54 protein-coding genes and 1 tRNA gene (2 of these 55 only partly in view) are annotated in these 56,709 nt (G+C 67.1%); 24 read left to right on the plus strand and 31 right to left on the minus strand.

Going from position 1 to position 56,709, the window contains the following annotated elements; genetic code table 11:
* The 12 genes from ACFQV6_RS10425 to ACFQV6_RS10480 all read right to left on the minus strand — a co-directional run.
* A protein-coding gene (locus ACFQV6_RS10425; protein WP_378027172.1) for an ABC transporter permease crosses the window boundary here: on the minus strand, positions 1–17 show its 5' end (the start). Its footprint begins 1,600 nt before the window's first position; the window shows 17 of its 1,617 coding nt (coding positions 1–17); the start codon lies at positions 15–17; its stop codon lies off the left edge, out of view.
* Positions 8–793, minus strand: a complete 786-nt coding sequence (locus ACFQV6_RS10430; RefSeq protein WP_378027173.1) for an ABC transporter ATP-binding protein — start codon at positions 791–793, stop codon at positions 8–10. Before ACFQV6_RS10430 ends, ACFQV6_RS10425 begins: the two co-directional genes overlap by 10 nt.
* 79 nt (positions 794–872) lie before the next feature.
* On the minus strand, positions 873–1,583 hold the full coding sequence (locus tag ACFQV6_RS10435) for a hypothetical protein (protein ID WP_378027174.1): 711 nt from the start codon (positions 1,581–1,583) through the stop codon (positions 873–875).
* Between the two features lie 61 nt (positions 1,584–1,644).
* Positions 1,645–3,270 carry a cation acetate symporter gene (locus ACFQV6_RS10440; protein WP_378027175.1) on the minus strand — a complete coding sequence of 542 codons (1,626 nt, stop codon included), beginning with the start codon at positions 3,268–3,270 and terminating at the stop codon, positions 1,645–1,647.
* Positions 3,267–3,650 carry a hypothetical protein gene (locus ACFQV6_RS10445; protein ID WP_378027176.1) on the minus strand — a complete coding sequence of 128 codons (384 nt, stop codon included), beginning with the start codon at positions 3,648–3,650 and terminating at the stop codon, positions 3,267–3,269. Before ACFQV6_RS10445 ends, ACFQV6_RS10440 begins: the two co-directional genes overlap by 4 nt.
* Positions 3,651–3,681: 31 nt before the next feature.
* A complete protein-coding gene (locus tag ACFQV6_RS10450; protein ID WP_378027177.1) occupies positions 3,682–5,265 on the minus strand; it encodes a DUF4153 domain-containing protein in 1,584 nt (527 codons plus the stop codon).
* A 57-nt stretch (positions 5,266–5,322) separates the two neighbouring features.
* Positions 5,323–6,366 carry an ATP-binding protein gene (locus ACFQV6_RS10455; protein WP_378027178.1) on the minus strand — a complete coding sequence of 348 codons (1,044 nt, stop codon included), beginning with the start codon at positions 6,364–6,366 and terminating at the stop codon, positions 5,323–5,325.
* Positions 6,367–6,409: 43 nt separating this feature from the next.
* Entirely contained in the window at positions 6,410–7,108 is a 699-nt protein-coding gene (locus ACFQV6_RS10460; RefSeq protein ID WP_378027179.1) for a response regulator transcription factor, read from the minus strand.
* A gap of 199 nt (positions 7,109–7,307) precedes the next feature.
* Positions 7,308–8,048, minus strand: coding sequence for a LytR/AlgR family response regulator transcription factor (locus tag ACFQV6_RS10465; RefSeq protein WP_378027180.1), 741 nt, complete (start codon positions 8,046–8,048; stop codon positions 7,308–7,310).
* 25 nt (positions 8,049–8,073) lie between these two features.
* On the minus strand, positions 8,074–9,267 hold the full coding sequence (locus ACFQV6_RS10470; RefSeq protein ID WP_378027181.1) for a sensor histidine kinase: 1,194 nt from the start codon (positions 9,265–9,267) through the stop codon (positions 8,074–8,076).
* Between the two features lie 333 nt (positions 9,268–9,600).
* The gene (locus ACFQV6_RS10475) at positions 9,601–11,184 is read right to left on the minus strand and encodes a sugar transferase (RefSeq protein WP_378027182.1); all 1,584 of its coding nucleotides are present in this window, start codon (positions 11,182–11,184) and stop codon (positions 9,601–9,603) included.
* Positions 11,185–11,408: 224 nt separating this feature from the next.
* A complete protein-coding gene (locus tag ACFQV6_RS10480; RefSeq protein ID WP_378027183.1) occupies positions 11,409–12,269 on the minus strand; it encodes an Fpg/Nei family DNA glycosylase in 861 nt (286 codons plus the stop codon).
* A gap of 24 nt (positions 12,270–12,293) precedes the next feature.
* Here ACFQV6_RS10480 and ACFQV6_RS10485 point away from each other — a divergent pair, with 24 nt between their 5' ends.
* Both ACFQV6_RS10485 and ACFQV6_RS10490 read left to right on the plus strand, forming a co-directional pair.
* The gene (locus tag ACFQV6_RS10485) at positions 12,294–13,478 is read left to right on the plus strand and encodes a glycosyltransferase family 4 protein (protein ID WP_378027184.1); all 1,185 of its coding nucleotides are present in this window, start codon (positions 12,294–12,296) and stop codon (positions 13,476–13,478) included.
* Positions 13,479–13,508: 30 nt separating this feature from the next.
* Complete coding sequence (locus ACFQV6_RS10490) at positions 13,509–15,035, plus strand: arylsulfotransferase family protein (protein ID WP_378027185.1); 1,527 nt, start codon at positions 13,509–13,511, stop codon at positions 15,033–15,035.
* A 30-nt stretch (positions 15,036–15,065) separates the two neighbouring features.
* On the opposite strand, the gene ACFQV6_RS10495 is transcribed toward ACFQV6_RS10490, so the two are convergent.
* Genes ACFQV6_RS10495 through ACFQV6_RS10505 form a run of 3 tightly spaced genes read right to left on the minus strand, consistent with a single transcriptional unit; the run spans position 15,066 to position 17,663 of the window.
* Positions 15,066–15,902, minus strand: coding sequence for a CDP-alcohol phosphatidyltransferase family protein (locus tag ACFQV6_RS10495; RefSeq protein ID WP_378027186.1), 837 nt, complete (start codon positions 15,900–15,902; stop codon positions 15,066–15,068).
* Positions 15,886–16,944, minus strand: a complete 1,059-nt coding sequence (locus ACFQV6_RS10500; protein WP_378027187.1) for an iron-containing alcohol dehydrogenase family protein — start codon at positions 16,942–16,944, stop codon at positions 15,886–15,888. Before ACFQV6_RS10500 ends, ACFQV6_RS10495 begins: the two co-directional genes overlap by 17 nt.
* On the minus strand, positions 16,932–17,663 hold the full coding sequence (locus tag ACFQV6_RS10505; protein ID WP_378027188.1) for a sugar phosphate nucleotidyltransferase: 732 nt from the start codon (positions 17,661–17,663) through the stop codon (positions 16,932–16,934). The genes ACFQV6_RS10500 and ACFQV6_RS10505 overlap by 13 nt, the downstream gene beginning before the upstream one ends.
* Before the next feature lie 103 nt (positions 17,664–17,766).
* On the opposite strand from ACFQV6_RS10505, the gene ACFQV6_RS10510 reads away from it, so the two are divergent.
* Positions 17,767–18,861 carry a PLP-dependent aminotransferase family protein gene (locus ACFQV6_RS10510; RefSeq protein WP_378027189.1) on the plus strand — a complete coding sequence of 365 codons (1,095 nt, stop codon included), beginning with the start codon at positions 17,767–17,769 and terminating at the stop codon, positions 18,859–18,861.
* An 83-nt stretch (positions 18,862–18,944) separates the two neighbouring features.
* Positions 18,945–20,075 carry a magnesium and cobalt transport protein CorA gene (locus ACFQV6_RS10515; protein WP_378027190.1) on the plus strand — a complete coding sequence of 377 codons (1,131 nt, stop codon included), beginning with the start codon at positions 18,945–18,947 and terminating at the stop codon, positions 20,073–20,075.
* A 123-nt stretch (positions 20,076–20,198) separates the two neighbouring features.
* Here the strand turns inward: ACFQV6_RS10515 and ACFQV6_RS10520 are convergent, their stop codons facing one another.
* Positions 20,199–20,747, minus strand: a complete 549-nt coding sequence (locus tag ACFQV6_RS10520) for a hypothetical protein (RefSeq protein ID WP_378027191.1) — start codon at positions 20,745–20,747, stop codon at positions 20,199–20,201.
* Between the two features lie 171 nt (positions 20,748–20,918).
* Here ACFQV6_RS10520 and ACFQV6_RS10525 point away from each other — a divergent pair, with 171 nt between their 5' ends.
* Together ACFQV6_RS10525 and ACFQV6_RS10530 are read left to right on the plus strand one after the other, a co-directional pair.
* Complete coding sequence (locus ACFQV6_RS10525; protein ID WP_378027192.1) at positions 20,919–21,443, plus strand: peptidylprolyl isomerase; 525 nt, start codon at positions 20,919–20,921, stop codon at positions 21,441–21,443.
* 23 nt (positions 21,444–21,466) lie between these two features.
* Positions 21,467–22,372 (plus strand): rhomboid family intramembrane serine protease, encoded by a 906-nt coding sequence (locus ACFQV6_RS10530; RefSeq protein ID WP_378027193.1) that lies wholly within the window; start codon positions 21,467–21,469, stop codon positions 22,370–22,372.
* Here ACFQV6_RS10530 and ACFQV6_RS10535 read toward each other — a convergent pair.
* Complete coding sequence (locus tag ACFQV6_RS10535; RefSeq protein WP_378027194.1) at positions 22,369–22,779, minus strand: PH domain-containing protein; 411 nt, start codon at positions 22,777–22,779, stop codon at positions 22,369–22,371. The genes ACFQV6_RS10530 and ACFQV6_RS10535 overlap by 4 nt on opposite strands.
* 103 nt (positions 22,780–22,882) lie before the next feature.
* Here ACFQV6_RS10535 and ACFQV6_RS10540 point away from each other — a divergent pair, with 103 nt between their 5' ends.
* A complete protein-coding gene (locus ACFQV6_RS10540) occupies positions 22,883–23,365 on the plus strand; it encodes a hypothetical protein (protein ID WP_378027195.1) in 483 nt (160 codons plus the stop codon).
* A 7-nt stretch (positions 23,366–23,372) separates the two neighbouring features.
* Here the strand turns inward: ACFQV6_RS10540 and ACFQV6_RS10545 are convergent, their stop codons facing one another.
* Together ACFQV6_RS10545 and ACFQV6_RS10550 are read right to left on the minus strand one after the other, a co-directional pair.
* A complete protein-coding gene (locus ACFQV6_RS10545; RefSeq protein ID WP_378027196.1) occupies positions 23,373–24,239 on the minus strand; it encodes a transketolase family protein in 867 nt (288 codons plus the stop codon).
* A 15-nt stretch (positions 24,240–24,254) separates the two neighbouring features.
* On the minus strand, positions 24,255–24,926 hold the full coding sequence (locus tag ACFQV6_RS10550; protein WP_378027197.1) for a transketolase: 672 nt from the start codon (positions 24,924–24,926) through the stop codon (positions 24,255–24,257).
* Positions 24,927–25,033: 107 nt separating this feature from the next.
* Between ACFQV6_RS10550 and soxR the strand changes: the two genes are divergently transcribed.
* Positions 25,034–25,477 carry a redox-sensitive transcriptional activator SoxR gene (gene soxR, locus ACFQV6_RS10555; RefSeq protein WP_378027198.1) on the plus strand — a complete coding sequence of 148 codons (444 nt, stop codon included), beginning with the start codon at positions 25,034–25,036 and terminating at the stop codon, positions 25,475–25,477.
* Here the strand turns inward: soxR and ACFQV6_RS10560 are convergent.
* A complete protein-coding gene (locus ACFQV6_RS10560; RefSeq protein ID WP_378027199.1) occupies positions 25,469–27,730 on the minus strand; it encodes a tetratricopeptide repeat protein in 2,262 nt (753 codons plus the stop codon). The two genes, soxR and ACFQV6_RS10560, sit on opposite strands and share 9 nt — an antisense overlap.
* Positions 27,731–27,812: 82 nt before the next feature.
* Here ACFQV6_RS10560 and ACFQV6_RS10565 point away from each other — a divergent pair, with 82 nt between their 5' ends.
* Positions 27,813–28,916, plus strand: coding sequence for an RCC1 domain-containing protein (locus tag ACFQV6_RS10565; protein WP_378027200.1), 1,104 nt, complete (start codon positions 27,813–27,815; stop codon positions 28,914–28,916).
* A 376-nt stretch (positions 28,917–29,292) separates the two neighbouring features.
* On the opposite strand, the gene ACFQV6_RS10570 is transcribed toward ACFQV6_RS10565, so the two are convergent.
* Positions 29,293–29,577 carry a hypothetical protein gene (locus tag ACFQV6_RS10570; protein ID WP_378027201.1) on the minus strand — a complete coding sequence of 95 codons (285 nt, stop codon included), beginning with the start codon at positions 29,575–29,577 and terminating at the stop codon, positions 29,293–29,295.
* Positions 29,578–31,154: 1,577 nt separating this feature from the next.
* Between ACFQV6_RS10570 and ACFQV6_RS10575 the strand changes: the two genes are divergently transcribed.
* The 4 genes from ACFQV6_RS10575 (at position 31,155) to ACFQV6_RS10590 (ending at position 37,540) form a co-directional block, all read left to right on the plus strand.
* The gene (locus ACFQV6_RS10575; protein WP_378027202.1) at positions 31,155–31,775 is read left to right on the plus strand and encodes a hypothetical protein; all 621 of its coding nucleotides are present in this window, start codon (positions 31,155–31,157) and stop codon (positions 31,773–31,775) included.
* 454 nt (positions 31,776–32,229) lie between these two features.
* Entirely contained in the window at positions 32,230–33,132 is a 903-nt protein-coding gene (locus ACFQV6_RS10580) for a hypothetical protein (RefSeq protein WP_378027203.1), read from the plus strand.
* A 70-nt stretch (positions 33,133–33,202) separates the two neighbouring features.
* On the plus strand, positions 33,203–33,718 hold the full coding sequence (locus tag ACFQV6_RS10585; RefSeq protein ID WP_378027204.1) for a hypothetical protein: 516 nt from the start codon (positions 33,203–33,205) through the stop codon (positions 33,716–33,718).
* Positions 33,719–34,585: 867 nt separating this feature from the next.
* Positions 34,586–37,540: a tetratricopeptide repeat protein gene (locus ACFQV6_RS10590; RefSeq protein WP_378027205.1), complete on the plus strand. Its 2,955-nt coding sequence runs from the start codon at positions 34,586–34,588 to the stop codon at positions 37,538–37,540.
* Positions 37,541–37,757: 217 nt separating this feature from the next.
* On the opposite strand, the gene ACFQV6_RS10595 is transcribed toward ACFQV6_RS10590, so the two are convergent.
* The 8 genes from ACFQV6_RS10595 to ACFQV6_RS10630 form a co-directional block, all read right to left on the minus strand.
* A complete protein-coding gene (locus tag ACFQV6_RS10595) occupies positions 37,758–37,904 on the minus strand; it encodes a hypothetical protein (RefSeq protein WP_378027206.1) in 147 nt (48 codons plus the stop codon).
* 287 nt (positions 37,905–38,191) lie between these two features.
* Positions 38,192–38,632: a hypothetical protein gene (locus ACFQV6_RS10600; protein WP_378027207.1), complete on the minus strand. Its 441-nt coding sequence runs from the start codon at positions 38,630–38,632 to the stop codon at positions 38,192–38,194.
* A 6-nt stretch (positions 38,633–38,638) separates the two neighbouring features.
* The gene (locus ACFQV6_RS10605) at positions 38,639–39,358 is read right to left on the minus strand and encodes a hypothetical protein (RefSeq protein ID WP_378027208.1); all 720 of its coding nucleotides are present in this window, start codon (positions 39,356–39,358) and stop codon (positions 38,639–38,641) included.
* A complete protein-coding gene (locus tag ACFQV6_RS10610; RefSeq protein ID WP_378027209.1) occupies positions 39,351–39,668 on the minus strand; it encodes a hypothetical protein in 318 nt (105 codons plus the stop codon). The genes ACFQV6_RS10605 and ACFQV6_RS10610 overlap by 8 nt, the downstream gene beginning before the upstream one ends.
* A 39-nt stretch (positions 39,669–39,707) precedes the next feature.
* Positions 39,708–40,487 carry a YbaB/EbfC family nucleoid-associated protein gene (locus tag ACFQV6_RS10615; RefSeq protein WP_378027210.1) on the minus strand — a complete coding sequence of 260 codons (780 nt, stop codon included), beginning with the start codon at positions 40,485–40,487 and terminating at the stop codon, positions 39,708–39,710.
* A 722-nt stretch (positions 40,488–41,209) separates the two neighbouring features.
* A complete protein-coding gene (locus tag ACFQV6_RS10620) occupies positions 41,210–41,449 on the minus strand; it encodes a GntR family transcriptional regulator (RefSeq protein WP_378027211.1) in 240 nt (79 codons plus the stop codon).
* 316 nt (positions 41,450–41,765) lie between these two features.
* Complete coding sequence (locus ACFQV6_RS10625) at positions 41,766–42,374, minus strand: bifunctional 4-hydroxy-2-oxoglutarate aldolase/2-dehydro-3-deoxy-phosphogluconate aldolase (protein ID WP_378027212.1); 609 nt, start codon at positions 42,372–42,374, stop codon at positions 41,766–41,768.
* On the minus strand, positions 42,361–43,242 hold the full coding sequence (locus ACFQV6_RS10630) for a GntR family transcriptional regulator (RefSeq protein WP_378027213.1): 882 nt from the start codon (positions 43,240–43,242) through the stop codon (positions 42,361–42,363). Before ACFQV6_RS10630 ends, ACFQV6_RS10625 begins: the two co-directional genes overlap by 14 nt.
* 412 nt (positions 43,243–43,654) lie before the next feature.
* On the opposite strand from ACFQV6_RS10630, the gene ACFQV6_RS10635 reads away from it, so the two are divergent.
* The 7 genes from ACFQV6_RS10635 to ACFQV6_RS10665 all read left to right on the plus strand — a co-directional run bounded on the left by ACFQV6_RS10635 (position 43,655) and on the right by ACFQV6_RS10665 (position 51,690).
* Positions 43,655–43,903 carry a DUF6284 family protein gene (locus ACFQV6_RS10635; RefSeq protein WP_378027214.1) on the plus strand — a complete coding sequence of 83 codons (249 nt, stop codon included), beginning with the start codon at positions 43,655–43,657 and terminating at the stop codon, positions 43,901–43,903.
* Complete coding sequence (locus tag ACFQV6_RS10640) at positions 43,903–44,667, plus strand: ABC transporter permease (protein ID WP_378027215.1); 765 nt, start codon at positions 43,903–43,905, stop codon at positions 44,665–44,667. Before ACFQV6_RS10635 ends, ACFQV6_RS10640 begins: the two co-directional genes overlap by 1 nt.
* A gap of 240 nt (positions 44,668–44,907) precedes the next feature.
* A complete protein-coding gene (locus ACFQV6_RS10645) occupies positions 44,908–47,088 on the plus strand; it encodes a cell division protein FtsK (RefSeq protein ID WP_378027216.1) in 2,181 nt (726 codons plus the stop codon).
* Positions 47,089–47,480: 392 nt separating this feature from the next.
* Entirely contained in the window at positions 47,481–47,816 is a 336-nt protein-coding gene (locus ACFQV6_RS10650; protein ID WP_378027217.1) for a hypothetical protein, read from the plus strand.
* A gap of 34 nt (positions 47,817–47,850) precedes the next feature.
* On the plus strand, positions 47,851–49,800 hold the full coding sequence (locus ACFQV6_RS10655; RefSeq protein ID WP_378027218.1) for a DUF3987 domain-containing protein: 1,950 nt from the start codon (positions 47,851–47,853) through the stop codon (positions 49,798–49,800).
* 310 nt (positions 49,801–50,110) lie between these two features.
* Positions 50,111–50,299 carry a helix-turn-helix transcriptional regulator gene (locus ACFQV6_RS10660; protein ID WP_378027219.1) on the plus strand — a complete coding sequence of 63 codons (189 nt, stop codon included), beginning with the start codon at positions 50,111–50,113 and terminating at the stop codon, positions 50,297–50,299.
* Positions 50,296–51,690 (plus strand): tyrosine-type recombinase/integrase, encoded by a 1,395-nt coding sequence (locus ACFQV6_RS10665; protein WP_378027220.1) that lies wholly within the window; start codon positions 50,296–50,298, stop codon positions 51,688–51,690. The genes ACFQV6_RS10660 and ACFQV6_RS10665 overlap by 4 nt, the downstream gene beginning before the upstream one ends.
* Before the next feature lie 157 nt (positions 51,691–51,847).
* On the opposite strand, the gene ACFQV6_RS10670 is transcribed toward ACFQV6_RS10665, so the two are convergent.
* Positions 51,848–51,932 (minus strand) — tRNA-Ser (locus tag ACFQV6_RS10670).
* 67 nt (positions 51,933–51,999) lie between these two features.
* On the opposite strand from ACFQV6_RS10670, the gene ACFQV6_RS10675 reads away from it, so the two are divergent.
* The 4 genes from ACFQV6_RS10675 (at position 52,000) to ACFQV6_RS10690 (ending at position 55,981) form a co-directional block, all read left to right on the plus strand.
* Positions 52,000–52,962, plus strand: a complete 963-nt coding sequence (locus tag ACFQV6_RS10675) for an NAD(P)H-quinone oxidoreductase (protein ID WP_378027221.1) — start codon at positions 52,000–52,002, stop codon at positions 52,960–52,962.
* Positions 52,963–53,208: 246 nt separating this feature from the next.
* Positions 53,209–53,799 (plus strand): DUF4352 domain-containing protein, encoded by a 591-nt coding sequence (locus tag ACFQV6_RS10680; RefSeq protein ID WP_378027222.1) that lies wholly within the window; start codon positions 53,209–53,211, stop codon positions 53,797–53,799.
* A 240-nt stretch (positions 53,800–54,039) separates the two neighbouring features.
* Positions 54,040–55,062: a C40 family peptidase gene (locus ACFQV6_RS10685; RefSeq protein WP_378027223.1), complete on the plus strand. Its 1,023-nt coding sequence runs from the start codon at positions 54,040–54,042 to the stop codon at positions 55,060–55,062.
* A gap of 388 nt (positions 55,063–55,450) precedes the next feature.
* Entirely contained in the window at positions 55,451–55,981 is a 531-nt protein-coding gene (locus ACFQV6_RS10690; protein ID WP_378027224.1) for a YbhB/YbcL family Raf kinase inhibitor-like protein, read from the plus strand.
* Between the two features lie 268 nt (positions 55,982–56,249).
* Here the strand turns inward: ACFQV6_RS10690 and ACFQV6_RS10695 are convergent, their stop codons facing one another.
* On the minus strand, positions 56,250–56,709 hold the 3' portion of the coding sequence (locus tag ACFQV6_RS10695; protein ID WP_378027225.1) for a class I SAM-dependent methyltransferase. 254 nt of this gene lie beyond the right edge of the window; 460 of the gene's 714 nt are visible here — the last part of the coding sequence; the start codon falls outside the window, past its right edge — the gene reads right to left on this strand; the stop codon is at positions 56,250–56,252.

Here is a 56,709-nt window from a genome sequence, read left to right on the forward strand (position 1 = left end):
GCCGGGGTCAGAGCCACGCCAGCTCCGAGCCGGTGGCCACCCGGCCGCCGACGACCTGGACGAAGACGTCCTGCAGGGATCGCTCACCGCGGATCTCGGCGAGTGGGCCGTGCATGCGCAGCACGCCGTCCGACATGATCGCCACGTCGGAGCAGAGCCGCTCGACGACCTCCAGCACGTGGCTGGAGAAGACGACGGTGCCGCCGCCGGACACGTACCGCTGGAGGATGTCGCGGATCAGCGCCGCGGAGACCGGGTCGACGGCCTCGAACGGCTCGTCCAGTACCAGCAGCCGTGGCGCGTGCAGCAGCGCGCAGGCCAGACCGATCTTCTTCTTCATCCCGGCCGAGTAGTCGACCACCAGCGTGCGGTTGTCGACGCCGAGCTCCAGCACGTCGAGCAGGTCACGGGTGCGCTGGTCGACAACGTCGGCGGGCATGCCCCGGAGCAGGCCGTGGTAGGCGAGCAACTCCGGGCCGCTCAGCCGGTCGAACATCCGCACGCCGTCCGGGAGGACACCGACCAGGGCCTTGGCTTCGGCCGGGGACTGCCATACGTCGTACCCCAGCAGAACGGCCTGGCCCGCATCGGGCCGCAACAGACCCACCGCCATGGAGAGGGTCGTGGTCTTGCCGGCGCCGTTGGGACCGAGCAGGCCGTAGAACGAGCCGGCCGGCACCTCCAGGCTGATGTCGGAGACGGCGAGCCGGGCGTCGAAGCGCTTGACCAGGCCGCGCAGCGACATCGCCGCGGTGCCGTCGTCGGCGGGCGGGCGCTGTGCCGGAATGCTCATGTTCCCGAACGTATCGGTCCCCAGGACATCCGGGAACACCCGGACCGGCCATGGCGGCAGCCGGTCCGGGCCGATGGGATCAGCCCACCCGTTCGATGACCGCGCGGCGGATCAGGAACTTGCCCGGCTCGCGGACCTGCTCGAACGCGGCGTTGTTGAGCAGGATGCAGCTGCCGGAGGTGGTCTCGACGGTGACCGTGGTGCTCTTGTTGTTGTCGAGGTTGGTGACCTTCAGGCGGGTCCCGATCGGGAAGGTGCCGCTGGAGGCGAACGGTGCGCCGGCCTCGCCGGAGAGGGTCACGGTCGAGCCCTTGCAGACGACGTCCCCGCCCGCGCCCTCGTCCTGCTGGGCTTCCTCCGCCGGGGGAGCGGGCTTCGCGGGCTGTCCCTGCGCCGGCGGCTTGTCCTGAGCGGGCGGCTTGTCCTGCGCGGGCGGCTTGTCCTGCGCGGGCGGCTTGTCCTGCGCGGGCGGAGCGGCGGGCGCGGCCACTCCGCCGGCACAGCCGGCCTGCTTCTTCTGCACGTTGATCAGATCGATCACGTCCTGGCGGTTCTTCAGGATCGCCGCGGTCTGCGCGTTCGGGTTGGCGCGCTGCTCGTTCATGAAGTCGACGTTGCGCTGAATCGCCTGGTCCATGCCGTCACAGGCGGTCGACGCGCTGCTGAGCCCGGTGCCCACAGCGATCCCGCCGCCGGTGATCGCAGCGACGACAAGACCGATGACGATTTTGCGGTTGCCGCCGGTGAGTCCGCTGCCCGGCCGCTTGAAGGATCCTCTGCGTGCTCTCATGCCAACGATTACGAGACCCGGGTTCACCGCGGCCGGGGATCCAACCTTAAAGATCCTTAAATCAAGTGCGCAGCGACTCCGGCGCGTGCAGCCGCAGCATGGTCGCGCCCACGTCACCCGGCACGCGACGGCTGGTCAGCAGCGATCCGCCGACCATCACCACGAAGGCGAGCGGCACGGTCCAGGCGGCGGGTTGCTCGACGAACTCGGCCATCCCGCCGGTCAGCGGCGGGCCCAGGACGGTGACCAGCACCGCGCCCATCGCGGCACCACCGCCGGCGATGATCCCGGCGATCGCTCCGACGTCGGTGAGCCCGCGCCACCAGATGCCGAGCACCAGCAGCGGGCAGAAGCTCGACGCCGCCACCGCGAACGCCAGCCCGACGACCTGCGAGACGTCCATGTCGGACACGTAGAGCGCCAGCACTGTCGGCACCACCGCGGCGAGCACTGTGGCCACCCGGAAGTCGCGGATCGAACCGTTGCGGCCGGCCTTCAGCACGTCCGTGAAGATCACGCCGGCGACGCTGGTGAGCAGGCCGGACGAGGTGGACAGGAAGGCGGCGAGCGCGCCCGCGGTGACCAGGGCGCCGAGCAACCGGCCCAGGTGCCCGCCGCCCAGTGCCGCCTCCGGCAGCAGCAGGACCACGGCATCGGTGCGCCCGGTCATCAGCAGTTGCGGTGTATAGATGCGGCCGAGTACGCCGTACAGGGTGGGCAGCAGGTAGAAGAAGCCGACCATGGCGAGGACCACGAGGGTGGTTCGCCGGGCCGAGGCGCCGTCCGGATTGGTGTAGAAGCGGACCAGCACGTGCGGCAGGCCCATCGTGCCCAGGAACGTCGCCAGGATCAGCGAATAGGTGGCGAACAGGCCGAGCTCGCCGCCGGGCAGGAGCCAGTCCGGGCCGTAGTGTGCGTCGACCGTATCGACGTGCGGCACCGGGTCGCCCTCGGCGAACTGCAACGTCTCGCCGGCGCGGACCGGGCGGGTGCCGTCCAGGATCGCGTCGCGTTCGACAACGACGGTCGTCGCGGCGGGGAAGACGGCACCGGTGGGCGGGTTGGCAGCCGGGCGGCCGTCCGCCTGCCATTGCAGGATCAGGAAAATCATCGGTACGGCCAGCGCTGTCAACTTCAGCCAGTACTGGAAAGCCTGCACGAAGGTGATCGCCCGCATGCCGCCGAACGCCACGTTCGCCGTCACCACCACGCCGACCAGCAGGGCACCCCAGACGTACGAGCCGCCGGTGACCGTACTGAACGTCAGGCCGGCGCCCTGCAACTGCGGCAGCAGGTAGAGACAGCCGATGAACAGCACGAACGTGGTGGCCAACCGGCGCAACGCGACTGAACGGAGCCGCACCTGGCAGAAGTCGGGCAGCGTGAACGCGCCCGAGCGGCGCAGCGGCGCGGCGACGAACAGCAGCAGCGCCAGGTATCCGGCGGCGAAACCGACCGGGTACCAGAGCATGTCCACGCCGTAACAGAGGATCAGCCCGGCCACGCCCAGGAACGAGGCGGCCGAGAGGTATTCGCCGCTGATCGCTGCCGCGTTCCAGGACGGGCTCACCGAGCGGGAGGCGACGAGGAAGTCCGAAGTGGTGCGGGCGAAACGCAGACCGTACGCCCCTATCGCCACGGTCAGCAGCACGACCACGACAAGGCCCGGTACGAGGTACGGGTTCACTGCTCCGGCCGCCGGATCAGCGCGGCGAAGTCCTGCTCGTTGCGCTCCGCCCACCGGACGTACGCGGCACCGACCCCCACCAGGAACGGGAACGACAACAGCCCGAGCAGCAGCCACGGAAGGTGGATGCCGAAGACGGTGAACGCGCCGACCGCCGGTGCCGCGGCGAAGAGCAGCGGCAACGTGCCGAGCCCGGCCGCCACCAGCAGGGAGAGCCGCAGAGCCAGCGCCAGCTGAGCCCGGACCAGGCCCTTGACCAGCGCCTCACCGACCGGGGTCTGCTCGGCGAGGTCGGTTCGGGCCCGGTCGGCGGTACGCCGGGTCGCGGCCTCGGCGAGCACCACTCGGGTGCGCGGGCTCGGGGGCGGATCGGCGGCCATGTCCGGCAGTCTCTCCGCCCCCGCGAAATTGTCAATCCCGGTAGATCTCGTCTGCGCACTTCTCGGCGTCGGCGGGCGGGTGATCGGCGATCAGATCGCGGGCTGTCTGGCGGCCCAGGTTCCATTCGCGCCAGCTCTCGTCCGGTGCGGTTGCCGCCCCGATGGCCCAGAGCAGGCACGCCCGCCGTTCCGCGTCGTCCAGCTCGGCCAGCGCTGGTACGGCGTCCGGCGAGAGGGAGCCGAGGTATCCGGTGTCGATCCGCGCGGTTCGCTCGTACCGCTGCACGTGGTTCTCGGCGATCAGGCCGTCCGGGTTGGCGGCGGCCAGTCCGAGCAGGGCCAGCACGCCGGTGGCGAGGGCGACCCGGGGCAGCCAGGGCGCGTGGATTCGCAGGCCGGCCACCAGCACCATGCACAGGATCAGCCCGAACCACACCTCGCAGGCGGCGACGAGCAGCCGCAGGCGGGTCAGCCCGTACATGTCGGTGTAGACGCTCATCCGGTGCAGTGCCGAGGCGACGATCACGAACGTCAGGACGGTGAGGGCGCCGAGCACGTACCGGAGCAGCATGCGGTCGGTGCGCTCGGTCCGGGGTGCCCAGCGGGCGGCGCCGGCGAGGACCACGAGGGTCAGCGCGGTGACGGCGCAGAGCTGCCAGAAGCCACTGCGGGCGTACTCGGCGTAGGTCAGCCCGTCGGTCTGCACCACGTGCCGGCTGCCACCGAAGAGCACGGTGAGCTGGACGGCTACGAAGGCGGCGAAGAGCAGGGTGAGCAGGCTGAGCGGCACGGCCCACTCCCAGCGGCCCACCTTGCGGCCCTCGGTGCGGTCCAGATCGCCGGCGGCGGGCGGTGCGGCACGCAGGAAGGCGGCAGCGCCGAGAAGCGTGAACGAGACGCCGCCGACGAACACCCACCGGAACACCGAGTCGACGCGGATCTCCGGCACCAGCGCGTCGAAGAAGCCGGCGAACGCCGCGTCGGCCGAGACGAAGAGCGAACCGAAGACGGTGAGCAGGACGATCGAGACCACGGCGGTTCCGGCTGCCCGGACCGCGGTGCTGTTGGACCGGCGACTGCTCAGCCGGGTGAGGCCCCTGCGGAGCCAGGTGAGGCCGCGCAGCGCGGCGATCGGGACGATGACGTACGCGGCGACGATGGCGCGCAGCGAGCGTCCGGTGGAGATCGCCAGCACCGAGGTGATCGTCGCGGTCATCACGCAGAGGGCGAAGAGCCAGTCCGCCGCGCGGAAGGTGCCGACGCCGAGCAGGGCGATGGTGGCGGCGGCCCAGAAGAAGCGGTCCCTGGCGGCGGAGGGCTCGGGACGGCGGACCAGCGGCGCGATCTCCTCCTCGTCGCGGACGGCGCGGGCGACCACCAGCGCGGCGGTGCCGGCGATCACGGTGACCAGCCAGCCCGCGCCGGTGCGGTCGAGCGGGACGCTGAACGCGGCGACCACGGCGGCGATCAGCAGCGCGAGCAGGGTGGCTGCCGAGGCCGGGCGGCCGGGGCCGGGCCAGCGGCGTTCCGTCTCGGTGAGCGCCGGCCACGGTCCGTGCAGCGGACCCGTCTGTCCTTTTTGTTCCGCGTTTTGAGCTGGAGGTGCCGTAGACATGTCGTTTGCCCTTCGATTCGGCCGGGAGTCAGACGGCTTGCGTCAGCCGGTGCTTGGTCAGCCGGCTTGCAGTGGGAGACGTACTTGGATGTGGCAACCGCTCCGGTCGCCGGGCTCGACCACGGCGATCGTTCCCCGGTGCAGCTGCACCACCCAGCGGGCGATCGCGAGGCCCAGCCCGGTGCCGCCGCCGGTCGCCCGCTCGCCCCTGGTGAACCGCTCGAACACCCGCTCCCGCTCGGCGATCGGGATCCCGTTGCCCTGATCAATCACGGCCAGCAGGAGGTGTTCGTCGCGGCGCTCGGCTCGGACCGTGACCACGCCGCCGGGCGGGCTGTGCCGGGCCGCGTTGTCCAGCAGGTTCGCCAGTACCTGGTGCAGCCGCTCCCGGTCGCCGGCGAGGACCATGCCGGGGGCGGACACGTCGAACTTGACGTCCAGGCCGGTGCCTTCGGCGTTCACCGTGGCTTCGCGTACCGCCTCGTCGAGGAAGGACGGGACGTCGATCAGGTCCTGGCGCAGCGGCACCACGCCGGCGTCCAGCCTGGACAGATCGAGCAGGTCGGTGACCAGGCGGCTGAGCCGTTCGGTCTGGGCGAGGGCGGTGCGCATGGTGTCCGGTTCGGCCGCGGCGACCCCGTCGACGATGTTCTCCAGGACGGCCTGGAGTGCGGTGATCGGCGTACGCAACTCGTGCGACACGTTCGCGATCAGCTCGCGCCGCTGCCGGTCCGCGGCCGCCAGGTCCGCTGCCATCTGGTTGAACGCCGCGGCCAGCTCGCCGACCTCGTCCTGGGAACGGGTCCGCACCTGGCGGGTGTAGTCGCCGCGAGCCATCGCCCGGGCGGCGACGGTCATCTCGCGCAGCGGCACTGTCGCACCGTGTGCCATCACCTGCAACGTGACCAGCCCGAGGGCGGCGGCGATGGCGATCCACAGCAGGTCGACCCGGTAGAAGTCGATGCTCCACACGAAGACGAGCAGTCCCACCCCGCCGGCGAACCCGAGCGCCAGGGAGAGCTTGGCCTTGATCGAGCGGACCGGGTCGAGCGGCCGGGGCAGCCATCCGAGCATCCTGGTCGCGACGCGGTAGATCCTCATCCGCCGACCTCGGCGCTGTGGGTTCTCATCCGTCGATGGTTTTTCATCTGTCGACCTCGAGCGCGTACCCGACGCCGTGCACGGTCCGGATCAGGTCGGCGCCGAGCTTGCGCCGCAGGCCCTTGATGTGGCTGTCGACCGTACGCGTCCCCGAGGCGTCGGCCCATCCCCACACGTCGGCCAGCAGCCGCTCCCGGGGCAGGACCGTACGCGGACGCCCGGCCAGGTGCACGAGCAGATCGAACTCGGTCGGGGTCAGGTGCGCCTCCACCCCGCCGCGCAGCACCCGCCGCTCCGCCTGGTTGATCTCCAGGTCGCCGAGCCGGATCGTCGGCTGGCTCGGCTGAACCGGCTGGACGGCGACCGTCTTCTGGGCCCGGCGCAGCAGAGCGTGCACCCGGGCGGTCAGCTCGCGCATCGAGAACGGCTTGGCCATGTAGTCGTCGGCGCCCACCGCGAGGCCGACCAGCAGATCGGTCTCGTCGCCGCGGGCGGTCAGCATGAGGATCGGCACGGGCCGCTCGGCCTGGATCCGGCGGCACACCTCCAGGCCGTCGAAGCCGGGCAGCATCACGTCGAGCACTATCGCGTCCGGCCGGAACGTCCGGGCGGCCTGCACCGCGCTCGGCCCGTCGCCGGCCAGGTGCACCACGAAGCCCTCGGCGCGCAGGCGGGCGGCCACGGCGTCGGCGATGGCCCGCTCGTCCTCGACCACGAGAACTCGCCGTTCGATCGTCTCCATGCTCGGCACCTCCGTCCACCGTTGTCGGGTGGGTGCGCCCCCGTGACGCACCCGCGGCGGTGAGCTTATAAACCGGGTGCGCAGAGCCGGGGATGGAGTTGTGAACGAACTGTGGAGATGATCGCCGTACACATGCAAGTTGCATGTCCTGTGGATAACCCTGTGGAGAAACCTCAGAGCCTGTGGATGAAGGTGTGGATTAGCGGGTCCAGTCGTGCTTGGCGGCCCGAATCAGGCGGTCTTTCAGCTCTCGGGTGTGCCGGCGGCTCACCGGCAACTCGGCTCCGTCCACCGCTACCACGTATCCCGAGTTGGTCAGCCGTAGCTCGGTGACCAGTCGCAACTGTACGAGATAGGACCGATGGATACGGACAAAACCGGCATTGGCCCATCTTTCGGCTAGGGTGGCGAGCGATACCCGTACCAAATGCGAAGTGTCCCCGGTATGAAGCCGGGCGTAATCCCCTTGCGCCTCCACCCACCGCACCGACGACCGCGGCAGCATGCGGGTCGTGCCCGCCAGCTCCACCGGGATGGCCGGCTCGTCCGCCGGCACGGCCGGCGCCGGCGCGGAACGCAGGCCCGCCACCCGCCGCAGCGACTCACCGAGGCGCTCCGCCCGCACCGGCTTGCGCACATAATCGGTCACACCCAGGTCGAAGGCGTCCACAGCCCCGTCGTCATAGGCCGTGACGAACACGATGGCCGGCGGCTGCGCGAACCGGCGCAGGATCCGGGCCAGCTCCATCCCGTCCAGACCGGGCATACGGATGTCCAGGAAGACGGCGTCCACCTCGGTGTCGCGCAGCACCCGCAACGCCTCGGTCGCGTCGCCGGCCCGGTGCACATGGGCGACCCGGCCGTCCGCGTTCAGCAGGTAGGCCAGCTCGTCGAGGGCCGGCGGTTCGTCGTCGACCGCGAGCACGACGAGGCTGCTCACGCCCGGATCCGTTTCATGCTCATTGTCATGCTCGGACCTGTGGATGGAACTTCGGCACCCGCATGCTCACCCTCGTCCCCGCGCCCAGCGCCGTCTCGACCACCAGACCGTTGTGATCGCCGAAGACCGAACGCAGCCGCTCGTCCACATTCACCAGACCGACGTGCTGCCCGTCCTCGTTCTCCGGACGGTCCTGCCCGAAGATCGCCGGATCCATGCCGACCCCGTCGTCCTCGACAGTGATGTGGCACTCCGCCCCCGCGTCACGCGCCTCGATGCTCACCATACCGACGCCCGTCTTCCGTGACAGACCGTGCCGAACCGCGTTCTCCACCAGCGGCTGCAGACACAGAAACGGCAGCCCGACCGGCAATACCTCGGGCGCGATCTGCAGCCTGACCTGCAACCGATCGCCGAACCGGGCCCGCTCGATGGTCAGATAGCGATCGATCGAGCGCAACTCCTCGGCAAGCGTCGTGAACTCACCGTGCGCACGGAACGAGTACCGGGTGAACTCCGCGAACTCCAGAATCAACTCGCGGGCGCGCTCCGGGTCGGTGCGGACGAACGAGGCGATCGCGGTGAGCGCGTTGTAGATGAAATGCGGGCTGATCTGGGCGCGCAACGCCCGCACCTCGGCACGGGCCAGCCGCTCCCGGGAGGAGTCCAACTCGGCCAGGGCCAGCTGCGACCCGGCCCAGCGCGCCGCCTCCAGCGTCGCCTGCACCAGACCCGGCGCCGGCTGATCATCCGCCACCGCCACGAGCGCGGCGTCGGCCGCACCGTCCGGCCCGGCCAGAGGCGCCACCACAGCACCGCGCACCACACAATCCATGCGGTCACAAGGAAGATCAGACCCATTGAGTACGACCGACCGCTGCGTCTTCGTAGCCCGCTGCGCCGCCGCCACCAGCTGGTCCTCGTGATGAGTCCCCCGACCGTCGAACGCCAGGCACGTCTCACCGTCGATGATCGCCAGCCCCTTGGCGCCCACGAGCGTCCGCAGATGCCGCACCGCCTTACCCGCCGTAGCCGCGGTCAGCCCCGCCCGCAACGGCTCCGCCGCCAGCGCCGCCATGTGCAACACGTCGTAGGTGGCCCGCTGCATGGCCGTGGCAATCCCCCGCCGAGCCCGCAACCTCAACACCGCCACCACCGCCGCCGCGAGGGCAGCCAGCACGGCCACCACCGCCAGCACACTCCCCACCTGACCAGCCACGCCGGAATCCTCGCCCCTCCCGCCCCAAAACACCATGCCCCCTCGCCTCGCCTGCCCCTCCGCCCCCAACACCCCTCTCAGCCCCAGCCGGGTAACTCAGCTGGCCGGGAGGGGGGTGTTGGGGCGCGGAAGGTACCGCTCAGTGCCAGCTGGGTGGCTGGGCTGGGCGTGAGGGGGGTGTTGGGGCGCGGAAGGTACCGCTCAGTGCCAGCTGGGTGGCTGGGCTGGGGGTGAGGGGGGTGTTGGGGCGCGGAAGGTACCGCTCAGTGCCAGCTGGGTGGCTGGGCTGGGGGTGAGGGGGGTGTCGATTGGCGGGAATGTCGACGGGGGTGGTTAGTAGGCGCCCTTGCGTTTCAGGACTACGAAGATGGTGCGCCACAGGATGCTCAGGTCGTAGGTGAGGGACCAGTTGTCCACGTAGTAGAGGTCCAGGCGGACGGCCTCGTCCCAGGAGAGGTCGGAGCGGCCGCTGACCTGCCAGAGGCCGGTGATGCCGGGGCGGACCAGGAGGCGGCGGCGGACGTCGCCCAGGTAGTCGCCGTCGTCGGCGGGGAGGGGGCGGGGGCCGACGAGGGACATCTCGCCCTTGAGGACGTTGATCAGCTGGGGGAGTTCGTCCAGGGAGGTGGCGCGCAGTTTCTGGCCGAAGGAGAAGATGCGCGGGTCGTGCTTCATCTTGAAGAGCATGCCGTCGGACTCGTTGAGCTCTTCGAGGGTGGCTTTGCGCTCTTCGGCGTCCTGGTACATGGTGCGGAACTTCCACACCCGGAAGGTGCGGCCCTCGTGGCCGACGCGCGGCTGGCGGAAGAAGACCGGGCCGGGGTCGGAGAGGCGGATGCCGATCGCGATGAACAGCAGGATCGGGCTGATCAGGATCAGGCCGAGGCCGGCGACGATGCGGTCCATCAGGTTCTTGGTGAGCCAGCCGGGGCCGGAGAGGGTGGGCTCCTCGACGTGCAGCAGCGGCAGGCCCTCGATGGGGCGGATGTGCACACGCGGGCCGGCGATGTCGGTGAGCTGAGGTGCGACGACCAGGTCCACGCCGGTGCCCTCGAGCTGCCAGGCCAGGCGGCGGAGCTCGCCCGGTTCGGCGCTGGCGGAGCCGCAGACCGCGATCGTGTCGGCGCCCACCTCGCGGACCAGCGCCAGGACGTCACGGCCGGCGTAGACCGGGACGGGGGTCTCGATGCCGCGGGCGGCCGCATAGCCGTCGGTGATGTGGATGGCGACCGGGATGAGGCCGGCGGCGGGGCTGCGGGTGACCGCGGTGTAGACCTCGAGGGCTTCCGGCAGCGTGCCGACCAGGACCATCCGGTGTGCGCCGTGGCCGGTCCGGCGGCGGGCGACGTGCAGGACCTGCCGGGCGGTCACCCGGCAGATCAGGATGAGCAGCAGGGCGGTCATGGAGACCGTGGCGACGGTGCCACGGGACAGGTCGGCCTTGGTGGCGAACGCCAGCAGCGACACACCGGCCACGACGGTGACCGAGGTGCGGACGACGCGCTTGTACTCCTCGCTGCCGAGGCCGAGGTAACGCCGGTCGTAGGAGCCGTTGGTCCAGAGCAGGATCAGCCAGCCGAGCGGCAGCGCCACGTAGGCGAAGAAGGTGAAGAGCTCGGTGCCGTCGAGGAAGGCCCAGCTGCGGTTCGTGAAACCGGCCTGCGACTTCTCCAGCAGGCTCGCCGTGTAGCTCGCGCCGAGGGCGGAGAGAAGATCAAGGACGATGAGCGCCAACGTGTACGGCCGGTGCCAGCGCGACAATCTCCGATGCTGGCGGGTCCACGCTGATCGGGGAACGCCGTTGCTCGGTGGCGGCTCCTGCCACTCGAAGCTGTCGTACCCCACGGGCTTGCTCCGGCTGCTGTCGGTGGTTGGGCGATGCAGGCTAGTCGTCACTTCGCCTACGGCCTCCCGCATCCGGAAAAAGATTACGCACCGCCACGAGCGTTCGATCATCGGCAGGTCCGCCGGTACCCGTTAGCGTCACAACGGTTGCCAGGGACCGAGCCACTATACCGATGGATCGGCCGGAGTGAAGGTGACGTTGCGGCAGCAATCCCAGCGTGTACTTTCCGTGATCGGCCGGTGGCATCTCACCGTGATCGACTGGTGGCACCTCACCGCGATTTGCCGGTGGCACGTCACCGCACCAACTTGGACAGGCGGCGGTCGGCCAGCGGCTTGCCGCCGGTCTGGCAGGTGGCGCAGTACTGCAGGCTCTTGTCGGCGAACGACACCTCGCGCACGGTGTCGCCGCAGACTGGGCACGGCAGGCCGGTCCGCGCGTGCACCCGCATACCGGCCCGTTTCTCGCCCTTGAGCTCCGCCGCCTTCATCCCGATGGACCGTTGCACCGCGTCCGTCTCGACCTCGCGCATCGCCTCATACAGCCCGCTGAGCTGCTCGTCGGTGAGCTTTCCGGTCAGCGCGAACGGCGACAGTCGCGCCACGTGCAGGATCTCGTCGGAGTAGGCGTTGCCGATGCCGGCCAGCACCTCCTGGTCGACGAGGACACCCTTGATCTGTCCATTTCGCCCGCGAATGCGAGAAGTGAACTCGTCCAGGGAAACGGCCAGCGCGTCCGGGCCGAGCCGGGACACGCCCGGCACCTCGGCCGGGTCGCGGACCAGATAGGCGGCGAGCGACTTCTGCGTCCCGGCCTCGGTCAGGTCGAAGCCGGACTCGTCGTCGAGCCGCATCCGGATGGCGATCGGGCCGCTGCCCGGCTTGAGCGGGGCCGGCGACTTGAACGACTCCCGGTAGTGCAGCCAGCCGGCGCGGGCCAGGTGGACGATCAGGTGGATCTCCGGGCCGATGCCGATGTCGAGGAACTTGCCGTGCCGGCCGGCGCTGGTCAGCTCGAGCCCGGCCAGGGTGGAGGGCGCTGGATCATAGGTCTTCAGCGCGCTGAACGAGGAGACTTCCAGACGTTGCACGGTGTGGCCGACCGCGCGCTCACGGAGGAAAGCCGCGAGCGCCTCGACCTCGGGGAGTTCGGGCACCGTCTCACGGTAGCGTTTCGCGCCATGAAGGTGGTGGTTGCGCACAACCGGTATCGCGAGGCGATCCCGTCAGGGGAGAACGTCATCGTCGACACCGAGATCGGGCAGTTGCGGGCGGCGGGCGTGGAGGTGGTGCCCTTCCAGCGCAGTTCGGACTCGATCGACGAGATGTCGACGGCTCGCAAGGTGCTGCTGCCGATCTCCCCGGTCTACGGCACCGAGGCTCAGCGAGACCTGGCAGCGCTGCTCGATGCCGAGAAGCCGGACGTGCTGCACCTGCACAACCCCTATCCGCTGCTCTCGCCGTGGGTGATCCGGACCGCGCACGCGCACGGCGTACCGGTGGTGCAGACCGTGCACAACTATCGCCAGGTCTGCTCGTCGGGGCTGTACTTCCGGGACGGGCACAACTGCCGGGACTGCCGGGGTAAGGCGTTCGGCTGGCCGGCCGTCGCGCACAAGTGCTACCGCGGTTCGGCGGCGCAGAGCGCGATCATGGCGACCACGCTGGCCGTGCACCGCGGAACCTGGCGCTCGGTGGACCGCTACATCGCGCTCACCGACAAGATCGCCGCGCACCTCACCGACTACGGGATTCCGGGCGACCGGATCGTCATCAAGCCGAACGGCCTGCCGGACCCCGGTACGCCGGACCCGCTGGGCGACGGCTTCCTCTACGGCGCCCGGCTCTCCCCGGAGAAGGGCCTCGGCCTGCTGCTCGACGCCTGGCGCCGGCACCCGGACGGCAGCCTCGGCACGCTGCGGATCGCCGGGGACGGCGAGTTGCGCCCGCTGGCCGAGCGGGCGGCGGCCGAGCGCGGTGATGTCACCTATCTGGGGCCGCTGGACCGGGCCGGCATGGTCGCGGCCCGCCGCGCCTCGGCGGTGGTGGTGGCGGTCCCGACCTGGGAGGACGTGCTGCCGACGGTGATCCTGGAGGCGATGTCGTCGGGTCGGGCGGTTCTCGGTACGGCGGTCGGCGGCATCCCGTATCTGGTGGGTGCCGGTGCGGAAGCCGGCGGCTGGCTCGCCCAGCCGGACCCGGAGTCGCTGGCCGCCGCCCTGCCGACGGCTCGCGCCGGAGCCGCCCGGGCCGCCGTCGTCGCGCGGGAGCGTTACCTGCGGCACTTCCACCCGGACGTGCTCACCGGCCGGCTGATCGAGATCTACACCAGCATGATTTCGGATTCACAGCGCACTCCGAGGTAAATCTCACCCGGGGTGGGCAACCTCGGGGCCGTGACCGATCGATCGACATCAAAGCCCGGCGTCTCGCGGCGCACGATGCTCCTCGGCTCGGCGGCAGCCGCCGCGGTGGCCGGCGGGGGTGGATATCTGCTGGGCCGGTCGGAGAGCCCGCCCGTTCAGGAGAGCGCGGCGGCGCCGTCGCCGGCGGCGGCCAAATACCGGTCCCGTCCCGACCTGAACGGCCTGCCGGACGTCACGATCACCACGCCGGGCCGGGGCACGGCGCCCGGGCACGTGTTCCTGACACCGTTCGCCGGTGCGCTGCGCGGGCCGCTGATCGTCGACGAGAAGGGCTCACCGGTCTGGTTCCGCAAGGTGCCCGACCCGGCCACGGTCGCCATCGACTTCAAGGCACAGCGATACCGGGGAAAGCCGGTGCTGACCTGGTGGGAGGGGACCATCGGCGGTACCGGCGGGCAGGGTGTCGGGCAGGGCGAGTTCGTCGTGGTGGACCAGGCGTACCGGGAGATCACCCGGATCCGGGCGGCCGGCACCGAGCAGGCCGACCAGCACGACCTGCTGATCACCGCGGAGGGTACGGCGCTGTTCTGGGTGTACGACCCGGTGCCGTACGACCTGACCTCACTGGGTGGCCCGGCGGACGGTGTGCTGCACGACGGCGTGCTCCAGGAGATCGACATCGCGACCGGGCGGCTGATCCTCGAGTGGCGTGCCCGTGACCACGTCGGGCTGGACGAGTCGTACGCCCCGCTGCCCCAGGGCGCCTCGGCCCACCTGCCCTACGACTACCTGCACCCGAACTCGGTCAGCCTGGACGCCGACGGGCACCTGCTCTTCTCGGCCCGGCACACCTGGGGGCTCTACAAGGTGCACCGCAGGACCGGCGCGGTGCTCTGGCGGATCGGCGGGAAGAGGTCGGACCTGCGGGTCGACGAGCGTTCCGCCTTCTCCTGGCAGCACGACTTCCAGCGCCGGCGGGACGGCGGTTACAGCATCTTCGACAACGGTGCCGGGATCACCACCGAGCGGGACTACTCGCGTGGACTGATCTTCAGCGTGGACGAGAAGGCCCGTACGGTCACGTTCGTCGCCGAGCACGTCCACCCGCAGCGGCTCTCCGCACCGACGCAGGGAAACTTCCGGGAGCTGGCCGACGGCGGGACGTTCATCGGGTGGGGTCAGCAGCCGCACTTCACTGAGCACGACGCGGACGGGACCGTACGCCTCGCCGGTCACCTGCCGCGGGACAACCAGTCGTACCGGGCGTACAAGGCGGAGTGGGCCGGTGTGGCTCGCGACCAGCCCGCCCTGGGCCTGCGGGTCGAGGGCGACAGCGTGATCGCCAGTGCCAGCTGGAACGGGCACACCGGGGTGGCCCGGTGGCGCGCCCGGGCGGGTGGGCGGCCGGGCGCGCTGAGTACCGCGGTGGAGGCGGAACGGGCCGGCTTCGAGACCGAGCTGACGCTCGCCGGTGTTCCGGAGTACGTGGTGGTGGACGCGCTCGACGAGACCGGCCAGGTCATCGGTTCGTCGTCGGCGATCCCGGTCCGCGTCTGAGGGCTACCCGCGCAGGGCCGCCGGTGATGGCTACCCGCGCAGGGCCGCCCGTCCGGCGAAGGCGATGCTGGCTGCCAGGAAACCGCCGTTGACCAGCGTGAACAGCGCCACGAACCAGACCGTCCACTGCGGCGCCACGGTCAGCACCACACCGGCCAGCGTGATCACCGCTCCGTAGTCGCGGATCAGCTTGACCGCGCGGATCGGCAGCGACTGGCTGGTGACCATGCTGGCGGCCTGGTCACCGCCCTGCATCACTGAGGTGACCAGGTTGACCATCCAGGTGGCGGCGAACGCGGCGAGCAGCCACGCCGGTGTGTCCGGCTCCTGCGCCTTGGCGGTCGCGGCGAGCGCGGCGACCAGTGACGACTGGACCGCGACGTCGCAGAGCACGTCGAGCCGGGCGCCGGCCGGGCTGCTCTGGCCGGTGACGCGGGCCAGCTGACCGTCGGAGCAGTCGAACGCGTACGCCAGCTGCCACCCGATCAGCGCCAGCAGGCCGACCGGGGCGGCCCAGACGTTACCGTCGGCGACCGGGCCAGCCGTGGCGATAACCACGAACGAGACGAGGCAGCCGAGACCGAGGTTGAAAATGGTCAGGACGGTCGGGGTGAGGTGGTGCCGGTGGGCCCGCACCGCGATCCGGGCGCCGATCCGCTGGCTGACGCCCTCGCTGAACAGCCCGCCGCCCCGGTTCACGGCGTAGTAGTCGGAGGCTCCAGGCGTACCCCCGGCGGGGTTGCCGGAACCAGGCGCCGAGCCGGCGGCTGCCGACGGCGCGGAGTCCATCCGGGAGGTCGCGCGGGGGTTCGGTGGCGGCGCGGAGTCCATCCGGGAGGTCGGGCGGGGGTCAGTTGGCGACGGCATCGTTGTACTCAGCGAGTTTCTGCCGGGTCTGCTCCGGCGTCATGGCCAGGTGCTCGAGGATGGTGTAGCGATCCGGCCGGGTCCGCGGCGCGAACTCCACGATCCGGACGAACTGCTCGGCGTCCAGGCCGACGTCGGACGGCGTACGCGGAAGCTGGTGCCGTTCCAGACACTCGGACATCTGCCGGAACCGCCGCTCGTCCCCGCGCAGGAACGTGCAGAACAGCGCACCCAGCCCGGCCAGTTCGCCGTGCGACGCGGTGTTCGGATAGAGCGAGTCGGTGGCGTGCATGATCTCGTGGCACCCGCCGCTGGACGGACGGCTGCTGCCGCAGACGGCCATCGCGAGACCGCTGGAGATCAGCGCCTCGGCCAGCACGGTGACGAACGCGTCGTCGCTCATGTCGCCGGGCATGGTGAGCACCGCCTCGGCACCCATCCGGGCCAGCGAGGCGGCCAGGCCGTCCACCGGTTCGCCGCGCACCTCACGGGCCAGCTCCCAGTCGGCGAGCGCGCTGATGTTGCTGATCACGTCGCCGATGCCGGCGCGGTTGACCCGCTCCGGCCCGTTCTCCACGAAGTCCAGGTCGACGACCACGCCGAACGGGATGTGCACCCCGTAGGAGCCCTTGATGCCGTCGTTGTTCAGGCTGGCCACCGGTGACGCTATTCCGTCGTTGGCCAGGCTGGTCGCCACCGAGACCATCGGCAGGCCCCAGCGGCTCGCCGCGTACTTCGCCGTGTCGACGGTCTTGCCGCCGCCGATGCCGACGACCGCGTCGTAGTGGCCGCTGCGCAGCTTGCCGGAGAGCTCCAGGGCGGCGTCCAGGCTGCCGCCGGTGGTGACGAAGATCTCGGCGGCCTTCAGCGAGGGGCGGAGCAGGTCCACCACCTTCTCGCCGAGGCCGGGGCCGACCACCACCGCGACCTCGCCACCGGAGGAGATCCGGCCGTCGGAGAGGATCTTGCCGAGGTCGGCGACCGCGCCCCGCCGCACCTCGATGTGCAGCGGGGTCTGGACGCTACGGGCTAGTAGCGGCATGCGATGTCCCGGGCCTTGGCCAGGTCGTCGTGGTTGTCCACCTCGACCCAGGGCAGGTCGCCGATCTCGGCGGCCCGCACCTCGCCGCCCCGGTTCGCGAACTCCTGGAAGCCGTCCTCGTAGTAGAGGTCCGGGTTGCGCTCGAAGGTCGCCTTGAGCGCGTCCGCGAGCCGGCCGGCCGCGGTCGCCTCGATGATGTTGGCGCCGATGTACTCCCCGTACGCCTCGGCCGGGTCCATCAGCTTCGTGATTTTGGTGAGCTGGCCATCTTCGTTGAAGACGGTCTTCATCTCCTCGTCAGCAAGCTTCTTCACTGTGTCGACAGCGAGAAGGATGCTCGGGCCGCGCTGGGCCAGCAGCGTCTGCTCCACACTGACCGGGTGCACGGTGTCGCCGTTCACCATGAGCGCGCCCTGCGCGAAGTGGTCCCGGGCCAGCCAGAGGGAGTAGGCGTTGTTCCACTCCTCGGCCTTGTCGTTGTGAACCAGGGAGATCTTCACGCCGTACTTGGACTCGAAGCCCTCGACACGTTCCTCCACGGCGCCGGCCTGATAGCCGACGACGATCGTGACGTCAGTCAGCCCGGCAGCTGCCAGGTTGCGCAGTGAGATGTCCATGATCGTGGTGTCCCCGTCAACGGGGACCAGCGCCTTCGGCAGCGTGTCCGTGTACGGGCGCAGTCTGCGCCCGGCGCCGGCGGCGAGTACCAAACCGATCATGGGGTGGTTCCTTCCCAAGCGAGGGTTGTGAAGAGAGAACGATAGCGGCACTCGCAAGGACCGCTGTGAAAATGGTATAGACCCGGCTTCTAAGCTGTGGGGCATGACCGCTGAGCAGCTGATCTCCTTCGCCCGTGGCGCCCCGTCGCTGGACATCGTCGACGTGGAGGGCCTGAAGGCCGCCGCCGCCCGCGCTTTCGACACCGACCCGGCCGGTGTGACCGCCTACGGTACCTCCGTCGGCTACCTCCCGCTGCGGAAGTGGATCGCCGACAAGCACGGCGTCTCGCCCGACCAGGTCATCGTGACCAACGGATCGCTGCAGGCCGACGCGTTCCTCTTCGGCCACCTCGTCCAGCCCGGCGACGACGTGATCGTGGAGCGGCCCACCTACGACCGGACGCTGCTCAACCTCCAGAACCTCGGCGCCAAGGTGCACCAGGTGACGCTGGCGTCCGACGGTATCGACGTCGACGAACTGCGCGGCCTGCTCGAGTCGGGCCTGCGCCCGAAGCTCGCGCACATCATCCCGAACTACCAGAACCCGGCCGGGTTGACGCTGTCGCTGGAGAAGCGGCAGGCGCTGCTCGCCCTGGCCGCCGAGTACGGCTTCGTCATCTTCGAGGACGACCCGTACGTCGACATCCGCTTCCGCGGTGAGCCGCTGCCGTCGATGCTCTCGCTCGACACCGAGAACACGGTGGTGCACGCCTCCAGCTTCACCAAGACGGTGTGCCCGGGTGTCCGTGTCGGGTACCTGGTCGGCCCGGCCGCGCTGATCGACGCGATCGCGAAGAAGGCCACCAACCTCTACATCTCCCCGGGCATGGTCTCCGAGGCGATCGTGCACCAGTTCTGCGTGAGCGGTGACATCGAGAAGTCGGTGCGCACGGTCAGCGCCGCGCTGGGTGAGCGGGCGAGCGTGCTTGCCGAGTCGATCCGCAAGCACATCCCGGGTGCCACGTTCACCGAGCCGGACGGTGGTTACTTCCTCTGGGTGGACCTGCCGTCGGACGTCGACGTGGACAAGCTCTTCCCGGCGGCCATGAAGAAGGGTGTCGCGGTCGTCAAGGGCAGCGACTTCCTGCTGGAGGGCGGGAAGAGCTCGCTGCGCCTGGCGTACTCCGCGGTCACCGTCGACCAGATCGACGAGGGCGTGCGGCGCATCGCCGAGGCCATCGAAGAAGTACGGGGCTGACGGTCTTTCCCGTGCCGGTGCTGAGCCGGCACGGGAACCTCCGGGTAACCTCGGTGGGTTTGCTCATCCCGGAGGGTTGGACCATGACCGAGCGCGAATCGAGTGCATGGACGCGTGGCGGGCCGCTGGGTAAGGGCTGGGCCGCCCGGGCGATGACGCGACTGCTGGCGACCGGGGAGGCCGCCGCGCCGAACGGTTCCGGCGCTGGCCGGGAGACGACCGCGGTGGTCAACTGCGGCGTCTACCTGGACGGGAAGCGGATGCCGGGTGACTTCACCCCGGATCAGGCGCTCAGCGAGGCCTGCAGCCGCGACGGCGCCTTCGTGTGGCTGGGGCTGCACCACCCGTCCGAGGGCGAGATGGCGGCCATCGCGCACACCTACGGGCTGCACGAGCTGGCCGTGGAGGACGCGGTCAAGGCGGAGCAGCGGCCCAAGCTGGAGCAGTTCGGCGAGGTGCAGTTCCTGGTGCTGCGTACCGCGCGCTACGTGCCGCATCAGGAGCTGACCGAGAGCTCCCAGGTGGTCGAGACCGGCCAGATGATGATTTTCATCGGCGAGCGGTTCGTCATCACGGTCCGGCACGGTGACGCCTCCGAGATGGCGCCGGTCCGTGCCGATCTGGAGTCGCACCGCGAGGTGCTGCTGCAGCAGGGGCCGTGGGCGGTGGCGTACGCGGTGACCGACCGCGTCGTCGACCACTACCTCGAGGTGGCCGACCAGGTCGAGGCGGATCTGGACATCATCGAGGAGGGCGTCTTCTCCCGTGATCGGATCGCGCCCATTCAGCAGGTCTACCAGCTGAAACGAGAGCTCGTGGAGTTCCGCCGGGCAGTGGTTCCGCTGCAGCGGCCGCTCGCGGCGATCACGTCGAGCCAGGGCGTGGTGCCGAAGGAGATCCGGCGTTACTTCCGCGACGTGCAGGACCACCTGACGCGTACGGTCGAGCAGGTCTCCTCCTACGACGACCTGCTCAACTCGATCCTGCAGGCCCGTCTCGCCCAGGTGACGGTCGACCAGAACAACGACATGCGCAAGATCGCTTCGTGGGCGGCCATCGCCACGGTGTGGACCGCGTTCGCCGGTGTCTACGGCATGAACTTCGACTACATGCCGGAGACCGGCTGGAAGTACGGCTATCCGGCCCTGATAGCGGTCCTGTCGGTGGTCACGGTGGTCCTCTACCGGGCACTGCGCCGCAACGGCTGGCTGTAGCCGGACGGCTCGGATGCCCGGACGTGCCGCACCGGCGCGTGCCGGCGCAGCTCGTCGCCTACCTGCCGGCCGGCCCGGCCCTGGATTCGATCCGGGCCGGGCAGCCGTGAAGCAGCTCTTCGATTACCGGGGGTTCTGCTTCGTCGGGTCGGCGACCGTACCGTTCGACGTGGTGTAGACGGTCGGCTCCAGCGGCTCGAACGTGGCGTCGTCCGTGCCGGCCTGCGTGCTGCCGGAGGCGTCGTACTCCTCCCACTGCGCGTCCCGGCGGCGACGGGCCACGTACGCGGCACCGATACCGACGGCGGTGCCGAGCAGCGCGTAACCGGCGAGCCGCCCGGAGCGGCCGTTCTTCCTGCCGTACGCCTTCTCGGCCTTGCGCTCCAGCTTCTTGGCGGCCTTGACCTGCTGCTTGGCCTGCTTGCGGGTCTGCTTCTTGGTCGCCTTGCCGGTCTGCCGGACGTTGTCGGTCGCCGCGGTCACCAGCGGGGTCAGCGTCGCGAGCGCGCTGTCCCAGCTGTTCGTGGCGGCGTCCTTCGCCTTGGTGGCGGCCGGCTGGACCCGTCCCTTGGCCGCGTTGTACTTGGGTCCGACGGTCGCGCTGGTCTCCTGCGCCGCCAGGGACGCGGCGCGCTTGAAATGATCCATGCTCTGGTTGAGCTCGTTGCGCATACGCGCACTACGGTTCCTTCGGCGAAGCGTTGCGAACACCGGTGCCCACCTCCTGTGGTCGTCTCCCAGGCCATGTTGCCTCTTCGGGTACCCCCGCGCGGCCGGATCCATGACATGGGGGAGGATCCGAATTGCACGAGAACAGTCCCATCACCGCAGACGGGAGTACCCGTGGCAGCGAACATCTACGCCACCCTTCACACCAATCACGGCGCGATCCGCCTCCAGCTCTTCCCGGATCACGCTCCCGCGACCGTCCGCAACTTCGTGGAACTGGCCGAGGGCACCAAGGAGTACAAGGATCCCCGCACAGGTCAGGCGGGGTCCGGGCCGTACTTCGACGGCACCATCTCGCACCGGGTCATCGCCGGTTTCATGGTCCAGCTCGGCGACCCGACCGGCACCGGTCGCGGCGGCCCGGGTTACCAGTTCGGTGACGAGTTCCACCCGGAGCTTCAGTTCGACCGCCCGTACCTGCTCGCCATGGCGAACGCGGGCCCGGGCACCAACGGTTCGCAGTTCTTCGTCACGGTGGCGCCCACCCCGCACCTGAACCGGCGGCACACGATCTTCGGCCAGGTGGCCGACGAGCAGTCCGCCAAGGTGGTCGACTCGATCGCGAACACGCCGACCGGACCGGGCGACCGGCCTCGTGAGGACGTCGTGATCGAGCGGGTGGAGATCGAGCGTTCCTGACCACTCCGGGTACCTTTGGTGCCATGAGTGAGGCTCCCTCGACGGCACCGGTGTGCTATCGGCATCCGTCACGAGAGACCATGCTCCGGTGCAGCCGATGTGAGCGCCCGATCTGCACCAGCTGCATGAACGACGCAACCATCGGCCATCAATGCCCGGACTGTGTCAAAGAGGGACGCCGTGGTCAGCGGCCGGCGCGCACCGCCTTCGGCGGTAGTCGTGCCGGCCAGCTCGGCTATGTGACCACCGGCATCATCGCGATCAACTCGCTCGTCATGATCGCCTCAGCGATCGTCGGGGGGCCGCGCGCCATCGCCGGCGCCGGCGGGTTCTTCGGCCTGCTGGGCACCGGCACCCCGCTGACCGACTTCGGCGAGGTGCTGGGCTGGGCGACGTATGGCGGTCAGGTGCACGGCGTCGCCGAGGGCGAGTGGTACCGGCTGGTCACCGCGATGTTCCTGCACTACGGCGCGGTCCACCTGCTGCTCAACATGATGCTCGTGGCGCAGCTCGGCCGCTATCTGGAGGCCCAGCTCGGCCCGCTGCGGTTCGCCGCGCTCTACCTGATCGCCGGTTTCGGCGGCAACGTCGCGGCATACGTCTTTCAGCCCGCGAACCAGCCCTCGGCGGGTGCCTCCACCGCGACGTTCGGCCTGATCGCGGCCGTGATCGTGATCAACCGCCGGTTGCTGCGTGATCCCGGCCCGATGATCCCGCTGCTGGTCACCAACCTGATCTTCACGTTCACCATCCCGCAGATCTCGATCGCGGGACACCTGGGCGGTCTGGCGGCGGGTGCCGCGGCGGCGGCGGTCCTGGCGTACGCGAGACTGCCGCAACGCTCCGCGAAACAGGCGGTGGGCCTCACGGTGCTGGTGATCCTGATCGTGGCGGCCGCGGTGCTGAGGACCCAGGCGATCCTCGGTTAGGCCTTCGCCGCGCGCAGGTCGCTCAGCTGTGTGACGACCTCGTCGGGGAGGGCTCCGAGGTCGTGCGCGCCGTACAGGTAAAAGGCATCGCCGGTGTCGATCTCCAGGACCTCGTTACGGAGACCGCGGCGGACGGTGCGCTCCACCCGTACCCTCTCGATCTGAGACCAGGGCACCTGCCGGCGCCGGGCGAATCCGGTGACCACCGTGATGCCCTCCCGATCCGCCGCAAGGCGGATCGGCACGATCAGATCGCGCACTGCCCAGCCGGTCAGAACGGCCGCGACGATCGCCGCCAGCGCCCAGCGCACCGGGTCACCCTCGGCGAACGCCGCGGCGAGCACCACGAGAGCGACAGCACCCATCAGCTTGGAGACCGGGAGGACCGGTTTGACGCGCCACTGCATGCCATCACTATGGCAGCCGTTTCATGCGTCCCGGAATGGGTTGTAATTCGATATTCATCGGGGGCGGCCGACTCCTCGCCGTTCATCCCCCGTTAAACATCACATGGACGTGTTCTTCAGTACGTTCCACAACGCAGCCGACGCCGGGTCGGTGTCCCTTCCCGCGGCGAACCGGCACCTGTCAATCTTCCGGAACTGCGTGGACCAGGACGACCCCGCGATCCTGATGACCCGATGCGCCCGCCCGGGTGCGCCGCTTTCCGGCGACTACTACCTGCTGCTGACCCAGCGGCGGGTGGTGGTCGTTCAGGAGACGCGGCCCCTGCACCGGTTGCGCCTGCACCTGAACATCAACCTGCGCCAGCTGAGCAACGTGACCTGGCGTCTGGATCTTTCCAGGCCGGCCATCGAGGTGGCCGCCACCGCGATGGACGGCGTGCGGGAGAGGTTCCGGATGCGGCTGGCCGACTCGGCTGCGGTCTGGCGAGTCGAGGAACTGCTGCGTGAGGTCTTCCAGGGCCGGCGCGCGGAGCCCGCGGCCGTGCCGGTGCGGGCGCCGCGGATCACAGCGCCCGCACTGGCGTAAGGGGCTTCTACAGAAATTCTTGGATCGAGTGGCGGAGCCCGGCCGGGTCGAGGCCGTGCTCCTGGGCGTGGTCCCGCCAGGAGCCGTAGCGCCGCACCTCGGTGCGCCCGACGCCGAGGTGCAGCGCGCGGTGCGGCCGGCCCCTCAGCGCCTCGCTGAGCAGGCGTGCCGAGGTGCCTTCGAGGTACGGCTCGACGAGCACCACCGCGTCGGTCGCCAGAGCCCGCAGCCCTTCGACGTCGAACGGCCGCGGCGTGTTCGTGTAGGCGACAGTCACGTCGAGATCCCTGGTCGCCTCCAGCACCGGATCGAGCATCGGCCCGACCGCTATCACCAGTGAGCTGCCCTTCTTCAAGGTGCGAAGGTGGGCGCTGTCCGGATACGCCGTCGTGTTCTCCTGCTCGGACAGCCGCACGTAGACCCGGTCGTCGTGCTGGGCGGCGGCACGCAGCAGGCCCGGCACCTCGTCCCGGTGACCCGGCACGTGCACTGTCCAGCCCTCCAGGGTGTCCAGCAGCGCCACGTCGCCCGGAGACTGGTGCGTGTATCCCTCCTCGGCGGCGTCGTACGAGGCACCGATGCTGACCAGCACGGCACCCACGTCCTGGTGCGCGAGGTCGAGCTTGATCTGCTCGTAGGCCCGGTCGATCAGGAACGGCGCGTACGAGTGCAGGATCGGCCGGAGCCCGGTCAGGGCGAGCCCGCCGCCGACCCCGGCCATGAGTTGCTCCCGGATGCCGACGTTGAACACCCGGTCCGGATGTCGCTGCTGAGCGGTCCGGAACGAGGCGGCCGAGATGTCCGCGAGCACCAGCGCGGTGCGCGGATCGTCGTCGAGCAGGGCGGTTGTCGTGGTGATGAAGGCTTCCCGCATGATCGTCTGCCTCTCCTACTTGGTCTCTACCGCTGCCACTACCAGGTGCGGCCGTCCGGTGATCCGCAGTGCTCGCTCGATCTCGTCGTGGTCGCGGCCGTTCACGACGGAGACGCTCCACCCGGGGAAGCGGGCCGGAATGCCACCCGGCCATCCGTGCGTCGACGACTGGTTGTCGATGACGATCGCGGTCAGCGGCAGCTTGATCGCGGCCGCGTACGCGATCGCCTCATGGTTCGAGCCCTCGTCCAACTCCGCGTCGCCGAGCAGCACGAACGTCCGCGTGTCGACGAAGCCCTGAGCGCGCAGCCCGAGCGCGGTGCCCACGGCCAGGCCCAGCCCGTGACCGAGCGATCCGGTACCGACCTCGACACCCGGTACGAGCACGCGGTCCGGGTGGTGCCCCAGCCGGCTGTGCGGACCGGCGAGATCGTCGAGCCACTCCTCGGGGAAGAAGCCCTTGGCGGCTAGGACGGCGTAGTAGGCCGCCGGCCCGTGCCCTTTGGAGAGCAGGAAACGATCGCGGTCGGGTTCGTCGGCGGTTTCCGGGGTGTTTTGGAGCACTCGGTCGTACAGGATCCAGAGCACGTCCAGTGTGGAGTGAGCGCTCGGCGCGTGCTTCTCGTCACCGGTGACGCGGTTGAGCAGGCGTTGCAGGCGGTGTGTCGGTGCGGTGAGTACGGTCATGGCTCTAGGCTGCAACTTGAAGCTCACTTGAACTCAAGCTCGTTCGTCAGTTCGTTTTTCAGCTCGGTTTTTCGGCTCGGCTTTTCGGCTCGTTCTTCGGGGGACGGATGGAGACTCTCACCATCGGCGATCTGGCTGCCCGCAGCGGGGTGGCGCCGTCGGCACTGCGGTTCTACGAGCGGGAGGGATTGATCCACGCGACGCGCACCAGCGGCAATCAGCGGCGGTACGAGCGGGCTGAGCTGCGGCGGGTGGCCTTCATCAAGATCGCCCAGCAGGTGGGGGTGTCGCTGGAGGAGGTCCGGGCGGCGCTGGAGTCCCTGCCGGAGAACCGGACGCCTACCAAGGCGGATTGGTCTCGCTTGTCGGAGCGGTGGCGGTATCGGCTGGAGGAGCGGATCGCGGTGCTGGAGCGGCTCCGGGATCAGCTGACGGGGTGCATCGGGTGCGGATGTCTGTCCCTGCAGAGGTGCAAGCTGGTGAATCCGTCCGACCAGCTCGCGGGGCGGGGCGCAGGCCCCCAGATGATCATCAACCCACCGTCAGACTGATCCCGCGGCGTTCCATCTCATCAGCAGGTTGGCGGCCGCGATTGTCTGCGGATGTTCGGCACCGAGGGTTCGCCTGCGGCCGGTGACGACCCGCTCCTCGATCGCGATCGCCTCGGTGCTCCGGCCGGCGTCCCAATAGGTGACGGCGAGGTTGTTGCGCAGGGTGAGGGTATGCGGGTGTTCGGGGCCGAGGACTCGTTCGATATCAGCGGCGAGCCGTTCGAAGATGCTGATGGCCTCGGCGGTGCGGCCCGCGGACTGGTAGGAGGAGGCGAGATTGCCGCGCGCTGTCAGGGCGTGTGGGTGGTCAGGGCCGAGGACGCGCTCGAGGTCAGCGGCGACGGACTCCTCGATTGTGATCGCCTCGACGGTGCGGCTCGCCTGCCGGTAGGAGGCCGCGAGGTTACCGCGCGCTGTCAGGGTGTTGGGGTGATCGGGACCGAGGATCTGCTCGCGGATGGCAAGGACCCGCTCGTAGATGGGGATGGTGTCGTTGGTACGTCCCACTTCCCGGAAGAGGTTGGCGAGGTTGGCATAGGCGTTCAGGGTGGTGGGATGTTCGGTGCCCAGGGCCCGGTCGGAGTCGGCGACAAGCTGTTCCTGGATGGTGAGGGCCTCGTCTGTGCGACCGGCCCGCCAGTAGGACGCTGCGAGATTCGCGCGCGCCGTCAGGGTGTGTGCGTGGTCAGGCCCGGAGATGCGTTCGCAGTCAGCGGTGACCTCCTCGAAGATGGTGATGGAGAGGCCGACGCGGCCGACCTCGCGATAGCACCCGCCGAGATTGGCTCGGACCGCCAGGGTGAGTTCGTTCCCGGAACCGAGGATCCGCTCGCTGTCGGCGAGAGCCTGCTCGAAGAGTGCGGTCGCAGCGTCGAAGTTGCCCTGGTGCTGCTGATAGGAGGCGGCGCGATCCAGAACGAACAACATCGCGGTGGATTCATGATCTGCGGGCAGCTGCTCCACGAGGGCCTGGACATGCGGGATCAATGCCGCCCACATCGGAAATCCAGCCACATTCGCGATCGGATCCTCCGGCGCCGCCTTCACCAGGAGTTGCACCGCACTGCCGCGGACCGCGGTGGCACGTTCATCGACGACGTTCTGATTGCGGGTTACGGCCTGGACGAGCCGGTGCACGGTCAGCGCCCTTGAACGGCGCTTGATCATCGAATACGACGCCAGGATGGCGAGCGCATCATCGACGTCACGAGGTTCGTGCGCCAGCGGATACAGAACGCTTTCCGGCAGCGGATCGGCGCCGAGCCACGCCATGACATCAAGCACGGTGGCCGCGACGGCGCTAGACTCCGCGACGGATCTCATCGTCACCGTCCACACCGCTGCCATCGTTCGCTGCCCGGTGTCGCCCACCCCGGCGTTACCGGCGGCCCGGCCGAACTCCTCGGTCAACAGCGCCGTGTAGTGGTCGAACGTCATCCCGTCGTGCTGACTGACATATGCAGCGGCCTGCTGGAGCCCCAGCGGTAGATCGCCCAGCCGCTCCGCCAGGCGGCCGGCTCCCGCGGCGTCATCAAGATCGGTCAGCTCCCGCAACAGGCGAATGCTTGAGGTTCGGTCAAGGACCTCCAGTTGCAGCGTCCGAAACCCCAACCCGCGCCACCGTGCGCGCAGATCGCGGCGGGTCGTCACCAGCACGTGGCCCCGGCCGGAGACCAGGCCCAGCAGGTCAGCGATATCGTTGATGTCCTCGACGTTGTCGAGAACCAGGAGCCAGTCGGTGTTCGACTGAAGCCAGCCCCGCGCCCACTCCTGTGCGTTCGCCGCCAGCGTCGCCACCGGGTGCAGCCGTTCGGTCAATGCGGCCAGACCCAGACCGACAGCCGACCGGTTGTCCGCCGTGATCCACCAAACGAGCCGATAGCCGCTCATGTATGAGCGTGCATACTGGTTCGCCAGCTCACTCTTGCCGATGCCGCCGAGCCCGTGCACCGCCGCCTGACCCACCACGACACCACCGTCCGCACCATTGAGCAGCGCGGCCAGGTCGGCGACGTCGCGGCCCTCGAACACCGCCGACGCGGGTGGAAGGTTGTGCGGTACGCCACCACGGCCACCGGCGCGCTGCGGCGGGGGCAGAGTCCCGGCGTCCACCTCCACGCTGTTCAACGTGTTGTCGGAACCGATTTGGATGTTGCGGCTGTTGCTGACGTCGGCCTGGAAGCTGTCGCCAAGATCCATAATGGTCACCGCCTCGTTGCGTACGGCTACGACGACGGTATAGCAGCGGCTCACCTCATCGACCGGCCCCGCGAAGATCCGTCAAGCTGATCAAGACGGGGCAGCGGCGAACTCAATGTCCATTTAGGGTTTCCGCATGCATTTGCCCCTGAAGAAACTGGCGGTCGCCGCTGCCCTCGTTGCAGCGGTCCTCGCCGTGCCCGCACCCGCGAGCGCCGAGGACGCGGCACCCGCCATCCGTCAGGTCACGGTCGGCGTGGAACACAGCTGCTCCCTGGACGACACCGGCAGCGTCCTCTGCTGGGGTGACAACTACTTCGGCCAACTCGGTGCGGACGGGCCCCGGCGGTCCTCGGTGCCGGTCCCGATCGCGCTCCCCGGCCCGGCCACGAGCATCGCCGGCGGCGCGTACCACACCTGCGTAATCGTCGCCGCTGATGTGCTCTGCTGGGGCGACAACTACGACCGGCAGCTCGGCACCGCGAACGTCCCGACCGACGGTGCCGTGGTGAAGGTGGAGGGTCTCGAGGGCCAGACGCCGAAGACGGTTTCCGCAGGTGTCAACTCCTCCTGCGTGGTGACCGAGAGCAGTGAGCTCTACTGCTGGGGCGAGACCGCCAGGCAGCAGACACACATCAGGCAGACGGTGAAGTTCGACGTTCCCGGCACGGTGATCGCCGCCGAGGTCGACAAGTGGTACGGCTGCGCGGCGACCACCGAGGGCCCCTACTGCTGGCACGTCGAGTACCAGGGCTTCCAGCGTGCCGCCGGCTTCCCGGCCGGCCCGGCGGTCGCGATCACCACGTCCCGCAACGCCACCTGCGCACAGACCCCTGACGACAGTCTGTACTGCTGGGGCGACAACTTCTTCGGCTCCGTCGGTGACGGCACCATGGACCGCCGTCCCGAGGCGGTCCGCATCGCGCTGCCCGCGGCTCCCACCACCGTGGGGTCCGGAGAGAACCACATCTGTGCGGGCGTCGTTGACGGTGCGTACTGCTGGGGTCGCAACAGCTACGGCCAGGTCGGCGCCGACGACCCCGGCTGGGCACTCCCGTCGCCGACTCCGGTCGCCGGCCTCACCGGCGCGGTGACATCGATCGACGGCGACTTCAGCCACACGTGCGCGGCTGTGGCGGGCGAGGCGTACTGCTGGGGCATCAACGACGTCGGTCAGCTCGGTGACGGGACGACGACGTCGGTGCGCGCTCCGGTGAAGGTGCTTGCCGCGCAGGCCTGACGCGAGTAGCCGCTGACCTGCATTCGCTCAGGTCAGCGGCTGTTTCTCATGTCTCGGGATCGAGCGGAGGGCGTGGGATTCGAACCCACGATGAGTTTCCCCATACCGGTTTTCAAGACCGGCCGCTGCGACCCGGTGACCTGCGCGGACGTCGGGGATCGCACCAACGTTGTCGCGCTATGGTCGCACCGAAGCGCCCATACCCTGCGACGGCCCTATAGAACTAAGGATTGCCTGCGACGCGGTTTAATCAAGCGTCGTACGAGGTCAGATGGGCTGATGAAGATCCGTCCCGGCCAGTTCAGCTGCTGGCGCTGCTGTACTTCACTGCTGTACAGCAGCGTGGCATGTGCGATCTAAACAAGCCGCGATGAACTCAGCGCCAGCGCTTCGGCAGCAACTCGTGCAACGAGGCCATTGCGGCAAGGCCGGCGAAGAAGCCGATCAGGATGGCCAGCGACGGCCCAGCCGGCTCCCAGGCCGCGACACTGGCTACCGCTGCACCCCCAAGCCCCCCAAAGCTGACAATTCCCTTTCGGGTGATGAAGCCCTCTTCTTCCTTAGTTGCCGCTGGTCCATCAGCACTCGTTGGAGAGCTTGCTGCACCTTGCACGCCGTTGAGCTGTGGTGGTCGGGCAGGGTTGTCGTTACCGTGGGGCACGTTGTGCTCCTTCGTAGTGGGGACCTTTTGCCGGGTGCTCAGAGAGGGAGCGCGACAAAGACGGCCCGCCTGCCAGCGGGCCGTCTGCCTATGCGCTTGCTGCTTGAGGAAGTAGTACCGCGCCGGACGAGTGATTGTCTTCGGCCCCTCGATCACCCTACGTAATTGGCACACTTGTGCCTGTCTGATTTGGCGGCACTTAAGACTTAATGCCCATCCTGTGGGTAACAGTACAAGCACCCCGAGTTGAAGCAATGGGGTGAAATAGAGCACATTAATTTTTGGGCCCAATGGCGCTGGCGATTTGTTTAAAGGCTATTCAAATATCCACAGCCAACATCGTGGTAGTACTTTCGGTTGACGGTCTTCAACTCATAGTCCGAGGCACCCTGTACGAACGGCTGCATGCCATAGATTTTGATGCCTATTCGTTGGTCGATGCGCTATTTGCCCGTATCAGCTAGCGCAAGTCGCACCCGGATGCAAGACCGTGCTTTGGCTTTGGATTCCAAGGTAAGTCATCCCAGGACACCGACAGTGATCATTTATGCCCGAGGGTCAGGCCGCCCTCTGCCAGGCAAGTAGCGGCAGATCCTCCATGAACTCAGACACATATTCTCTCTGACACGAGACCTAACCGTTGTATCGAAATGTCACACAGAGTCGTTACAGACCGTTGCCTACGGTGTCACTCGCCTGTTGTGCCCTGATTTGATCCCTAGAAATCATTGCCGTTTATAGGACAAAAGTAATTTTTGTATTCAGAACAAACAAGCCGTCAAGGCGCCGCATGCTTTGAGTAACCGTGGCTCGAGCGAACATGCCGAAGAATCTTAGGCGACGTTCTCACTTGACACAGAAAGTGAGCAGGGTAGTTCGATGGGCCATCCGTGCGGACAAGCTCAGCCGAGTCCGGGGTTGACGGCCGTGACGTCATGCCCTAGCCCCCCACCGCGCCGTAAGATCCGCTTTCGGCGCAGTTCCCCCTCGACCCAACTCCTACGCCGTCGCCCGCGACAGGATCTTGGCATCCGCACATTTGGGCAATCCAAAGATCTTGGCCACGCCGCCCTGTCCGAGCGACGCGGCCTCGCCGGCCTCACTTGTCGTTGAGCATCAGGTCAAGCTCGCCCTGCATGGTTGCCTCACGCGCCGCCTTGGCTCACGCCCGCGCCGCCGCTTTGTCAGCTCGCTGCCGGGCCGCCTCCTCTCGGACCGGAGCTCCCACCCCGCGCGCACGTCAGGAACCCGCCAGCACGTGTCCAGGCCGAGGATTGCTCAGGCAAGGGGTGTGCCGCTCGTGCGCCAGGCCGAGAGATCCGGAGAATCGTGCGACCCACCTGGGTAGATCCGCCCGTCTTCGCGCGGCGCGGTAGGTGGCGTTCCGGGCGTGGTGTCTACGACCCCGGCGGCCGTAGGCCGACCGGGGTCGCCGCCCCCGCGGGGCGGCGTACCGGCCACCGCGCCGCGCGAAGCGCGGCGCCTTGATCCCTAACAGGCAGATTCGGCAATGTTTCCTGCCGACCCTTCCGTCGCGTCGCGGCACCCACATCGATCTCTGTCGCTATCGTGCGTGGATGATCACTCGACTGGGTGCTTTGGCCGAGCGAATCACGACCCGCTACTACGGATGGGAAAGGCGAGCGGCCGGGCGGTTCAAGACATGGTCAGTCCGGCGCCGATGGCTAACGTTCGTGCTACTTCCGCTTATGGTTGCGGGTTGCTGCGGGGGTGTGGTCGGCGTGCCAGCCCTTGTGTTCCTCCAAGCCACCGTTGACGCCGGCAAAGGTTCAGCTTCACCTGAGGCTGCGGCGAACGAGTACCTGTTGACCATCTCGTACGACACCGACGAAGGCCTGCTGCCGCTGCTCGACGACGAGCACCAAGAGGAACTGCTAGAGCAACGGGCGGGATACCTGTCCGCGATGAAGGCGACCGATCCGCCGCCAGTTCGGATCAGCTGGAGCGGATACGAGGTACGGCGACTCACCGAGAAGCACGCGGAGGTAAACACCGACGTCCGAGGGAACTGGTCCTTCACCTCAAAGACCGGGCGACTCCAGAGGTACAACAGTGAAGCGCACCCATGGCTGATCACGGCGGTCGAGGACGACGGCTGGCGCGTGACCGCGGTGGAACCGCACCCGTGGTGTGGGGGCTACGTCGCTTCGGATCGCTGCTCGCCGGTGGGCCAGTAGCGGAATTCGAGGCACCATCCGGGCGTGGTGCCGTCTCCGCCTCATACGGTGCCACCGTCTAGCAACGCGCCTCCAATCCGCTACCGGGAGAAGCGGCGACGCGAGGGGATCAAGCCTCGCAGGAGGGTGGACGCTCGGATACGGACCTGTACCGATCGATGCAGCTCCTGGGTGTTGCTGTACTTCACTGCTGTATCCCATTGGCAATCGAGCGGCCTGGTATTCGCTCGACCGAGCGCTTCTACGGCCCTACCTAGGGCCTAGGGCCGCCACCGCCGGATGCCTCTCACGCCCCCGGCACCTGGAGGGCCGGTGCTCCGGCATCGGGCAGGCTGGCTCCTACCGCAGCGAGGTTTGCCGCGCCGAGAAGCGCTATGACGCTGATCGATCTCGATTTACTCGTAGTTATGCGCCAAACTCAAGGAGTCACGGAAGCCTTTGCTGGGGAGTGCGCATGGCTAAGTCACGCAGAGTAGTCTTTGGACGGGTCAACCGTCGGAACTCCACGATGCAAATGCGCCCCTTTTCGGAAGATATGCTCGAGTTGGCCAGGAGTAGGAGAACAAGCATCACGTTTAAGGCCGACGCCGGCAGGCCGGCACGCACTTGGCACGCGGCCGACATAGAGGTTGCCTCGGGCCGCTTCGCAGTTGGAGTACTTGGCTTTGCAGTGAGCGAAGAGAAGCGGCATTTCGACGAGGATGAATTCTCTTGGATCAAGGGAGAGACGGAGTTCTCCGATGCCGCGTCGGAAGACACTGTGGTTCCGTTTGCGGTAGACCTCCGCGAACACAGCCGGTACGTCGCCATAGCAACTAGCGGGCGAGTAAAGGCTTACTCAGCCATGGTTAACCTTGGTAAAGTCCTCAATCGAGCGGCACACGATATTGGCCTACTCCCCGCCGACTGGGAGTGCGACCTCGTAGTATCCCAAGCTTCGATACATAAGTGGCTAGAAACCTACCCGAAAGTGCGACTAATGCGGCGCACCATCAAGTTCACTAATCCTGGCCGTGACCTAGATGAAGATCGAGCACAGATGATCGCCCTCCGTGCCGGACGAAAGAAGGAAGAGTTCGCCGCTCCTTACAATCAGGAGCTTGATGTTAACTCGGAAATCTTCGCCGAGAAACTTCGTGGCATTGAGACGGGTGACCTTGAAATCTACCTGCAGGCCCGCGTGGAGGGTGCTGACAAAGCAGAATTCAACAGCAACGAGGATGCTGATAAGGTCTCAATTTCCGATTTCGGAACTGATCTCGTTGAGGGCAGGGACCTAGTAGCGATGGCGCTAGCAGGCTACACCGCTAGGCTAGAAGGTGACGAACCGGGCGAACCGCAACTATGGGACGAGTGAAAGTGTCGTACACCAGTACTAGGTTGACATGCATCCCCCTACAGGGAGGTGACCCATGTCGGGTACTGGGATGAGAGACCTCTGGTCTGCGATGGACTTTCGCTTCAGTGAAGTCCTGAGATTTGATCTTTGCTGGGCGCTTGCTGCAGGATTCGGAGGCCTGGCCACCGCTCTCATTACGCCTGCCGCCATGATCAGGACTGTGCCAATCGCCGCTAGCCTCGTAGGAGTTGTAGTCGGTGCAGTCATCGCTGGCATCGCCGTCCAGACCGCGTTCATGGATCAGGCGTTCCTTCGTAAGATCAAAGCAATAGGGCGTGATCCTGCGAGGTACATAGCGCCCTTCCTCTTCACTGCATTCGTGGGCATCATCGCCATGCTCTCAATGCTTGTGCTGAGTGCGATGTCCGCAAAAACCTTGCAACCGATACTCGCCATAGCCTGTTTTATATCGAGTTTCTTGACCGTCTGGACCATGGGAAGTCTCTTACAAGCCCTTTCAACACTTGTGCAGTTCATACACCTCAAAGTTGATGCCCTAGACGTACCCGATGACATTGATTTAGGCAATCCGGTTAGTAAGTAACGGCAACTTTAAACCGCGCAATTCGGCCGGTCGGGAGCCCCTTCTTTAGTCGCCATGGGACGTCCTGACGTCCTGGATACGCGTCACATCGACGATCACGATGTTGCTCGGGCAAACACCTCTTGTACTCGCTCGCGCCCATCGTCCACGATGCTCTGAAATATCTATATGATCAAATCTCTACCGGGATGCGGTGTCACCACCAGCCCTGCTCGCCATATGTGCGGTGGCCTGCTTGGATCCGAAGCAATCAGCTCGGCCGAGATTCGGCCGACCGAGCAGAAAGTGCCCCACCACCGCGTGCCATCAGCCAGCGTGATCGTTACATCAGCGTCGTCGGCTAGTTCAGGGTCATCGTCAGGACCGTTGTTAAACCTGACATTTGCGCCCCTGACCGATATGGTCCAGAGTCCGAAATCCATACCTTCAACCGTCACACAATCTCATACGCTGCGTAACCGAAACGTACAACGTGGCGGAGACCCATCTCTCATCTGGCAGCGGGTCGAACGAGGGCTTCGCGATCCAACAAGATCGTTTGATACAACTGCGCCGATGTCAGCTAGGCTGCGGAAACTCTTGTTAGATCTGACAGCGTTCGACTGAGTCTATAGGTATCGAGCGAAGTGGTTGCGGATTAATCGATCATGAGTGCCTTCACCGCGGTCTTGACTTGCTGCCTCGACCCAATAGTCCTTGTCGGCCAACGCGGCGCTCAGTAGGCCCACGACACCCCTACCGCGGTACTCGGCGGCAAGCCGCAGAGCGCTGCTGGCGATTGCAACGTCCGCTTGCTGCCTCGTGGGACGTTGCTGCCAAATTCGCCTATCTAGGTCAAGATGAAGGAGTTACGGAGGTGAGAGGCGCGTGGCTGAGCCCGATTCACTGTTGGACATCCTTCGACGAAGGAAACAAGCCTGGTTCGTGGGCCGGGATGGGCATATAGGGCTATTTCGAGAGAACTTTCGGCTTCCAGTCGAACGCAAGCGCTTCATCTTCAACATCCACGGCGACGGCGGCGTAGGAAAGACATTCCTGCTCCAACAGCTTCGACGGATCGCCCGCGAGGAGGGGGCCGTCGATGCCTACACGGATGAACACATCTACGGGGTACCCGAGACCATGGCGGCGTTGGCCGGCCAGCTCGGGAAGCCCTTCAACGATTTCTTGAGCAAGTATGAAGACTTCGATCGCCGGCGCGAGCAGATGGCGCAAGATCCCCAGGCGCCACTTACCGCCTGGAGCAAAGTTACCCGGGCCGCGGTGAAGATCGGGTTGAATGCGTCCAAAGCCCTGCCTGGTGCTGCGCCAATCGTGGAGCTTGTCGATGCGGAGGCAGCAGCGGAAGCTACGGACCAGGTTCGCGTATACCTGAGCGCTAAGTTTTCCGATAGCCGAGATGTGCGCCTGCTACTCAATCCGGTGGAGGAGCTGACGCCGCTCTTCCTGCAAGGACTGCGCAAGGCTGCGACGCAACAGTCGGTGGCGTTGTTCTTCGACACCTACGAGCGCACCGCACCGGTGCTTGACGGTTGGCTACTAGACATCCTGCATGGGCGGTTCGGCGATCCGCCGACCGCTCTGGTGTTGACGGTGGCCGGTCGAGATCCGTTAGGTGCCAGTGGGTGGACAGAGTTCTTGGGTGCCATCGCTGCAGTCCCACTACTCCCGTTTACAGAGACTGAAACGCGGCAGCTGCTAGCCGCTAGGGCGGTCACTTCCGAGCAAGTCGTGCGGACAGTGTGGACGCTGTCCGGAGGGTTACCACTCTTGGTCGCCATGCTTGCCGAGGGCCATCCGACAGATCCCGATGAAGTGGGTGATCCGAGCGGAACAGCTGTCGAGCGGTTCCTGAAGTGGGAGCATGATCCGCGGCGGCGCGAGGCCGTGATGACGGGTGCGCTTCCCCGTCGGATCGACGCTGATGTGCTGTCTGTGTTGGCACCAGATTTGGACGGTAGGGCAACCCTTGACTGGCTCAAGACCCTGCCGTTTGTGGCGACACGTTCAGGGCGTTTCGAGTATCACGACGTTGTAAGGGCACCGATGGTCCGGATGCAGCGGGTGCAGTCGGCTCAAAACTGGCGGGCTGCGCACCGCCAGCTGGCCGAGGCGCACGAACAGTGGCGTCAGCAGGTACGTGCTGACGCGGACTGGTCGGATTCGGCATGGCTGCATCACCGACTCGAAGAGACATACCACGGCCTGTGCGCCGATCCATCCGGCAAACTGTCGGTTGCACTTGAGTCGGCGGTTGATGCAGCGGTTGCTGGCATCGCTATCATCCGTCGATGGGCTGAGATGATCCGAATGGCCGGACATGATGCCGGCAACGACAGAGTTCAGCAGCGTGGCCAATGCCTGGTGGCATGTCTCGATGAGCAGCGTCCCGACTGCGTGGACGTGTTGACCGAACTACTGCATGACTCCTTGCTCAGCTCCGACGCAAGGTCTGCTGCTCTCGTGGAACGAGGGCGGCTACATTACTATGCCGACCGCGACGAGAAGTCAATTACGGACTTCAGCGAGGCTATTAGACTGGACCCCGACCGTAGTGTTGCGTATGAGCGGCGCGGCGAGTCCCACCGTTGGTTGAAGCGTTATGAGCAGGCCTTGGCCGACTTCGACCGGGCCATCGAACTTGACCCTAAGTCAGACTGGGCCATCGCCAGCCGCGGCGAGACCTACCACGCGATGGAACGCTACGAGCAGGCCCTCGCCGACTTCGACCGGGCCATCGAACTCAACCCTAAGTCAGACTGGGCCATCGCCAGCCGCGGCGAGACCTACCACGCGATGGAACGCTACGAGCAGGCCCTCGCCGACTTCGACCGGGCCATCGAACTCAACCCCAAGTCAGACTGGGCCACCGCCGGCCGCGGTCTGACCTACCGTGCGATGGAACGCTACGAGCAGGCCCTCGCCGACTTCGACCGGGCCATCGATCTCGACCCCGAGTCATCCTGGGCTATCGCCAGCCGCGGCGAGACCTACCACGCGATGGAACGCTACGAGCTGGCCCTCGCCGACTTCGACCGGGCCATCGAACTGGATCCGAGGTACTTCGGGTCCGTGGTCGGTCGCGGTCTGACCTACCGTGCGATGGAACGCTACGAGCAGGCCCTCGCCGACTTCGACCGGGCCATCGATCTCGACCCCGAGTCATCCTGGGCTATCGCCAGCCGCGGCGAGACCTACCGCGCGATGGAGCGCTACGAGCAGGCCCTCGCCGACTTCGGTCGGGCCATCGATCTCGACCCCGAGTCATCCTGGGCCATCGCCAGCCGCGGCCGGACCTACCACATGATGGCAGACTACGAGCAGGCCCTCGCCGACTTCGACCGGGCCATCGAACTGGATCCGAAGTACTTCTGGGCCATGGTCGGTCGCGGCCTGACCTACCGCCCGATGAAGCGCTACGAGCAGGCCCTCGCCGACTTCAACCGGGCCATCGACCTCGACCCCGAGTCATCCTGGGCCATCGCCAGCCGCGGCCGGACCTACCGCGCGATGAAGCGCTACGAGCAGGCCCTCGCCGACTTCGACCGGGCCATCGATCTCAATCCCAAGTCAGACTGGGCCATCGCTGGCCGCGGCGAGACCTACCGTCTGATGAAATGCTACGAGCAAGCCCTCACCGACCTTGACAAGGCCATCGAACTCGACCCCAACGATGCGTGGTATTTGGCTTATCGATGGCGCGCGAACTGTGATCTGCATCGAGCGGTTGAAGCGGAAGCGGACCTTGCTCGCGCGACTGCAATCGATCCAAGTAGGGACTGGGGTAGCGATGGGACTTACGAAGGGCACGAAGCGCCATAACTGACTACTGCCGTCTGTTACAGAGGCGCAGGTACGCATCGCGCGTTCCCCAACGGTAATCCGGGGACCACGCTCACAACGGCACCCTCGAGCACGCTCCCGAACCGTCGCCAACATCACTACCCGCGACGGCCGTGTTACCGCCGATCCTCGAAGCATCGGCCAGCGCGCCGACCGATGCCGCCGAAGGCCGCCAGTGGGCCCAGAAGGGGCGACTTCAAAAGCGGCGGAGGTCTTTGCCCTGGGCCTCGATGACACCGTTACGGATTGCTGCCTTGAGGATAAAGTAGTGCACAGCCAAGCCAGCGCCGAAAAGCAACAAAACGATGAACAATGACGCCGACGGGTCGAGGTCGCTCAGCATAGGTGTTCTCTCCAGGAACGGAATCGGCTCAGGCAGCGGGGTAACCCGCACAGCAAGTAATCGGTCGTGCCTTGGGCCCGCTTAAGGATTCCGAGGAGCAGCGCCAGTCGCCTGACGTCGGCTCGCGCCGTGGGCGGGTACGGCCGGGAAGATCCGGCCAGGTGGGCGGCCCGCAGGGATGCCTTGAGTTGGTGCAGCATGTGCTCACCGGTCGGTGTCAACAATCAGTTTCGACGGCTGTCATCGCTAACGGCTTAACGGATCAGTTGGGGGCTACTACCTGGGAATCAATGCCGACGGGTGCGGCGAACTGCCACGCCGACCACGATCAGCATGCCGAGGGCCTCGCCGACCGCGAGGAGGATGCCGAACGTGGCGGCTAGCCCGAGAACTGCCTTAGTGCCGAGTGTCAGAGCGATGACCACGATCGCGACGGCTAACGCCACCAGCCGTAGTAACGCGACGGTCCTGGCAAACTGTGCCAGCTTATGGCCGCGGTCCCCACGTGCCAGGGCGATGGCTGCTAGGAGGGCCACCACAGCACCCACGCATGCTGAGGCAGCGAGCATGGTGAAGGAGGCTGCATCGGCAGCCTCGATGCTGCCCTGTCGGTATGCGCTCCACATGAGTGAGCCGATCGCTGCCAGGGCGATATCGCCAACCATTACCAAGCCGCACAGCGTCGCCAGGACAAGATTGCTCGTACCGCCGGTGCGCGCAGCCGTCATGCAGAATCAGCCCTTCACCGCAGGCGGCCAATGGCCGCCGTGGAATGCTGAGTCATCGAACTTCTGGCGCAGGGTGCTGTTGGCTGACGCGCAGATACTTTTCAAGTTCTCCGCGCCGATAATCATCGACGTGCACGCAGCGATGGCTGCTCCACCTGCGATGATCGGCGCAGCTGGCAACCCAACGATGGTTGCGGAGGAGCCGAGTGCGCCGGTGAGGCCGATGGCTAACGCTACAAACGCAGCAGCGAGTGCACCCCAGAAGATGACGATCGCCTGCGCGACTTCCCTGAGCGCGGTGGAGAGGCCGTCGGTGATGGCTGACTTGATCTTGTCCAGAGCCGCTTTCTGGAGCGGCAACATCTGACGGTAGGCGTCCGCTGCGTCGCCATCCCAGTTGTCGTCGGTCAGGAGGAGGCCGGCCTCTGCTGTCTGCACCTGGCCGCTGACGGGGACGCCTACGTGATCACTCCATGCATCGGCCGTCGTCCAGAGCTTGGAGGGTGATCCCATACTGGACAACATCGTGTTGAGGTTGTCCCACATGCGCCGCATGACTTCGCAGAAGGTGTTCCAGCCGGTGACCACGCCGTCTTGGATCGGTCCGGGTAGCCACTTCAGCTTCCCGTCGATGGCGCGCTGCAACTCAACCGTCTTGCCATCGATTCGAGTCAGCGTCGAGTGGATCTGTTCCAGTAGGGCCGCTTCGGTGCTTGCACTAGTCACGGACTTCCCACACCCCCTTGAACTCCTGTGCCGCCTGTTCGTCGTTGACTTCGTAGCTGAGGGCGACCTTGTCGAGGGCGAGGCTGAGGTCGGTATAGACCTGAGTGGCTTCACCGAGGAGGCGCACAGCCTTGTTCTGCAACTCGATGTAGGTGTTCAGAAGCCCGCTGGGCAAGCTCGCCCATGAGAGATCAACTGCGCCGAGGTACAGGGCGGCAGCTTCGTCGCCGGCCTTGGCGGTCACCGACGCAGCGTGTTCCCATGACGCGGAGTCCTTGCGCAACGCGTCGAGTGCAGCTCTCAAGGTCATCGGCGGCGCCTCCTTCATCGCGGGGTGAGTTGGGTCCGATCAGTCGGTCATTCGCAGTCGGCGTGCCAGGCCAAACGGATCCTGCGTGGCCTGCTGCAACTCACCGAGTGAGCTGTCCGCAATCAGCTGTTGCACGCCGTCAGCGGCTGCCTTTTTGTATGCCGCTCGAAAGGCGCCCGTGACCTGTCGCCCGATGGTGGTCGCGTGGGCATCCCGCAGGAGCCGGCGGTCGAAGTGAACGGACTGGACCTCGCCGCCCCCAGTAACCGTGACTGCGACACGGCCATCGGAGCTGCGGCCTGTATGGGTTCGGCTGAGGATGGCGGGGAGCTTGCAAGACACATCATCAATGCCGCGCTCGACCGCTTCGAGCATCCTCAGAAGCTCGGTCAGCGCAGCAGTACGGTCTTCCGGCGACAGGTCTCTGGTGACGGCAGCCTGCAATCGTCGCTGCATCTCGGCGGGTTCGGATCGCAGCTCATCCACATTCGCGGCGCCAGGGTCACGAGTACACGTGGCGGCGACCGATCCGCTTCGGTCTTCGAACGCCGCTCCCCAGGCAGCGAGTCGGCGAACCGAAGCGTCTTGAACGGCCTCGGCCACGGCCGCCGCCATCTCTTCATCGCCAAGCCGCTGTTGCCAGTCGGCGGCTACCGTCACCGCTGCGACTCGGCCTTCTGTGTCCAGCGCCACAGAAACTGATTCGGATGAGTCAATGCCTTCGGAGGCTTGCGCCTGCGCCGCCATGCGCGCGGCCCGCAGCAGAGAATCGCTCTCCTTGGCCAGGCGAGCGAGCGCCTCTAATTGATCATCCGACATGAACGATATCCCCGCGAACCGTCTTCGACCGGGCTTCTGGGCGCGCCGGTGACCAGTTCTGACACTCTCAACTATCGATATCCACTGCAACCCTTTGGTGGCGGAAGTCGGCAAAATGATCGTTCGGGTAGCTGTCCTAATAGCGATCTTTACTAGTCGAACGACTATTCCGGGAAGGGCAGTTAATTGGCATCGGAGTCATGGTCGCGGGGCCTATGTGCGATTCAGTAAACCTGTCGTTCTGTGCTCGAACGGCCAGTTGGTGCGGGCGGTTGACGCGACGGGTGGCCAATAGGTTGATGGGCGCCCTGGCCCGCTCTCGCGAGTGCCGAGCCCTAACTTGGGCCTGTATCAGGCCCCAGGTGGGATCGCCTTTGCCCCATCTCGCGCCATTCGCCCGGTCCGTGAGCTTTCGTCAGTTTGTCAATCATGGCGCGTGCTTCGGCTTCAGAGTCAAAGTCCCACCGCAATACTCTGCCGCTGTCTGAGTCGCCCTGCCGTGCGGTCACACGGTAGCTGGCCGAAAGCCAGATATCCCGCCGGGCAACGCGGCCCCACACCCCGTTCCACCACCGCGCCAACACCACCATGGGATCAGGCTAGTCGAACGCATGTTCTAGGTGCCCAGGAAGCTCGAATGACTGGAATCGAAGCAGCCCATCCACACCACCACGGGTGGGGTCGAGGCAGGACGTGGTGCGCTGCGGATCGCCCTCAGCGAGCTAGGGCGCAGATGCCGGCAATACGAAGGTGCCACGGCCCGGGACCGTCGCTACGAGACCGCGTTCGCGAAGAAGATCCACTGCCTTGCGGGCAGTGCCACGCGCGATCCCGAACTCCTGCTGCATTGCGGTCTCACTTGGGATCGGCCGGTTGGGCGGAAGCTCACCGGCGGCGATACGGGCGGCGATAAGGTCCGCCACCTGCACGTACACCGGGGTCATGCCCTCATGATCGATCACGAGAACGACGCTAGACGCGCAGTATCGGGCCTGTCCGGCGATGTACCGGTCTAGACGTCTCTGGACGTGCATGTACGGGCATGGGTACAGTGCGAACGACAGCGTGGCGGGTAGTCCGCCCGTGGCCGAGGCGGAAGGCCCGGAGCAACCGACATTTGCTTCGGGCCTTCCGTCTGCATCATTCCTGGTGACGGTTCTTCGGGAAATGATCGGATTTCGGCTGTGCCCCCTGAGGCGCGTTCCGCCACAACCAATGGATGAGCGCTCCGTAGCGCCGTACGGTCAGCGCGGCGTCGGAGGCTACAGGTAGGCGCGTTCATTCCGGCGGCTTCTGCACGAGGTTTGCCAGAGCAGCTCGCCGCTCGGCCGCCACGGCCGAGGCTCCAAACGCAACTAGGTTGGCGCCTGCGGTGAGGTAGCAAGGCGCGTCGGGCAGGTTGACGCCGCCGGTCGCTACATAGCTCATGTCAGGAAATGGTCCGCGGATGGCGGAGAACCACGCCGGACCAAGCGTGCTTGCGGGGAAGACCTTTACCCATGTGCATCCTGCGGACCAAGCCTGCTGCACCTCGCTCGGAGTGGCCACGCCGGGCAGATGGGGAAGGCTGGCTCGTTGGCTTCTTGTCATCACGCCGAGGTCGAGGCCGGGAGCAACCGTGTAGCGCGCGCCGGCCGCGAGAGCGTCTTGGAGTCGTTCGTCGCTGATGATGGTTCCTGCACCGACCAGCTTCCGCCTAGACGTGCCGGCGTCGACTACGGCAGCCAGGTTGTCTGTGTCGCCAGGTTGGCCGATGGGGACCTCCACCAGCTCAACGCCTGCGTCCCAAGCGTGGTTGGCAGCTTCGACTGCGGCAGCGGGTGATGGCAACCCTCGGAGGATGACCATCACCCGGTGCCCGGCGAAGATGTCGTCAAGAGTCGGCACGGCTGCCCTCGGTCGTTGTTCCGTCGCTCGTCACCGATGCAATCAGGTCTTTCGCCTGCTGCTGAAGCGGTGCGCTTGAGCCTGAGTTCTCAACGACGATGTGCGGGGCGTTCGGGCGGAAGCCGATCGTGATGTTGCTGAGGTAGCTGGACCAGTCGGCCAGCTTGCCGGCGTCGCGTGCTGCGCCCCGGCCGCGCAGGTACAGGTGCATCGTCTCTGCGTCGCAGTGCACCCAGACCAGCGTCATCGTGGCGTTGAGGCCGCTGAGGCGTTCGCGGGTGCGGTCGATCCATGCCTTGTCGGTGTACTCGCGGATGAACGGGGCGGTTGCGATCACGCTGTTGCCGCACTCGACGTTTTCGATCAGCGTCGCCATCAGGGCTTCGTACTCGCGCGGGCGGATGAGCGTCAGGTAAGACTCTGACTCGCGGTCGTTCGGAGACAGCCCGATCATTTCGAGCGCGGCTTCGACGACTGGCCTGGTGATCGTGTCTTTGTCGATCATCGGCCATCCGGTTTCGCGGGTGATGATGCGGCCCAGCTCGCTCTTGCCGCTGCCGGCGTAGCCACCGATCAGGATCACGTGCGGTGTCGACGTCCGGACTTCGTTGCGTTGGCGCTGGCCCGGCGCGCGGACGGTGCGCTTGGAACGGGACTCGCTGATCACAAGGCCCTCCTCGATGAGCAGCTTCATTGCCTCGTTGATCGTGAAGACGCTGACGTTCCACTTCTTGGCCAGTTCGCGAGTGGACGGAAGGGCCTGCCCGTCCTTGAGCTGCCCGGCATCGATCGCGGTTCGGATGTTGCGCGCTACCTGACGTGTCCGGGACTCCACCGGGGTCGCGGTGGAGTCGGTGCCTGCCGGCATGGCGTGCTCCCTGCTCGTAGCGGGTGTGTAGCGACAGGCTCAGCCTATCAACGACCTAACAGTCTTGTCTTCTCTACCAGCTCAGACGGACTTTGTGCCAAACAGATTGCCTAACAGTTGACCTGTGGATCTAACAGTTGTTAGGTTAGCTGCATCACGAAGGACGTGATGACCGCAACACCAGGCCAGCAAGGACGGGAACGGCGGCACGAGTTGCCGAACGCCATGACACCGCTGGGTCCGACTCGTTTTTTGACAACTCCATGCAGTGGGCCGCACCTCCCCGTAGCGCACACCGTGCGCCGAAAAGGTCGCCGCGCACGGCTTCGGTCCGTGCATCACCAACCCCCTGTCTCTGCTGGCTGGCACGGCTCCTACGCCGTGCTGGCCAACCAACCTGGAGGACATTCCTGTGAGGACGCATCACCTGAACCTCGACGGTCCGTCGCCGGCCGAGCTTGCCGTGATCGACGCTGAGTGGCCGCTGATCGCCGCTGAGCTGGACGTCTTGGACGCCGAAATCACGATTATCAACGCCGCCCATCGCGGCGGCCCGACCGTCTTGGACTGGCGTCGTCTGCGCCGGGCCGAGGCACACGTCACCCGCGTGGCGGCCGATCTGGCGACGCCCGCAGCGACGGTTCGGAAGGCGGTGGCCTGATGACCGCCGCGACTACTACCCGCAGCGCTTACCCGCGCGCCGTCGCTGACTTGCTCCCGCACGCTCGCGAGCTGGCGGCCGAGCTGGGCACGGTGCCGAGCCGGAACAAGTTGATGACCACGTTCAACGTGGGTGCGAAGAAGGCGAACGACCTGCTGACCGAGCTAACCGCCGCCCCGGCCGCTCCGGTACCTGTGCCCGAGCCGGCAACGCCGGCGGAGTTGCCCGACCGCATCGTCATCGACGACAAGATGGCGCGACTGCTCGATCCCTCGCTGCGGCCCGCCGAGCCGGCCGCGCCGACTCCGGCGGCCGAACAGCCGGCAGAGCCGAAGCGGCGACGCCCGATCACCTGGCCAGTGCTGATCCTGTGCCTGCCCGCGTTCGTCGCAATCTGGGGCGGCTGGGTCGAGATGGGCCGGCTCACCGGATTCGGCAAGGTCACGCCGCTGCCCGGCATCGCCGACAACTTCCAGATCGACACTGCGATCACGTTGCCGATCGGTGTCGAGACCTACGCGGCGTACGCGCTGTATGTGTGGCTCTCCGGCCTGGTCGAAGGCATCGCCCGCAACTTCGCGATGTGGTCCGCGATCGCCTCGCTGCTGCTCGGCGGACTCGGGCAGATCGCCTATCACCTGATGGTCACAGCCGGCTGGACGTCTGCCCCGTGGCCGATCACCGCCGCCGTCTCGTGCATCCCGGTCGCCGTGCTCGGCATGGGTGCCGGTCTCGCTCACCTGATGCACAAGTCGCACCAGTAGATCCGCCCGGCGGCACAGCCCTTAGGCCTGGAAACCGTGCTGTGCCGCCGGCCCTCCGTCAGTCCCGAAAGACCAGGAGAGGTCTGTTCATGCTCTCGCACATCCCGCATCGAGTCACCTGGACTGTCCGGTGAACCACACCGTCCGGGCGGACACCAATCACTGCTCTCACCTCTCTGCGAAGCCGCTGACCAGCCACCCCACGAACCCGGGCATGACCGCCCGATCGGAGGACCGCGCGTGAGCACCGATCCCACCCCGGAGAACTTCGATTGGACTGCTGCTGAGGCTGATGTCTCCGCCGAGGTAGTGGACCTGGCCGAGGCCCGAACCCGCAGGTCCGGCCCTGCGAACCCGCCAGACCTCGATCCGGCCGAGTCCGAGGACGCGGAAAGCATTGACGACCGGCCGCCCGCTGACGGCGGCCCGGTCGACCGGGCCGAGGACATCCCCGCCGACGTCCAGCTCCGCCAGCGCGAGCGCCGGCCGATCCTGGCGGACTGGGCACGTTCGTGGCGCGCGCTTAGGGCCGCTGCGAAGCATCAGAGCAAGGATGCCGGGTACCTGCTCGCCTATCACGGCGTCCGGGCACCGAAGTACGCAGCGAAAACTGCGGTGTGGGCGCCGGTTGGCCTGTTCCGTGGCATCGGCCGCGCCTTGCACTGGGCGAGCGCGGAAGAGGGCAACTGGGATCTTCGGCAGGCCGCCGCGACGCGCGGTGAGGCCGACGTGTGGCTCAAGCTCGACGCCCGCCGGCAACGACAGTCGGTGTGGCGCTGGTGGGTACTCGGCTTCGGCGCGCTCGCGGTTCTGGTCGGTGCGCTGGTGCTCGCGTTCGGCCCGACCTGGTGGCGATACGTCGCGCTCGCCGTGGCGGTGCCGCTGCTGGCCACGCTCGGCCGCCCGGCAGACAAGCCGATCACCGATCGGGTGTCCGAGGGCAACCGTTACCGCAAGCTCACCGCGGAGTTGGTGCGCCGGGCGCTGACTTCGTTGCAGATGGCCGCGATCAACTCGGCCGTCAGCAAGGACGCCAAAGCCATCAGCTTCCCGGTAGACATCCACCGCGACGGCCCGGGACACCTCGCCATCGTCGATCTGCCGTACGGGGTGGAAGCGTCCGAGGTGGTTGCCCGGCGAGGCAAGCTCGCCTCAGCGATGCGGCTGCCGCTCGATCAGGTCTGGCCGTCGCCGGCACCGGGACACACCGGCCGGCTAGCGCTGTGGGTCGGCTACGAACCCGCGTCGCAGATGAAACAACCGCCGTGGCCGCTGCTGTCCGAGTCCGCCAAGGTGGACGTGTTCAAGGCGTTCCCGTTCGCGACCACGCCGAAGCTGGACACGGTGTCGGTCAGCCTTATGTTCCGGAACTGGCTGTTCGGTGGACAACCCGGTTCCGGCAAGACGTTCGCGCTACGCGACCTGGTGCTGGCCGCCGCCCTCGATCCGCGCTGCGAACTACGCGGCTACGAGTTGAAGGGCGTGGGGGACTTCGCAGTCCTGGAACCGGTGCTGGCCGAGTACGGCAACGGCTTCGACGACGAGACCCTTGCCCGGTGCTTCGCGTTCATCGAGTGGCTGTACGACGAGTGCCGTAACCGGTCCAAGCGCATCGCGCACTACGCCCGGATGGGCAAGGCACCGGAGAACAAGGTCACTCCCGAACTGGCGTCGCTCAAGGATTCAGGGCTGCACCCGCTGGTGGCGTTCTTCGATGAGCTGCAAGAGCTGATGACCAGCAAGTATGGCAAGGAAGCCGGAGAGATCCTGGAGAAGGTCATCAAGCTCGGCCGCGCGCTGGGCGTGATCATCCTGATCGGCACGCAGATCCCGGACAAGGACAGCCTGCCGACCGGCATCACCCGCAACGTCAACTCCCGGTTCTGCCTCAGCGTCGCTGACCAGACCGCCAACGACATGATCCTTGGTACCTCTGCCTACAAGCAGGGATACCGGGCAACCGTGTTCGTCCCGGTCGACGACGCCGGATGGGGCGTGCTCCGAGGCTTCGGCCCGGTCGAAACAGCCCGCTCCTACGAAGTGGACACCAACAAAGCCGCGCCGCTGGTCGCGCGGGCAGTCGCGATGCGCACCGCCGCAGGCAACATCCCGACGTTCCCGAACGCGCGGCAGGTCGGCCCGGTGCATGACGTGCTTGACGACCTGGCGCGTGTCTGGCCGGACGACGAGAAGTCCTCGTGGAACGAGACGCTGTGCGCGCGGCTGGCCGAGTTGCGGCCGGACGTCTACGGCGGGTGGGAAGCCGCCCAGGTGTCCACCGCGCTCAAGCCGCACCCGGTCGTGAAGGTCGCCGACATCGGCCGGCGTATCGACGGTAAGTCGGTCACCCGGCGTGGCATCCGGCATGCCGACCTCCTGTCCGCGATCGCAGAGCGTGACCGGCGACGGTCGAACGGCTGACCGGTCTGAGAGTGCTAGCGCTAGTAGCTCGCGCTGCTAGCGCTAGCACCTCCGCTAGCACCTGATCAAGATCTTGAGCTGCGCGCTAGTAGTTAGCAGCTCACAGCCCGTCCTGCCTGATAACCGGCCTTGGAGGCTGTTCTGAACCCCCAGCTCACTACCGCTATCGCCCTCCTGCCCGTCCTTGCTGCTGTCACCCTGTGTTACTCGCTTGTGTGTTGGGTCAAGCCCTTCCGGAAGTGCGGCAAGTGCTCCGGAACCCGCACGGTCCGTTCCCGGTTCGGCCGCGCACGGGGCGCTTGCCGACGCTGCGACGGCACCGGCGTTCGGCTCCGCGCCGGCCGCCGGATCTACAACGAGTTGTCACGTCGCCATCGGGAAGGCGCCCGCTGATGGCTCGGATCATGGGTCGCTTCACACGGCTGGAGATCCCCCACACCGACTGGTGCGCCGGCGACCACCGATGCGGCGTCGCTGAGCACCGCAGCGCGGACATCACCGCTGATGGCATCGGCGGCCGGGCATGGCTTACCCGCATCCGCGCCGGCAACCGGGAGTACGTCGAGATCCGAGCGCGGATTCCGCTGCACGCCCGCGACGACGTTGCCCGCTCGCAGCTCGCAACCGCCCTGCATCTGATGCGCGAGTTGCTTACCGAAGTGGCTCCCCGGTTCGTGCGGCTGTCAGGCCATGACCAGCGGCGCGCGATCACCGGCCGCTCTGTCTAACCCGTACCCGCTGCTTCTGGACTGGAGTTGGCTTATGACCTCTGCCGGGTACGACCTGGCAGCCGAACAGGCCGTCATCGGTGCCGCCCTGCTCGCCCCTAACCTCATGCAGGACCTCGCCGCCGCACTAACTTCGGAAGACTTCTACCGGCCCACACACGGGCGGCTGTGGTCGGCCATGTGCGAGATGCACGCGGCCGGCATCCCCACCGATCCGATCACGGTGGCAACTCACGTTGCCGAGTCCGGTGATCTCGCCAGGATGGGTGGCGTCCCCTACTTACACACGCTGCTTGAAGCGGTACCCACAGCGGCGAACGCTGGCCACTACGCGGGCATCGTCGCCGACCTGGCGAAGCGGCGAAAAGTCGCCGACCTGGGCAGCCAGCTCACGCGGCTCGCCGCCTCGGGTGCCGACGCGGCCGAGCTGGTGGCGACCGGCCGCGCAATGCTCGACGACGCCGAGGTGCCGGGCGGATGGCCCGCACTGATTCCCCTCGGTCGCGGTCGGCACCTGCCCACGTTCCCCGCGGAGCTGCTGCCAGGTTGGTTGGCGGAGCACGTATGCGCGGTCGCGGAGTTCACCCAGACCCCCGTTGATCTCGCCGGAAGCCTCTCCCTCGCTGCCCTGTCCACAGCGGCCGGCGGCCGGGCCGAGGTGGAAGTGCGCGGATCGTGGCGGGAGCCGACCAACCTCTACACCGTCGTGGTCCTGCCACCTGGCTCCCGCAAATCCGCCGTGTTCGCGGCGATGGTCGCGCCGATCCTGGCCGCCGAGAGGGCTCTGATCGAACGCACCGCCCCTGCGATCATCGAGGCTGAGCTAGCGGCCAAGGTCGCCGGCAAGGCAGCCGAAAAGGCCGCGATCGCCGCCGCCAACGCCGACATGTCCGGCCGAGACACCCTGATCGCCGAGGCCACAGCCGCCGCCATGAACGCCGAGGCGATCACCGTTCCGGTCAAGCCGCGGTTGGTCGCCGACGACGTGACCAGCGAAACGGCAGCATCTTTGCTGGCTGAGCAAGGCGGCCGACTCGCCGTGCTCTCGCCAGAAGGCGGCATCTTCGCGACCATCGCCGGCCGCTACTCCGGCACACCCAACCTCGAAGTGTTCCTGAAAGGACACGCCGGAGACCTGATGCGCGTCGACCGGCGCTCACGGGAAGCCGAACACGTCGACAAACCAGCCCTGACCATGGGACTCGCGGTGCAACCGGAGATCCTGCGCGACATCGCCGGCATGCCCGGCTTCCGCGGACTCGGCCTGCTCGCCCGAATCCTGTTCGCCCTGCCCGAGAACACCGTCGGACGTCGCAGGATCGGCACCGATCCCATCCCGACCGAGGTAGCAGCCACGTACGCGGCCAACCTCCACTCCCTGGTGCTCTCACTGGCCGAGTGGACCGATCCCGCCGTTCTGGTGCTCACGTCCGAGGCCAACGAACGGGTGCTGGACATCGAACGCCAGGTAGAACCGCGGTTGGCACCCGGCGGCGCATGGGCGCACATCGTCGATTGGGGCAGCAAGTACACCGGAGCGGTCGTCCGGATCGCTGGCCTGCTCCACCTCGCCGAGCATCCCCGCAACGGCTGGAACAGCACCATCGGCGCCGACACCATCGACCGCGCCGCACGGATCGGCGAGTTCTACGCAGCTCACGCCCTGGGCGCGTTCGACGACATGGGCGCCGACATCGCCACCCGCAACGCACGGCTCTTGCTCACGTGGATTGAGCGCACCAACACCAGCGCGCTGACCAAGCGGGAAGCGTTTCGGGCAGTGCAGTGCAGCCAGATCAAAACTATGGCTGATCTCGATCCCGCATTGGCAGTGCTGGAAGCACACGGCTACCTCCGCCAGCTCGACCCACCCGCACCGAAGCGGGCCGGTGGCCGGCCACCCTCGCCGAGCTTCCTGGTCCATCCCGAGGTCCACCAACCGGCCGCGACCGTGCACCAGCTCGACGCGCGCCGAGCCTCATAACCGGCCTGACAGAACTGACGTAACTGACACAACCCCTGCCTGACCGAGGTTCTGTCAGTTGTGTCAGTTCTGTCAGCCGGATCTGGTCACCACACCACCCCGCCGATCGGTACCCGGAACCAAGGTCCTCAGGAAACCAGAGAGCCCTGACGTATCCGTCTATACCGGGGCAATCACGATCGCAGCTCTGTGTGGCTCTCACGGCGGCGCAAGCGCCAGTACGCGCGATGCGCCGTCCGCAATGGACACGTCCTCGCTCCCGAGTTCGGTAAGCCGCTGCATGTCACCTGCCAAGGGAGGCCGGAACCCGTTGGCCCGCGACTTTCTCACCCTGGACGAATTCCTAGACCTGATGGTCGTGCCGCGATCGACGTTCTTCCGCTGGAAGGCCATCGGTCTAGCACCACGCCACTACAAGATGCCCAACCGCCAAATCCGCATCCGTCGCTCCGAGTTTGAGTCCTGGCTGTCCGCCCGAGAGGAGCCACAAGCCGCGTGAGCACCTACGACGTCAAGATCTGGAGCATCCAAGAGCACAAGGGAAAGGACCGGAAGACCGGCAAGGCAAAGAGCACGTATCGACTCCGCTGGGTCGTTGCGGGCAAGGTCTTCAGCGACCGCTTCCAGACCAAGGCGCTCGCCGAAAGCTTCCGCGCGAAGCTGGTGACCGCACAACGGGAAGGCATTGCCTTCGATGAGGCGTCTGGCCTGTCTGAGCCGATGGCGCGTGAACGCAACACCCGCTCCTGGTACGACCACGCGGTTGCGTTCGTCGATATGAAGTGGCCGCGCGCCGCTGGCAAGCAACGCATGAGCATCGCCGAGGCATTGTCGAACGTGACGGTTGCACTGCTTGCCGCCACGCGCGGAGCACCGCCAGAGCGGGATATCCGGCGGGCGCTCTATGCCTGGACGTTCAACAAAGCACGTCGTGACGCCGGCCCGCCGCCGGAAGATCTGGCACCCACAGTCCAGTGGCTTGCCCGCAACACGGTCAACCTGAATGACCTGGAAGATGCCGCGTTGGTGCGTAAGGCGCTCGATGCCCTTTCGCTGCGGTTGGACGGCAGGCAAGCCGCTGCAACGACGATTGCCCGCAAGCGTGCCGTCTTTTACGGGGCACTTCGGTACGCAGTCGAGCTGCGGCTACTCGCAGCTCACCCGATGGACCACGTGCAGTGGGTGACGCCGAAGTCTGACGACGAGATCGACCGCCGTTCCGTCGTCAACCCTGCCCAGGCGCTCAAGCTGCTCACGGTGGTTGCTGACCGGCACCCGCGCCTAGTGGCGTTATTCGCCCTGCTCTATTACGCCGCTCTCCGGCCTGCTGAGGCCTTGCATCTGCGGATCGAGGACTGCGAGCTACCTGAGGAGGGATGGGGGATGCTCCGGCTGTCCGGTTCGACTCAGCACGTCGGGCAAGGCTGGGGCGACGACAGTACGGCGGTACGTGAAGACCGAGAGCTGAAGCATCGAGCAAAGGCCGCTGTCCGCCCGGTACCGGCCGCGCCGCAGCTGGTGCGGGCGCTTCGATGGCACATCGCCGCCCACGGGAACGCCCTTGGCGGCCGGCTGTTCGTCACCCAGGGATATGGCAGTGGCCCGGTGTCGAAGGAGACCTACTCTCGGGTGTGGCGAGCCGCGCGGAAGGCCGGCTTGACGCTGGCACAGCAGCGAACACCGCTCGCCAAGCGACCGTACGACCTGCGGCACGCCGCAGTCTCGCTATGGCTCAACGAGGGCGTGCCGGCCACCCAGGTCGCAGAGTGGGCCGGACACAGCGTCCACGTCCTGTTGAAGGTTTACGCGAAGTGCATCGAGGGCCAAGATGAGGCGGCCCGTCGGCGCATCGAGAACGCCCTGAACAGGATCGACGACGAAGCCGCTTGAACGGCACGTCCCGACGCTCGTGGTCGCACCATGGTCGCGACGAGCGAGATCGAGCGGTATCCGGTGAGACTGAGTGAGACTCTGGAGCTAGCACAAACAACCCCTGTTGGCCTGCGTTCGCGCAGGTCAACAGGGGTTTTTGCTGCTCACGATCGAGCGGAGGGCGTGGGATTCGAACCCACGATGAGTTTCCCCATACCGGTTTTCAAGACCGGCGCCATCGGCCACTAGGCGAGCCCTCCCGTAGTGCCGCTCCAGTCTGCCATCCGTCCGAGTTTCTTGTCGTACCGGTGGGGCAGAGTCCTTCCCATGCGCGCGATCGTGATCGAGGACAAGCAGCTGGTGTGGGCCGAGGTGCCGGATCCTGAGGCCGCTGAGGGGCAGGTTGTGGTCGAGGTGACCGCGACGGCGGTCAACCGGGCCGATGTGATGCAGCGGCAGGGGCTTTATCCGCCGCCGCCGGGTGCGCCTGATTATCCCGGTCTGGAGTGTTCCGGGGTGATCAGTGCGATCGGGCCGGGTGTGAGCGGTCATCACGTGGGTGAGCGGGTGTGTGCGCTGCTCGCGGGCGGTGGTTATGCCGAGCGGGTGGTGGTGCCTGCCGGGCAGTTGCTGCCGGTGCCTGCCGGGTTGTCGCTTGTCGAGTCGGCGGCGTTGCCCGAGGTGGCGTGCACGGTGTGGTCCAACGTGGTGGATCGGGATCGGCTGCGGTCGGGACAGACGTTGCTGGTGCATGGCGGCGGCAGTGGGATCGGCACGTTCGCGATCCAGCTCGGTGCGGCGCTGGGCGCGTCTGTGCTGGTCACGGCCCGTGCCGAGAAGCATGAGCGGCTGCGCGCGCTCGGTGCGGAGCTGACGATCGACTATCAAAACCATGATTTTGTACGGGCTGTGCACGACTACACCGACGGCAAGGGCGCTGACGTGGTGCTCGACATCGTCGGCGCGAAGTATCTGGATCGCAACATCGACGTGCTGGCTGTCGAGGGCCGGATCACGGTCATCGGGATGCAGGGCGGGCGTAAGGGTGAGCTGGGTCTCGGCAAGCTGATGGCGAAGCGGGGGCGGATCTCGTCGACCTCGTTGCGGGCCCGTCCGGTGGCTGACAAGGCCCGGATCGTCGCCGGTGTTCGTGATCAGGTGTGGCCGCTTGTCGCCGCGGGGCTCGTGAAGCCGGTCATCCATACCACGTTTCCGCTGGCCGAGGCGGCCGACGCGCATCGTCTGATGGAGTCGAGCGATCACCTCGGAAAGATCCTTCTGGTCCGCTGATCACTGAGCAATTTTCAACCTGGCATCGGGCCTGAGGCTGCCGGGCCGTTGTCCGGCGCCGGCGACCGAGGCCCTTGCCGCGTTGAAAAAGGCTCACTCTTACGGGTGAACGAGTGTGGGGGTATATGCCCGATAAGTTCAAGTATGCGGCGAGTCGCGGACGTGTCGAGCCATGGCGAACCCAGCATGGACGGACAGTGCGGCCGGGTTCCGGTCGTGCGCCGTATCCGTCTTCTGGGGGACTCCGTGACGTACGCACCGCACCGTTCCGCGCCCACCCGGGCCGTCACGCCGTTCGACGAGAGCCGGGAGGACCGGTCGCTGCGCTGGAAGACGCGAATCTGGATCGCCGGCGGGGTCGTCACGGCGCTCGCCCTGATCAGTTTCGGCGTCTGGGGAGTGGCGACCGCCGACCGCCTTCCGGTGACGGCGGCTCAGCTCTCCGGCGGGGCGATGGCCGGCAACTTCGAGCTGTCGATCGGCGAACTGCGGTGCGGTGTGGAGTCGGTCGGCCCGGAGGGTCTCGAGCAGCGGGCCACCGGACAATTCTGCCTTCTGGACGTCACCGTGAAGAACACCAGTGGTGAGCCCGAGTTGTTCGACAGTGGCGCGCAGCGGGTCTACGACACCAACGGCGTAGCGTACGCGGTCGCCGACCAGGCCGCGGTGTTTCTCAACGATCGCAACGAGACGCTGCTGAACGAGATCGCGCCGGGCAGCAGCATCGCGGGCGTCCTGCCGTTCGACGTACCGACGGATGCGCAGCTCACCGAGGTGTCCGTGCACGGCTCGATGTCCACTCCGGGCGTACGCCTCACGCTTCCACCGGTTCGGTGACCGTCGCGTTTACCTTTTTGAGATCGGGGGATCAATTATCTGAATCAGCCCACGTCGCATTCGATCGTGTGTTGGCATGGTCCACGGAATAAGCACGGTTCTTTGTCCGGGTTCCCATTGCCCACCCTCGAGGCGGCAAAAGCGTGGCAGGCAACATCGTCCACGCATGGATGGGATTCGCGTGAGTGCCCCGGGCCTATTTCGGAGGCAACACTGCACGGTACGTCGACGCGCCGCGCGTTGACCGCCGGCGCTCTTGCGCTGGCCGTCATCGCACCGGCCCTGGACCCGGTCGAGCACGCTGCGGAGGCCGTCATCGCGCCACCGCAGGCACTGCCGGCCACACCGGAACTTCCTGTTCTCCCGCTGCGCGAGGAGATCCAGGAACGACAGCTTCGCGCTAGCTCCGCGGCGGACGATCCGCTTCGGCAGCAGAAATGGGAGATTCCGCTGCGTGCGGGCCTCGAGGAGCGGCTGACGGCCGAACAGCGGGCGTCCCGCTCGGTTCCGCGGCGGATGGCCGCTCGCGTCGCCCTCCGGCAGAGCCCGATGGCGGCACCCGCGTCACGGCGGCCGATCCGGCTCAACACCGGCCCGGCGGCCCGGGTCGCCGAGCGATCGGCGGGTCGGTTCGTCGAGCGGCCAGCGGGTCGGATCGCTGAGCGGCCGTCCGGCCGGATCGGTGAGCGTTCCGCGTCACGGGTCACCGAGCGTTCCGCCGCTCGGGGGGCCGGTCCCGCTGCTCGGGTGGCCGAGCGGCCCGCTACCCGGGCGGGTGAGCGTTCCGCAGCCCGCTTCGCGGCTCGCGAGGCTCACGCCCAGCGGCGGGTCGTCGTTCAGCAGAGGCGGACGACTGTGTCGAGGCGGGGCGCTCTCGCCGTACGCACAAGCACCCGGACCACAGCGGTGCGCCGCCTGCGCGCCAACCCCGGCCGGAGCATGAACGCGGTGATCGCTTTCGCCCGTTCTCAGGTCGGCAAGCGTTACGTGCGCGGTGGCGACGGGCCTGGTGGCTTCGACTGCTCGGGCTTCACCAAGCGGGCGTACGCCCGGGCCGGCCTGCGCCTGCCGCACTCGTCCGGCGAACAGGCCCGCAGGGCCAGGACCGTCTCCCGGGCCAACGCCCGGCCGGGTGACCTTGTGATCGGTCCCGGTCACGTGGGCATCTACATGGGCCGCGGCATGATGATCGACGCGGGAAATCACCGGACGGGCGTCGTCTATCGCAAGCTCTACCGCGGCCTGCGGGTGGCGCGTCTGTAGCTCGCGGCGGCGCGCATGCCGGACACGACGATTCTGATACCGACGTATGGCGCTCGGCGCCGTGGAGGTCTGTATGACCCCTTGTGAGGCCGGACAGCAGTAGGCACCCGCCGCAAGGCGGGTGCCCACTCGCTGATCGCCGGTACGGCGACCGATCGCAACCAGGCGCGGGGATCTCTGCCGCACACACCCGGTCGGATGTCTGACAGAAGCATTACCGACGAGGCCGCTGTGCATGCGGACCACCTGTGCGTTTACCCCTTCGAGTGACGGCACGGCGCAATGCGGGCGAAAGGCGCCGGTCATATCAGGCGGTTAGTCTCTGCCCATCGGGGGAAAACGTAAACGGTTGCCCGCCATGCCTGTTCCCACGCCGCCGGAGGCCTTCATGAGTCTTGACCGTGCCCAGGCTCCCGACCCGTACGATCTGCTGCCGCCGGTCCCGTCCTTCACGGTGACCAGCGCGGACGCGACGGACGGGCAGCCGCTCGACGAGCTCTTCGTGCACACCAGCGTCGGCGGGAAGAACCTCTCGCCGCAGCTGTCCTGGTCGGGGTTCCCCGGCGAGACGCGAGGGTTCGTGGTCACCTGCTTCGACCCGGACGCGCCGACCGGGAGCGGGTTCTGGCACTGGGTGCTGGTCAACCTGCCCGCCACGGTCACCGAGTTGGGCCGGGGCGTCGACCCGCTGCCGGAGGGCGCCTTCTGCGTCCGCAACGACTACGGCGAGCGCAACTACGGCGGTTCCGCGCCGCCGCCCGGTGACCGCCCCCACCGGTACGTCTTCGCGGTCCACGCGATCGACGTCGACCGCCTCGAGGTGACCCCGGACGCCTCGCCGGCCTACGTCGGCTTCAACCTCGCCTTCCACACCCTGGCCCGCGCCACGATCCGCCCCACCTTCCAGGTCCGCGGCTGACCACCTGGCGCCCAGCCCGGCGTGACCGGCTGGCCGCCAGCCCGGCGTGACCGGCTGGCCGCCAGCCCGGCGTGACCGGCTGGCGCCCAGTGCTGCCTCGCGGCCGTTGAGACAGCACCGGGAGCCAGCCGGTGTGCTCACACCCGGAGACAGCGAAGGCCGCCGGGATGCCGGCGGCCTTGTCTGCGGAAAAGGGTGAGGTGCTGAAGAGGTGAGGAGCCTGACGGGGGTGAGGGGCTGACGGGGTGAGGGGCTGACGGGGTGAGGGTCAGCGCGGAGTACGCGCGACGCAGAACACCGACTGGCCGAACGGCGGCTTCACCACGCGCTCGGCGGCCTTGGTCACCGGCAGCACCAGGCTGTCGTAGACCTTGACCATCGGGCCCTCTTTGGGTGCCAGCTTGAAGATGCTCGTGGCGCCGTAGTAACCGATCAGACCCAGCGCGTTCGCGTAGTGGATCTTCTCAATCTCCAGGCCCGCCTCGATGAACGCGGCGGAGAGTGTCTTCTTCGTGTAGCGCCGGATGTGGCCGGTGGCGATGTCGACCTGGCTCATGGCGAACATGAACGCCGGCACGATGATGATGACCCGGCCGCCGGGGCGCACCAGGTCTTTCATGCTGCTCAGCGCACCCACGTGGTCCTCGATGTGCTCAAGGACGTTGTACGACACCGCGGCGCTGTACTCCCCGTTCGCCTCGGGCGAGGGCAGGAGCATCTGCTTCACG

Origin of the sequence: Actinoplanes sp. GCM10030250, from assembly GCF_042666575.1 — a bacterium.
Classification (GTDB): Bacteria; Actinomycetota; Actinomycetes; order Mycobacteriales; family Micromonosporaceae; genus Actinoplanes.

Bases quoted from the DNA above. Each gene is read 5' to 3' on its own strand.
- ACFQV6_RS10430 (WP_378027173.1), bottom strand. From the start codon at position 793: ATGAGCATTCCGGCACAGCGCCCGCCCGCCGACGACGGCACCGCGGCG.
- ACFQV6_RS10435 (WP_378027174.1), bottom strand. From the start codon at position 1,583: ATGAGAGCACGCAGAGGATCCTTCAAGCGGCCGGGCAGCGGACTCACC.
- ACFQV6_RS10445 (WP_378027176.1), bottom strand. From the start codon at position 3,650: ATGGCCGCCGATCCGCCCCCGAGCCCGCGCACCCGAGTGGTGCTCGCC.
- ACFQV6_RS10450 (WP_378027177.1), bottom strand. From the start codon at position 5,265: ATGTCTACGGCACCTCCAGCTCAAAACGCGGAACAAAAAGGACAGACG.
- ACFQV6_RS10455 (WP_378027178.1), bottom strand. From the start codon at position 6,366: ATGAGGATCTACCGCGTCGCGACCAGGATGCTCGGATGGCTGCCCCGG.
- ACFQV6_RS10460 (WP_378027179.1), bottom strand. From the start codon at position 7,108: ATGGAGACGATCGAACGGCGAGTTCTCGTGGTCGAGGACGAGCGGGCC.
- ACFQV6_RS10475 (WP_378027182.1), bottom strand. From the start codon at position 11,184: ATGCGGGAGGCCGTAGGCGAAGTGACGACTAGCCTGCATCGCCCAACC.
- ACFQV6_RS10485 (WP_378027184.1), top strand. From the start codon at position 12,294: ATGAAGGTGGTGGTTGCGCACAACCGGTATCGCGAGGCGATCCCGTCA.
- ACFQV6_RS10495 (WP_378027186.1), bottom strand. From the start codon at position 15,902: ATGCCGTCGCCAACTGACCCCCGCCCGACCTCCCGGATGGACTCCGCG.
- ACFQV6_RS10500 (WP_378027187.1), bottom strand. From the start codon at position 16,944: ATGCCGCTACTAGCCCGTAGCGTCCAGACCCCGCTGCACATCGAGGTG.
- ACFQV6_RS10505 (WP_378027188.1), bottom strand. From the start codon at position 17,663: ATGATCGGTTTGGTACTCGCCGCCGGCGCCGGGCGCAGACTGCGCCCG.
- ACFQV6_RS10510 (WP_378027189.1), top strand. From the start codon at position 17,767: ATGACCGCTGAGCAGCTGATCTCCTTCGCCCGTGGCGCCCCGTCGCTG.
- ACFQV6_RS10515 (WP_378027190.1), top strand. From the start codon at position 18,945: ATGACCGAGCGCGAATCGAGTGCATGGACGCGTGGCGGGCCGCTGGGT.
- ACFQV6_RS10520 (WP_378027191.1), bottom strand. From the start codon at position 20,747: ATGCGCAACGAGCTCAACCAGAGCATGGATCATTTCAAGCGCGCCGCG.
- ACFQV6_RS10530 (WP_378027193.1), top strand. From the start codon at position 21,467: ATGAGTGAGGCTCCCTCGACGGCACCGGTGTGCTATCGGCATCCGTCA.
- ACFQV6_RS10535 (WP_378027194.1), bottom strand. From the start codon at position 22,779: ATGCAGTGGCGCGTCAAACCGGTCCTCCCGGTCTCCAAGCTGATGGGT.
- ACFQV6_RS10540 (WP_378027195.1), top strand. From the start codon at position 22,883: ATGGACGTGTTCTTCAGTACGTTCCACAACGCAGCCGACGCCGGGTCG.
- ACFQV6_RS10545 (WP_378027196.1), bottom strand. From the start codon at position 24,239: ATGCGGGAAGCCTTCATCACCACGACAACCGCCCTGCTCGACGACGAT.
- ACFQV6_RS10550 (WP_378027197.1), bottom strand. From the start codon at position 24,926: ATGACCGTACTCACCGCACCGACACACCGCCTGCAACGCCTGCTCAAC.
- soxR (WP_378027198.1), top strand. From the start codon at position 25,034: ATGGAGACTCTCACCATCGGCGATCTGGCTGCCCGCAGCGGGGTGGCG.
- ACFQV6_RS10565 (WP_378027200.1), top strand. From the start codon at position 27,813: ATGCATTTGCCCCTGAAGAAACTGGCGGTCGCCGCTGCCCTCGTTGCA.
- ACFQV6_RS10575 (WP_378027202.1), top strand. From the start codon at position 31,155: ATGATCACTCGACTGGGTGCTTTGGCCGAGCGAATCACGACCCGCTAC.
- ACFQV6_RS10580 (WP_378027203.1), top strand. From the start codon at position 32,230: ATGGCTAAGTCACGCAGAGTAGTCTTTGGACGGGTCAACCGTCGGAAC.
- ACFQV6_RS10585 (WP_378027204.1), top strand. From the start codon at position 33,203: ATGAGAGACCTCTGGTCTGCGATGGACTTTCGCTTCAGTGAAGTCCTG.
- ACFQV6_RS10595 (WP_378027206.1), bottom strand. From the start codon at position 37,904: ATGCTGAGCGACCTCGACCCGTCGGCGTCATTGTTCATCGTTTTGTTG.
- ACFQV6_RS10600 (WP_378027207.1), bottom strand. From the start codon at position 38,632: ATGACGGCTGCGCGCACCGGCGGTACGAGCAATCTTGTCCTGGCGACG.
- ACFQV6_RS10610 (WP_378027209.1), bottom strand. From the start codon at position 39,668: ATGACCTTGAGAGCTGCACTCGACGCGTTGCGCAAGGACTCCGCGTCA.
- ACFQV6_RS10615 (WP_378027210.1), bottom strand. From the start codon at position 40,487: ATGTCGGATGATCAATTAGAGGCGCTCGCTCGCCTGGCCAAGGAGAGC.
- ACFQV6_RS10630 (WP_378027213.1), bottom strand. From the start codon at position 43,242: ATGCCGGCAGGCACCGACTCCACCGCGACCCCGGTGGAGTCCCGGACA.
- ACFQV6_RS10640 (WP_378027215.1), top strand. From the start codon at position 43,903: ATGACCGCCGCGACTACTACCCGCAGCGCTTACCCGCGCGCCGTCGCT.
- ACFQV6_RS10650 (WP_378027217.1), top strand. From the start codon at position 47,481: ATGGCTCGGATCATGGGTCGCTTCACACGGCTGGAGATCCCCCACACC.
- ACFQV6_RS10655 (WP_378027218.1), top strand. From the start codon at position 47,851: ATGACCTCTGCCGGGTACGACCTGGCAGCCGAACAGGCCGTCATCGGT.
- ACFQV6_RS10675 (WP_378027221.1), top strand. From the start codon at position 52,000: ATGCGCGCGATCGTGATCGAGGACAAGCAGCTGGTGTGGGCCGAGGTG.
- ACFQV6_RS10690 (WP_378027224.1), top strand. From the start codon at position 55,451: ATGAGTCTTGACCGTGCCCAGGCTCCCGACCCGTACGATCTGCTGCCG.